Annotated in this window: 27 protein-coding genes (2 of these 27 cut by a window edge); 18 read left to right on the top strand and 9 right to left on the bottom strand. The window is 73.5% G+C overall.

Annotated features, from left to right (window positions below; genetic code table 11):
* The 7 genes from AB0K14_RS21670 to AB0K14_RS21640 form a co-directional block, all read left to right on the top strand.
* Positions 1-2760, top strand: the end of a protein-coding gene (locus AB0K14_RS21670) for an amino acid adenylation domain-containing protein (RefSeq protein ID WP_360461564.1). 4131 nt of this gene lie to the left of the window's left edge; only the last 2760 of its 6891 coding nucleotides appear in the window; its start codon lies off the left edge, out of view; it ends in the stop codon at positions 2758-2760.
* Positions 2757-3521 (top strand): alpha/beta fold hydrolase, encoded by a 765-nt coding sequence (locus tag AB0K14_RS21665; RefSeq protein WP_360461567.1) that lies wholly within the window; start codon positions 2757-2759, stop codon positions 3519-3521. The genes AB0K14_RS21670 and AB0K14_RS21665 overlap by 4 nt, the downstream gene beginning before the upstream one ends.
* A complete protein-coding gene (locus AB0K14_RS21660; RefSeq protein ID WP_360461570.1) occupies positions 3497-4729 on the top strand; it encodes a hydroxymethylglutaryl-CoA synthase in 1233 nt (410 codons plus the stop codon). Before AB0K14_RS21665 ends, AB0K14_RS21660 begins: the two co-directional genes overlap by 25 nt.
* 2 nt (positions 4730-4731) lie before the next feature.
* Entirely contained in the window at positions 4732-5493 is a 762-nt protein-coding gene (locus tag AB0K14_RS21655; protein WP_360461573.1) for an enoyl-CoA hydratase-related protein, read from the top strand.
* Between the two features lie 108 nt (positions 5494-5601).
* Entirely contained in the window at positions 5602-11406 is a 5805-nt protein-coding gene (locus AB0K14_RS21650; RefSeq protein WP_360461576.1) for a beta-ketoacyl synthase N-terminal-like domain-containing protein, read from the top strand.
* Positions 11403-13859, top strand: coding sequence for an ACP S-malonyltransferase (gene fabD / locus AB0K14_RS21645; protein ID WP_360461579.1), 2457 nt, complete (start codon positions 11403-11405; stop codon positions 13857-13859). Before AB0K14_RS21650 ends, fabD begins: the two co-directional genes overlap by 4 nt.
* Positions 13856-14785 carry a DUF6039 family protein gene (locus AB0K14_RS21640; RefSeq protein WP_360461582.1) on the top strand — a complete coding sequence of 310 codons (930 nt, stop codon included), beginning with the start codon at positions 13856-13858 and terminating at the stop codon, positions 14783-14785. The genes fabD and AB0K14_RS21640 overlap by 4 nt, the downstream gene beginning before the upstream one ends.
* Before the next feature lie 122 nt (positions 14786-14907).
* Here AB0K14_RS21640 and AB0K14_RS21635 read toward each other — a convergent pair whose 3' ends face one another.
* Entirely contained in the window at positions 14908-16761 is a 1854-nt protein-coding gene (locus AB0K14_RS21635) for an alpha/beta hydrolase (RefSeq protein WP_360461585.1), read from the bottom strand.
* Between the two features lie 44 nt (positions 16762-16805).
* Here AB0K14_RS21635 and AB0K14_RS21630 point away from each other — a divergent pair, with 44 nt between their 5' ends.
* The 6 genes from AB0K14_RS21630 to AB0K14_RS21605 are packed head-to-tail and all read left to right on the top strand — an operon-like array spanning position 16806 to position 40384.
* Positions 16806-17051, top strand: a complete 246-nt coding sequence (locus AB0K14_RS21630) for an acyl carrier protein (protein WP_360461588.1) — start codon at positions 16806-16808, stop codon at positions 17049-17051.
* A 16-nt stretch (positions 17052-17067) separates the two neighbouring features.
* Entirely contained in the window at positions 17068-18639 is a 1572-nt protein-coding gene (locus AB0K14_RS21625) for an amino acid adenylation domain-containing protein (protein WP_360461591.1), read from the top strand.
* Positions 18636-37643 carry an SDR family NAD(P)-dependent oxidoreductase gene (locus tag AB0K14_RS21620; RefSeq protein ID WP_360461594.1) on the top strand — a complete coding sequence of 6336 codons (19008 nt, stop codon included), beginning with the start codon at positions 18636-18638 and terminating at the stop codon, positions 37641-37643. Before AB0K14_RS21625 ends, AB0K14_RS21620 begins: the two co-directional genes overlap by 4 nt.
* Positions 37640-38875 (top strand): hydroxymethylglutaryl-CoA synthase, encoded by a 1236-nt coding sequence (locus AB0K14_RS21615; RefSeq protein WP_360461596.1) that lies wholly within the window; start codon positions 37640-37642, stop codon positions 38873-38875. Before AB0K14_RS21620 ends, AB0K14_RS21615 begins: the two co-directional genes overlap by 4 nt.
* 10 nt (positions 38876-38885) lie before the next feature.
* Entirely contained in the window at positions 38886-39143 is a 258-nt protein-coding gene (locus AB0K14_RS21610) for a phosphopantetheine-binding protein (protein WP_360461599.1), read from the top strand.
* Positions 39140-40384 carry a beta-ketoacyl synthase N-terminal-like domain-containing protein gene (locus AB0K14_RS21605; protein ID WP_360461602.1) on the top strand — a complete coding sequence of 415 codons (1245 nt, stop codon included), beginning with the start codon at positions 39140-39142 and terminating at the stop codon, positions 40382-40384. Before AB0K14_RS21610 ends, AB0K14_RS21605 begins: the two co-directional genes overlap by 4 nt.
* Positions 40385-40419: 35 nt before the next feature.
* Here AB0K14_RS21605 and AB0K14_RS21600 read toward each other — a convergent pair whose 3' ends face one another.
* The gene (locus tag AB0K14_RS21600; protein ID WP_364338544.1) at positions 40420-41103 is read right to left on the bottom strand and encodes a winged helix-turn-helix transcriptional regulator; all 684 of its coding nucleotides are present in this window, start codon (positions 41101-41103) and stop codon (positions 40420-40422) included.
* A gap of 995 nt (positions 41104-42098) precedes the next feature.
* On the opposite strand from AB0K14_RS21600, the gene AB0K14_RS21595 reads away from it, so the two are divergent.
* Complete coding sequence (locus AB0K14_RS21595) at positions 42099-42830, top strand: helix-turn-helix transcriptional regulator (RefSeq protein ID WP_360466430.1); 732 nt, start codon at positions 42099-42101, stop codon at positions 42828-42830.
* 439 nt (positions 42831-43269) lie between these two features.
* Here AB0K14_RS21595 and AB0K14_RS21590 read toward each other — a convergent pair whose 3' ends face one another.
* The 3 genes from AB0K14_RS21590 to AB0K14_RS21580 form a co-directional block, all read right to left on the bottom strand.
* On the bottom strand, positions 43270-44289 hold the full coding sequence (locus tag AB0K14_RS21590; protein WP_360466427.1) for an enediyne biosynthesis protein: 1020 nt from the start codon (positions 44287-44289) through the stop codon (positions 43270-43272).
* A gap of 5 nt (positions 44290-44294) precedes the next feature.
* Entirely contained in the window at positions 44295-46244 is a 1950-nt protein-coding gene (locus AB0K14_RS21585; RefSeq protein WP_360466424.1) for a CRTAC1 family protein, read from the bottom strand.
* A gap of 1196 nt (positions 46245-47440) precedes the next feature.
* Positions 47441-48124 carry a TetR/AcrR family transcriptional regulator gene (locus tag AB0K14_RS21580; protein ID WP_360466421.1) on the bottom strand — a complete coding sequence of 228 codons (684 nt, stop codon included), beginning with the start codon at positions 48122-48124 and terminating at the stop codon, positions 47441-47443.
* A gap of 483 nt (positions 48125-48607) precedes the next feature.
* Here AB0K14_RS21580 and AB0K14_RS21575 point away from each other — a divergent pair, with 483 nt between their 5' ends.
* The 3 genes from AB0K14_RS21575 (at position 48608) to AB0K14_RS21565 (ending at position 51384) form a co-directional block, all read left to right on the top strand.
* Positions 48608-49354: a helix-turn-helix transcriptional regulator gene (locus AB0K14_RS21575; RefSeq protein ID WP_360466418.1), complete on the top strand. Its 747-nt coding sequence runs from the start codon at positions 48608-48610 to the stop codon at positions 49352-49354.
* A 142-nt stretch (positions 49355-49496) separates the two neighbouring features.
* Complete coding sequence (locus AB0K14_RS21570) at positions 49497-50468, top strand: DUF1702 family protein (RefSeq protein ID WP_360466415.1); 972 nt, start codon at positions 49497-49499, stop codon at positions 50466-50468.
* 148 nt (positions 50469-50616) lie between these two features.
* Positions 50617-51384: a helix-turn-helix transcriptional regulator gene (locus tag AB0K14_RS21565; protein WP_360466412.1), complete on the top strand. Its 768-nt coding sequence runs from the start codon at positions 50617-50619 to the stop codon at positions 51382-51384.
* Between the two features lie 485 nt (positions 51385-51869).
* Here AB0K14_RS21565 and AB0K14_RS21560 read toward each other — a convergent pair whose 3' ends face one another.
* The 3 genes from AB0K14_RS21560 to AB0K14_RS21550 all read right to left on the bottom strand — a co-directional run bounded on the left by AB0K14_RS21560 (position 51870) and on the right by AB0K14_RS21550 (position 55681).
* Positions 51870-52958 (bottom strand): carboxymuconolactone decarboxylase family protein, encoded by a 1089-nt coding sequence (locus AB0K14_RS21560; protein ID WP_360462177.1) that lies wholly within the window; start codon positions 52956-52958, stop codon positions 51870-51872.
* 366 nt (positions 52959-53324) lie between these two features.
* On the bottom strand, positions 53325-54692 hold the full coding sequence (locus tag AB0K14_RS21555; protein ID WP_360462179.1) for a cytochrome P450: 1368 nt from the start codon (positions 54690-54692) through the stop codon (positions 53325-53327).
* Complete coding sequence (locus AB0K14_RS21550) at positions 54689-55681, bottom strand: DUF1702 family protein (RefSeq protein WP_360462182.1); 993 nt, start codon at positions 55679-55681, stop codon at positions 54689-54691. Before AB0K14_RS21550 ends, AB0K14_RS21555 begins: the two co-directional genes overlap by 4 nt.
* Positions 55682-56047: 366 nt before the next feature.
* Here AB0K14_RS21550 and AB0K14_RS21545 point away from each other — a divergent pair, with 366 nt between their 5' ends.
* Entirely contained in the window at positions 56048-57595 is a 1548-nt protein-coding gene (locus tag AB0K14_RS21545) for a GMC family oxidoreductase N-terminal domain-containing protein (protein ID WP_360462185.1), read from the top strand.
* Between the two features lie 73 nt (positions 57596-57668).
* On the opposite strand, the gene AB0K14_RS21540 is transcribed toward AB0K14_RS21545, so the two are convergent.
* Positions 57669-57671, bottom strand: partial view of an SDR family oxidoreductase gene (locus AB0K14_RS21540; RefSeq protein WP_360462188.1) — the 3' end only. 867 nt of this gene lie beyond the right edge of the window; 3 of the gene's 870 nt are visible here — the last part of the coding sequence; its start codon lies off the right edge, out of view; it ends in the stop codon at positions 57669-57671.

Below are 57671 nucleotides of genomic sequence, written 5' to 3'. Positions count from 1 at the left end.
CGGCCGGACGGCGTGATCGTCTTCCTGGGACGCCGCGACGGCCAGGTGAAGATCCGCGGCTTCCGGGTGGAGCTGGGCGAGGTCGAGCACCGGATGCGTGAGCACCCCGCCGTGCGGGAGGCCGTGGTGCTGGCCCGCGAGGACGGCGGCGGCGACCGCAGGCTGGTCGCGTACCTCCAGGCCGAGCCCGGTGTCGTGCGGCCGTCGGTGGCGGAGCTACGCGCGTTCACGGCGGAGCGGTTGCCGGACCACATGGTGCCGAACTTCGCCGCGTTCGTGCCGTCGTTCCCCGCCACGGCCAACGGCAAGCTGGACCGCGACGCCCTGCCGTGGCCGCTGGAGCAGGCCGTGCCGGTCGCGTCGGACGACGACCTGACCGCCGAGATCGCGGCGCTGGTCGCGGAGTACCTCGGTGTGCCCGAGGTGGACCCGGCACGCGACCTCTGGGACCAGGGCGCCACGTCGTTCACGATGGTGCGGCTGTCGGCCGCGTTGCGCGAGCGGCACGGGGTGCGGGTGCAGGTGTCCGCGTTGCTGGCGGACCCGAGCGTGCGGGGCATCGCGGGCCACCTGGCGCGGGAGCGGCCGGCCCCGGCGGTCGAGGTGGACTTCTTCTCTCCCGACGACCGTGCGGCGTTCAAGGAGGGTGCGGCACACCTGCGCCCGGCCGCGCCCGACGAGCCGGTGACGCCGTTGGGGCACGACGTGCCGCCGGTCGAGGCCTACCGGGACCGCGCGACCCGACGGGACTTCACCGGAGCACCCGTCCCGCTCGACGTGCTGGCCGCGTTGCTGCGGGTGTTGAGGTCGCGCGAGGTGGACGGCAAGCGCCGACACCTCTACGCGTCGGCGGGGGACACCTACAGCGTGCAGGTCTACGCGCACGTGCGGCCGGGCGGCGTGACGGGGCTCGAACCGGGCATCTACTACTACCGGCCGGATGAGCACGTGTTGCAGCGGGTGAGTGGTGGGTCGATCGGGGCCGGGGCGCACTTCCGGTACAACCGCGAGGTCTTCGACCGGTCCGGGTTCGAGCTGTACCTGATCTCGGAGCCGCGCGGCGTCGAACCGCTGTACGGCGAGGAGTCGGGGCTGTACCTGACGTTGGAGGCCGGGTACGTCGGCCAGCTGCTGATGACGGCGCGGGCGGACCTGCCGCTGGGCCTGTGCCCGATCGGCGCGATGGCGTTCGACCAGGTGCGCGAGCACTTCCGGCTGCACCCCGGCCAGCGCCTGCTGCACTCGTTCCTCGGCGGCACGGTGGACCGGCCCGCCGCCACGCACACCGCCGCGCCGACCGCCGACAAGGCCACCGAGCCGACCGCCGACGAGACCGTCGCGCCGGCCGCCGACGAGACCGTCGCGCCCGCCGCCGACCGGGCCGCCGGGCCGATCGCCGACAGAGCCGCTGCGCTGACCGCCGACAAGACCGTCCCGCCGGCCCCCGGGCTCGTATCGGCTACCGCGCGGGCGGATGCGATCGCCGCCCGGCCCGCGGTGCGGTCGTCCGGCGAGCGCGGGCGGACCGCCGACGTGGCGGTCGTCGGAATCGCCGGGCGGTACCCGGGCGCCGACGACGTGTCCGCGTTCTGGCGCAACCTCCGCGCCGGCCGCCGGTCGGTCGGCCCGGTGCCCGGTGGCCGCACCGCCGCCCTGGGTGACGGACTCAGGCCACCGCACGGTGGGTTCCTCACCGACATCGAGACCTTCGACGGGTTGCCCTTCCGGATCTCGCCCAAGGAAGCCCACTCGCTCGACCCGCAACTGCGGACGCTGCTGCCGGTCGCGTGGCAGGCGCTGGAGGACGCGGGCCTGGCCGCGCGGCCGGGTCCGCGGGTCGGCGTGTACGTCGCGGTGATGTGGCACGACTACCGGCACGTCGGGGAGGCGCGGTGGCGGTCAGGTGACCCGGCGCTGGTCTCGGCGGCGGCGTCGGACCTCCCGGCACGCCTCGCGCACGCCTTCGACCTGCGCGGACCCGGCCTGGTGGTGGACACCTCCTGCTCGTCGTCGCTGACCGCCGTGCACCTGGCCGTGTCGGGCCTGCGCACGGGCGAGTGCGACGCCGCGCTGGTGTGCGGCGTCAACCTGATCACCCACCCGTACCACCTGGCGGTGCTGCGCGACCTCGGGCTGTCCGCCGCCACGCCCGCGGACGGTGCGTTCGCCGCCGACGGCACCGGCTGGTCGCCCGGCGAAGGCGTCGGCGCGGTCGTGCTGCGCCCGCTGACCGACGCGCACGAGGACGGCGACGTCGTGCACGGCGTCATCGACGCCACCGGCACCGGCGGCACGGGCAACCGCGGCCGCTTCGGCGTGCCGGCCGCCGCCGCGCTCGCCGAGTCGATCGCCGAATCGCTGCGGCGGCACGGCTTGCGCGGCCGGGACGTCGGTTACGCGGAGACCGGCGCGTCGGGCGCGGCGATGGCGGACGCGGCCGAGCTGGAGGGTCTGCTCGCCGCGCTGAGGTCCGACGGCGGCGGCCCGCTCGCCGTCGGCACGGTCAAGCCGAACGTCGGGCACGCGGAAGCGGCCTCCGGCATGGCTCAGCTGACCAAGGCGTTGCTCCAACTGCGCCACGGAGTGCTCGCCCCGACGCTGGTGAGCGCGCGCCGCACACCGTTGGTCGACTGGAACGACCCGCGGCTGGACCTGGTGGCCTCGCCGCGTCCGGCCACACCCGACCGGGTGCTCGTGCACTCGGTCGGCGCCGCCGGTTCCCACGCCCACGTCGTGCTGAGCTCCGGGAACCACCGATGACCGGCCGGTGGGTGAAGCCGACCCCGGAGGCGGCCGACGCGCCGCTGCGCCTGTTCTGCTTCCCCCACGCGGGCGGCGGCGGCGCGTTCTTCCGGGCTTGGCGCGACCGGCTCCGCCCGCGGGTCGAGGTCTGCCCGGTCGTGCTGCCGGGCCGGGAGTTCCGCATCGACGAGACGCCCTACCGGCGGATGGAGGACCTGATCGGCCCGCTGTGCGACGGTCTCCGGCCGCACCTGGGCCGGCCCTACGCGTTGTTCGGGCACAGCATGGGCGCGCTGGTCGCCTACGAGGTCGCACGTCGGTTCACCGCCGAGGGACGCGCCCCGGTGCGGCTGGTCGTGTCCGGGCGCCGCGCCCCGCACGTGGCCGCCCTCCGCAGACCTCTCGCGGACATCCCGGACGACGACCTGGTGACGGCCGTGAGCCGCCTCGGCGGCACGCCGGACGTGCTGCTGGAGGAGCGGGGCCTGTGGCGGCTGCTCCTGCCCTGCCTGCGGGCGGACTTCGCCGTGGACGAGGGGTACCGGCCGGCCGACGGCCCGCGGCTGGGCTGCCCGGTGTCGGCGTTCACCGGCGACCGCGACCCGGAGGTCGAACCCGCGCAGGCCGACCTGTGGCGGGTCACCACCGACGGCGGGTTCCGCCTGCACGTCCACCCGGGCGACCACTTCTACCTGACCGGGCTGCCGGACGCGGTGCGCGACGACCTGGTGGCCGACCTCGGAGGGGACCACGCATGGCACTCGGCATCGAAGCCCTGAACTGCTACGTCGGCCGGGCCTGCGTCGGGGTCGAGGACGTGTTCCGGGAACGCGGCCTGGACGTCGCCCGGCTGGGCAACCTGATGATGACCCGCAAGTCGGTGAACCTGCCGTGCGAGGACGCGGTGACCAACGCGGTGAACGCCGCCCGCCCCCTGCTCGACGCGATGGACGAGCGCGACCGGGCCGACATCGAGCTGCTGGTCGTCGGCACCGAGTCGGGCGTGGACCTGAGCAAGCCGATCAGCACCTACGTGCACCACCACCTCGGGCTGGGACCGCGGTGCCGTTCGTTCGAGGTCAAGCACGCCTGCTACGGCGGCACGGCGGCGCTGCACGCGGCGGCGGGCATCATCGCCAACTCGCCCGTGCCGTCCGCCAAGGCGCTGGTGATCGCGGCCGACGCGGCGGGACCGGCGTCGCGCGGCACGTACTGGGAGCCGTCGGAGGGCGCGGGCGCGGTGGCCATGGTGGTGGGCCGGGACTGCGAGGTGCTCGAACTCGACGTGGGCGCGAGCGGCCTGCACACGTTCGAGGTGATGGACACCCTGCGCCCCAGCGCCGACGTGACCGTGGTGGACTCGGACCTGTCGCTGCTGTCCTACCTGGCCTGCCTGGAGCACAGCTTCGCCGCGTACCGGGAGCGGGTCGTCGGTGCCGACGTCGTGGACACGTTCGACCACCTGGTGTTCCACACGCCGTTCGCCGGCATGGTCAAGGGTGCGCACCGCACGTTGCTGCGCAAGCAGGGCGCCCTGGCGAAGGTGGACGCGGAAGCCGACTTCGGGCGCCGGGTGGCGCCGTCGGTCGAGTACGCCACCCTGGTCGGCAACCTGTTCTCGGCGTCGCTGTACCTCGCGCTCGCGTCGTTGCTGGACCACGTCCCGATCCGGGCTCCCGCGCGGATCGGCCTGTTCTCCTACGGATCCGGCTGCGCCTCGGAGTTCTTCAGCGGTGTCCTCGGACCGGGCGCGGCACGGGCGGTGGGCCGGTTCGGGATCGGCGACCGGATCGCCTCGCGCCGCGTGCTCGACATGGCCGAGTACGACCGGGTGGTCGCCCTCGGCGGCGACCGCGGCCACGGCGTGGCGGACCACGTGGTCGACACCACCCCGTACACCGAGCTGTACGGCGAGCTGTTCGAGGGCGCCGGGCTGCTGGTGCTCGACCGCATCGACCGCTACCACCGCGCCTACCGGTGGAGCTGACGGTGGGCGCCGTCGAAGTCGAGTGGGCCGCACCGGTCCTGACCGTCACGCTCGCCCGCCCGGACCGGGGCAACACCGTGGACGGCACGTTCATCGCCAACCTGCACGCGGCGCTGGACGAGGCCGAGGAACGCCCCGACTGCCGGCTCGTGGTGCTGCGCGCGCGGGGCCCGGTGTTCTCGGCGGGCATGGACGTGGTCGAGGCAGCTCGCGAGGACGCGTCCGGCGGTGACTCCGCCGACCGGGGTGCGGCGTTCTTCGAGCTGCTGCACCGCTTCACGACCGTGCCGCGCCTGGTCGTGTGCTGTGTGGACGGTCGGGCGTCCGGCGGTGGGGTGGGGTTGGTGGCGGCCTGCGACCTCGTGCACAGCACCGAGCGGAGCGTGTTCAGCCTGCCCGAGGCGATGTGGGGGCTGCTCCCGTTCAGCGTGCTGCCGTTCCTGGTGCGGCGGGTCGGGTTCCAGCCCGCGTACGCCATGACGGTGACGACCCTGCCGGTGACGGCCGCCGAGGCCGTGCGGAGCAGGCTGGTGGACGACCTGTCGCCGGACCCGGCCGTGCTGGTGCGCAAGGTGACGGCGCGGCTGGCCAAGGTCGACGGCACGGTGGTCGGCGACGCGAAGCGCTACTTCGCCGCGCTGCACCCGATCACCGAGGAGACCAAGCGGCACGCGGTGGCCGAGTTCGACCGGCTGGCGGGCGCGCCGCGGACCCGCGAGCGCTTCGCCCGCTTCGCGGCGACCGGGCGTTACCCCTGGGAGTGAACGGCGGCCGGGTGATCCGCGGCTGGAGGCACAGGTGGGGGCTCAGGACTGAGCAGACGGGTCGGGCGGGCGTGCGTACGTTCTGCCCGAACGCGTGAAGGAGGCGGGATGCAGTCGACCGGAGGCCCGGTGAACCCGACCGTCGTCCTCGTGTCCGCGGGTGACGCCGAGCGGTTGGCGCGCTACGCCGAGGCGCACCTCGACCACGTGCTCGACCTGGACGACGACGATCCGGACGAGCTGCTGCCCGGCCTGGCGTGGACCACGCAGACGGCGCGAACGGCCATGGCGCACCGGCTGGCGGTGGTGTGCGCGAGCCTGGACGACCTGCGGGCCGGGCTCGCGGCGTTCCTCGCCGGCCGGTCGGACCCGAGGGTCCACACCGGTCACGCGGACGGCGACGCGCCCGGCGCGGTGCCGACGACCGCGGCGGAGGCGGCCGAGCTGTGGGTCCGCGGGCACGACGTGCCCTGGCGCGAGCACTGGCGACGGCGGCCGGTGCGGCAACCGCTGCCCGCCTACCCGTTCCACCTGCCCGAACCGGTCCACGACGAGGTGCTGGAACGCCTCACCGCCCACTACCGCGAGGTGTCCGGCATCCCCGCGGACCGGCTCGACCCGCACACGCCGTTCGAGGAGTACGGGCTGACCTCGTTGCAGATCACCGAGCTGAACGCGGCGCTGGAACGGGACTTAGGCGTGTCCGACCGCGCGCTGTTCTTCCGGCACCGCACGCTCGCCGGGGTCGCGGGCGAACTGGCCGGAGCCGGTGTCCGAGGCCTGCACCGCCCGACCCCGATGCCAACGACCCCGGTGCCAATGACCCCGGTATCACCGAACCTGGTGCCGCAGGCCCCGGCGCCATCGACCCTGATACCGCAGGCCTCGACACCACCGACACCACCGCCGCCCGCCGTTGCGGGTGGCGGTGCGATGGCGATCGTCGGCATCGCGGGCCGCTACCCCCACGCGCCGGACCTCGACGCCTTCTGGACCAACCTGGTCGAGGGCCGTGACTGCGTCGGCGCGCTGCCACCGCAACGGCACCGCCCCGGCTGGCCGGTCGACCGGATGGTCGGCGGCTTCCTCGACGGCGTCGACGAGTTCGACCCGCTGGTGTTCGGCATCACCCCGCGCGACGCGGCCCTCATGGACCCGCAGGAACGCCTGTTCCTCCAGGCCTGCTGGGAGGCGCTCGACGACGCGGGCCTCACCCGGGAGCGGATGCGGGGGTCGCGGGTCGGTGTCTTCGCCGGGGCGATGTACTCCGACTACCAGTTCTTCGGCGTCGAGGAGACGGCGCGCGGCAACCCGTCCTACAGCGGCGGCGGCATCGGGCACATCGCGAACCGGGTGTCGTTCTTCTTCGACCTCGACGGCCCCAGCCTGACCGTGGACACGATGTGCGCCTCGACGTCCACCGCGCTGCACCTGGCGGTGCGCGCCCTCCGCCAGGGCGAGTGCGAGGTGGCCGTGGTGGGCGCGGTCAACCTCTCGTTGCACCCCAACAAGTTCCTGGAGCAGAGCGGTATGTCGCTCACCTCCGGTACGGGTCGGTGCCGCGCCTTCGGCGAGGGCGGTGACGGGTTCGTGCCGAGCGAAGGCGTCGGCGCGCTCGTGCTCAGGCCGCTGGCCGAGGCGCTGGCCGGCCGGGACCGCGTCCGCGCGGTGGTGCGGGGCACGGCGGTCGCGCACGCGGGCCGCACCAACGGCTACCTCGTGCCCGACCCGGTCGCGCAGAGCGAGGTGATCCGGCGGGCGCTGGACGACGCGGGTCTGACACCGGACGACATCGACTGCGTGGAGGCGCACGGCACCGGCACCGCGCTGGGCGACCCGATCGAGGTCGACGGCCTGACCAGGGTGTTCGGCGGACGGGCGGCGGGCGGTATCCCGATCGGCTCGGTGAAGTCGGTCATCGGGCACGCCGAGGCGGCCGCCGGCATGGCGTCGTTGACGAAGGTCCTGCTCCAGTTCGAGCACCGCACCCTCGCACCGACCCTGCACGTCGACCGGCTCAACCCCGATGTCGACTGGGCCGCCTCCCCGTTCGCGGTGCAGCGGCACGCCGCGCCGTGGCCGGACCCGGGGCGGCCGCGGCGGGCCGGGATCAGCTCGTTCGGCGCGGGCGGTGCGATCACGCACGTGGTGGTCGAGGAAGCGCCACCGCGCACCACGGGCCCGGGCACGGGCAGGCCGCAGCTCGTCGTGCTGTCGGCGTACAACGAGGAGCGGTTGCGCGAGGTGGCCGGCCGGCTGGTCGACGGGCTGCCCGCCGACGCCGCCGTCGACGACATCGCGTGGACGCTCCAGGTCGGGCGGGCCCACCTGAAGGAACGGCTGGCGTTCGTGGCCGCCGACCGGGAGGGGTTGCGGGCGCGGCTCCGGGCGTTCCTAGCCGGTGACGCGGGTGTCGGCGTGCGGGGCCGGGCCGAGGCGGCCAGGTCGGCGGTGCGACTGCCGACCTCGGACCTGGACGTGCTGGCCCGACACTGGGTGGCGGGCGGCTCGGTCGACTGGCCCGCGCTGCACCCCGAGCCCCGGTGGGTCGTGTCGTTGCCGTCCTACCCGTTCGCGCGGATGCGTTGCCACTTCGAGGGGACGACCGCCGGTGCGGCGCCCACCGGGGTCGAACTGATGGCACGGCGGTGGCTGGAGGCCGGTCCCGTCCCGTCGGGTGACGCACCGGTCGACGGGACGGTCCTGTGCCTGCACCGGCCCGGGACCGCGAGCCTGGCCGCGCGGATCGCGCGGGACGCCCCGAACGTCGTCCCGGTCGCCGAGCACGACCTCGCTGCACACGACCCCACCGGGCAGGACCCGGCTCGACACGCCGACCTCTTGGCCCGCCACCCGCGGATCACCGGGTGGCTCGACCTGACCGACCTGGACCGGACCGAGGACGACCCGGACTCCACCGGGCGGCGGCTCGCCCTGCTCCGCGCCGTCGTGGCGAAGGGCCGCACCACCGGGTTGCGCGTCCTCGCCGTCACCCGCGGCCTCCAGGACCTCGACGGCGTGCCGGCGGTCACGGCGGGCGCGCGGATGGCCGGGTTCCTGCGGGTGCTCGGCGCGGAGCACGCGAAGGTCGTCGCCACCGTGCTGGACACCGACGTGCCGCCCGAGCGGGTGGGGGAGTTCCTGTCCGCCCTGTGGGGCGAGTGGCACGAGCCCGCGGCGACGGCCGAGGTGTGCCACCGCGCCGGACTGCGCCACCGGCCCGTGCTGCGGTCGGTCGCCGCCCGGCACGAGCCGCTGACGGTCGCGCCGGAGCTGACCTACGTGGTGACCGGCGGTACCCGCGGGCTCGGCGCACGGGTCGCGGCGCACCTGGTCGAGCGCGGAGCGCGCCGGATCGCGTTGCTCGGCCGCCACCCGCTGCCGCCCGAGCACGACTGGGACGACCCGCTCGACCCGGTGACCGCCGAGCGCGTGCGCACCGTGCGCGACCTGCGCCGGGCCGGTGCGCGCGTCGAGGTGCACGCGGGTGCTCTGACCGATCGCGTGGAGCTCCGGTCGTTCCTGGACCGCGTGCGTCGTGAGCTGGGCCCGATCGGCGGCGTCGTGCACTGCGCGGGCGGACTGGCGGACCGGCCGGCGGCGTTCACCAGCGGCACCCCGGAGTCCGTTTCGGAGCGGGCCGCGCCGAAGGTGGACGCGGTCGAACACCTGCTGGACCTGACCTCGGACGACGAGTTGGCGTTCTTCCTGACGTTCTCGTCGGCGTCCGCGCTGGTGCCGGGGCTGGCGGTCGGTGTGTCCGAGTACGCGGCGGCCAACGCGGCGATGGACCTCGTCGTCGCCCGGCACGCGCGGTCGGGCAAGCCGTGGTTGCGGTCGGTGGCCTGGCCGATGTGGCGGGACAGCGGGTCGGGGCGCGGTGGACCGAACGTCGGCGACCGGGTCGGCCTCGGGTCGTTGACCGACGCCCGGGCGCTGCACGCGATGGAACAGGTCTTGGCCACGCCGTGGAGCGGTGTGGTGCTGCCGGTCGAGCCGCTCTCCGGTGACCTGGACGTGACGTCGTTGCTGGACGCCAACTCGGCGCCCGTTCCGCCGGCAGCCGTCCCGCCCGTCCCAGCCGAGTCGGACCGGGTGGTGGCGCGGCTGGTGTCGCTGTTCGCGCCGGCACTGGGCATCGCGGAGTCGGACTTCGACGCCGACGCGGACTTCCAGGACATCGGCGTGGACTCGGTGGTGCTGGTCGAGCTGCTGGGACTGCTGGAACGCGAGGCCGGGCGCAGCCTGCCGCCATCGGTGCTGATGGAGTTCCCGAGCGTGACCGGCCTCGCCCGTCACCTGACCGAGGCAGGCATTTCCCTCGCGGACCCGACCTCCGTTGCGCCGACACCAGTCGCACCGACACCAGTCGCACCAGCCCCCGTTGCGTCGGCCCCCGTTGCGTCGGTCCTCGTTCCGCCGCGGCCCGTCGTGGCGGGTGGAACGACCGCGCGCGGCCGGGGCGGGGGCGACAACCGGATCGCGATCATCGGCATGGCCGGCCGGTTCCCGGGTGCGCCGGACGTCGCGACGTTCTGGCGCAACCTCGTGACCGGGCGGTCCGCGATCGGCGAGGTCCCGCGAGACCGCTGGGACGTCGAGCGGCTGTACGACCCGGAGCCCCGGCTCGGCCGCAGCGTCGGCAGGTGGGGCGGGTTCGTCGACGGGCTGGCCGACTTCGACCCGGAGCCGTTCGGCCTCACCGACGAGGAGGCCGCGGCGATGGACCCCGGCGTCCGCCTGATCCTCGAATCCACCTGGGACTGCCTGCACGACGGCGGCTACACCCGCGACGAGGTGTGGGGTCGGCGGGTCGCCGTCGTGGTCGGCGGGCGCACCTCCTCCTACGGCCAGCGGGCCGGGCTGAAACCGAACGTGCTGCAGTCCGACCAGAACTTCCTCGCCGCGCAGGTGGCGCACCGCTTCCACCTCACCGGGCCCAACCTCGTGGTGGACAGCGCGTGCTCCTCGGCGCTGGTGAGCGTCCAGGTGGCCGCGCGGATGCTGCTCGCGGGCGACGCGGAGATGGCCGTCGCGGGAGGCGTGGAGGTCCTGCTGGACGAGCAGACCTACCTGGAGTTCAGCGCGGCGGGTGCGCTGTCGCCGACCGGCGTGTGCCGACCGATGGACGAGCGCGCCGACGGCATCGTGCCCGGCGAGGGCGCTGGCGTCGTGCTGCTCAAGCCGTTGGCGAAGGCCCTGGCGGACGGTGACCGCGTGCACGCCGTCATCGAGGCGGTCGCGGTGAACAACGACGGCCACACGCTCGGCGTCACGACACCGAGCGTCACCGCCCAGGCCGACGTCATCCGGTCGGCGCTGCGGGCCACCGGTCGTGACGCCGGGGAGGTCGGCCTGGTCGAGGCGCACGGCACGGCGACCGCGATCGGCGACCCGATCGAGCTCCAGGCCCTCACCCGGGTCTACCGGGAGAGCACCGACCGCACCGGTTCCTGCGCGATCGGCAGCGTCAAGTCCAACGTGGGCCACCTGCTGTGCGCGGCAGGCCTCGCGGGTCTGGTCAAGGTGGCGCTCGCGGTGGAGCACGGCCGCATCCCGGCGACCCTGTCCTGCGAGCGGCCCAACCCCAGGTTCGACTTCGGGCGGTCGCCGTTCCGGCCGGTGACCACGACGACGGACTGGCCCGTGCCACCGGAGGCGCGGGTCGCGGCGCTGAGCTCGTTCGGCTTGGGTGGCACCAACGCGCACGTGATCGTCAGCGGTCTGCCGGACAACGCGCGCTCCGGGCAGACCCGCGCACCCCTGCCGGCCCCGGTCTACCGGCGGCGCAGGCTGTGGCTGGACCGGCCGGACGACGTGCGCGCACCCGCCGTCACGCCCGGTGCCCGGACCGGGCTGCTGGAACTCCGGTTCGTCGACGCGGCGCCGGGCGGTCCGGGGAGCGGGCGATGAGGGCCTGGACGTTCCCCGGCCAGGGTTCGCAGCGCAAGGGGATGGGCGCGGAGCTGTTCGACCGGTTCCCGGACGAGGTCGCGGTCGCCGACGACGTGCTCGGTCTGTCGGTGCGGGAGCTGTGCCTGGAGGACCCGCGGCGCGGGCTGGCCGACACCCGGTGGGCGCAACCGGCGATCTTCGTGGTCAACGCGCTCGCCCACCGGGCCTTGGCCGACAGCGAGCCCGCGCCCGACTACCTGGCCGGGCACAGCCTCGGTGAGTACAACGCCCTGCTCGCCGCCGGGTGCTTCGACTTCGCGACCGGCCTGCGGCTGGTGCGGCGGCGCGCCGAGCTGATGGCCGAGGCGGTGGGCGGTGGGATGGCCGCCCTCGTCGGGCTCGACCCCGACGAGGTAACCGCCGTGCTGCGGCGGTCCGGGCTGGACGACCGGGTGGAGATCGCCAACGAGAACTCGGCGACCCAGGTGGTCGTCTCCGGTGACGCCGAGGCGGTCGTGGCGGTGCGGCGGGCGGTCCGCGAACTGCCGGGTGCCCGCTGCCTGCCGCTCAACGTCAGCGGTGCGTTCCACTCGCGGCACATGGCGGAGGCGGCGCGGCGGTTCGGCGACCACCTGGCCGGGGTGGAGTTCCGCGACCCGGTGGTGCCGGTGATCGCCAACGCGACCGCCGAGCCGTACCCGGCGGGCGGCGTGGCGCGGTTGCTGGCGAGGCAGGTCGACAGTCGCGTGCTGTGGCGGCGGTCGATGCGCGAACTGGTCCGGCGCGGCGTGACCGAGGTGCGGGAGGTCGGTGGCACCACCGTGCTCGACCCGTTCTGGCGGTCGGCGCTGGAGGAGGGCGCGATCACCGGCACCACGACCGGTGATGCGGGAACGCGCGGGAACGGTGCGGCGCTCGGCGGCGGCGCAGACTGGAACGAGGCGCACGGGAACGACCGGCTGGTCGCTGCGACGCTGCCCGGCCGGCCGAGGGTTTCGGGCGCGGCGGGCCTCGCGGGGATGTCGGGCTTGCCTGGCGTGGCGGATCCGCCGGACGTACTGGGCGTGCCGGGCTCGCTCGCGTGCGACACCGACCCGGGTGCCGCCGCGCTGGGCAGCGCCCGCTTCCGGTCGGAGTTCGGCGTCCGGTACGCGTACCTGGCCGGGTCGATGTTCCGCGGGATCTCCTCGGTCGAGTTGGTCTCCCGCATGGGTGCCGCCGGGCTGATGGGCTACTTCGGGTCGGGCGGGCTGGGCCTGGCCGAGGTCGAGCGCGCCGTGCGACGACTCGCCGGCACACCGGGCCTGCCCTTCGGCGTCAACCTGCTGCACGACCTGACCGATCCCGCCGGCGAGGAAGCGCTGGTGGACGTGTTGCTGCGCAACGACGTGCGGTTCGTCGAGGCCGCGGCGTTCACCGCCGTCACCCCGGCGGTCGTGCGGTTCCGGTTCTCCGGCGCGCACCGCCGGCCGGACGGCACGCCGGTCGCGGTCCGGCGCGTGCTGGCCAAGGTGTCCCGGCCGGAGGTGGCGGCGGCGTTCATGGCCCCTCCGCCCGCCGACCTGCTGCGCGGCCTGGTCGACCGGGGCGCGTTGACCCGGGCGGAGGCGGACGTGGCGCGGCGCCTGCCGGTGGCGGGCGAGGTCTGCGCCGAAGCCGACTCGGGCGGCCACACCGACGGGGCGGTGGCGTTCACGCTGGTCCCGTCGCTGGTCCGGGCACGCGACCGCGCGGTCGCCGAGCACGGGTACCCCGACGGCGTCCACCTCGGCGCGTCCGGCGGCCTGGGCGCACCGGAGGCGGTCGCCGCGGCGTTCGTGCTCGGCGCCGACTTCGTGGTGACCGGCTCGGTCAACCAGTGCTCGCCGGAGGCGGGCACCTCCGACACCGTCAAGGACCTGCTGTCCACCCTGGACGTCCAGGACACCGCCTACGCCCCGGCGGGCGACCTGTTCGAGCTCGGGTCGAAGGTGCAGGTGGTCCGCAAGGGCACGCTGTTCGCGGCCCGCGCCAACCGGCTCTACCAGCTCTACCGGCAGCACGCGGGCCTGGAGGAGCTGGACCCGCGGACCCGTGCGGCGCTGGAGCGCGACCACTTCCGTGCACCCCTGGACGAGGTCTGGGCGCGGACCCGCCGGCACTACCTGGACACCGGCCGCGCGCACCAGGTCGAGCGCGCCGAACGGGACCCGAAGCACCGGATGGCGTTGGTGTTCAAAGCCTACTTCGCCCGCACCAGCCGCCTCGCCGCCGCGGGCGACGAGGCGGAGCGGGTCAACTTCCAGGTCCACTGCGGCCCGGCGATCGGCGCGTTCAACCGGTTCGTGGCCGGCACGCCGTTGCAGGACTGGCGAGCGCGCCACGTCGAGCTCATCGCCGAGCGGCTGATGGCAGGAGCGGCCCGCGTGTTGCGGGAACGACGCGCGGCGCCCACCGACGCCGCGCCCAGACCGGTGGAGGAGTACCAGTGACCGGAGCAGGTATCGGCGTACCGGGAGTGCTTCCCGCGATCCACCAGCTCGACCGGCCGACGGACCGGGTGCTGCACTCGGGCAACTGCGGTGTCCTGGTGCAGCGCTCGGCCCAGATCGCCGCCGGCCGGGGCGACGAGGCCCGCCGCCTGGCCCGCGAGGCGGCGGAGCACGTCAACCGGCGGGACGACCTGGCGACCGTGTTCGTCTACGAGGAGACGTTCGGCGTCAAGGACCGCGTGCACTGGCTGATCCACCTCAGATCCCTGGAGGACTACGAAGCGGTGGTCCGCGTCGGCGGCGCGCCGGACCTGCGGGACGGGGTCCTCGGCGGCTACGTCGCCCATCGGCAGCCGGTGGAGTGGGGTAGCGCCTTCGTGCCCGGCAGCGTCGAGGAGCGCGTGCTGCTGCCCCACCGGTGGGGCATGTTCGGGACGGCGACCGACGTGATGGCCGCCGACCCGTCACTGAGCCCGCTCAAGGCCGGCTCGCCGGTGCCGTGGTTCGACGTGCTGCCCGCCGCGCACCAGACCGCGCAGGATCCCGAGTGCGTCCTGACCACCGCCACGGCGGGCGTGGTCATGCACCGCGTGATCGACTTCAGCTACGAGTTCCGCGCCGAGGCACGGCTGTTCGCCCGGACCGTCGCGGAGAACATGAACCTCAACGCCACCGGCCACGCCACCGCGCTGGTGTTCGAGGAGCTGTTCGGCCCGATGGAGCGCCTGCACTTCTTCATCCACATGAAGCGGCTGAGCACCATGTACGTGCTCATGGGCATCGACGCGCGGACCGACCCCGACGCGCCGCGCGCCGCCTACCTGCGGGACTGGGTGTCGCCGGAGCGGGGCGCGGGCGGGTGGGACCGCATGATCCGCGACGGAGGCTGCCGGGACCACGCGCTGACCCCACAGCAGTGGAGCTGATTCGGCCGAGTCGCCCGGCAGCGGTGGACGTGACCCGGCCAGGTCGCCCGGACGGCCCCGGCGATGGGCGATCCGCGGCACGGACTGGGCACCGTGCCGGGCGCGTGTCCGGCACGGCGCGGTCAGCCCGCTCCCGGGACGATGACCGGCCACCGGACCTCGCCCCGGTCGGCGGGCGTGGCGTCGGGGTCGCGCACGAAGTCGGCGATCAGGTCGGCGACCAGCCCCGGCCGGTCGTGCTGCGCGTAGTGGCCCGCCAGCGCCAGTTCGGCGTAACGGGCGCGCGGGAACAGCCCCGCGGCACGCATGGCCCGCCGCGGCGACGAGACGGCGTCCCGCTCGGCGCCGATGAACAGCACCGGCACGTCGACCCGCGGCGCGTCGGACGCGGTGTCGACCGCCCACAGCTCGCGCAGCTGCCGCGCGTACCGGACCAGGGCCTCGGGCGTGCGGAACGGTCGCAGCACCTCGTCCCGCAGCACGGTGCTGAGCACGTCCAGCGGTGCCGCCCCGGCTCCGGCACCGCCACCGCCGAAGAGACCGACGAGGCGGTCGGCCTTGCCCGGGTCGTCGGCCACGGCGCGCACCACGAGGTCGAGGTTGCGCTCGTAGCCCAGGTCCAGCTCCGCCCACCGGCCGTCCTGCCGGAACGCCCCGTTGAGGAACACCGCCGACGCGACCGACCCGGGGTGCCGGCGCTGGTACGCCGTGGCGATCTTGGCGCCCGCGCACCAGCCGACCAGGTGGACGCGGCCCCCACCTGCGTGCGCGATGACGTCGTCGAGGTCGTCGAGGTGGCCGTCCAGGTCACGCGGCCGGTCGCCCGCCTCGACGCCGAGCAGCCGCCACGTCACCACCCGGTGCCGTTCCCGCAGCCGGTCGAGCAGCCGCGCCAGCAGGTCGAGGCCTTGGCCCAGCGCGTTCACCACGACCAGCGTCGGCCCGTCGTCGCCCGCCCCGGACACGGTGAGGTCGTCGTCTCCGCGCGCCACGGTGGTGGTCCGCAGCCACCGGTCGGGCCGGGCGGCCCGGTCCCGCGCCGACCGCAGCTCCCGGTCCTGCGCCTCGCGCACCGCGTCGACCAGCGCGCGCAACTCGTTGCGCGGCAACGGACCCGTGCCGTGGGCCGGGACGGTGGCGAGCCCGTCCAGCCGCAGCGCCAGCAGGCGGTCCACGTCGGTCGGCTCGCCCGTCGGGGTGCACGTCACGCCGTAGCCGGCCGCGACCGCCGGCCACAGCTCGGCCAACGGGGTCGGCTCGGGCACCGGCACGGCGTGGAAGCCCTCGCCGGTCGTCCCGGCCAGGTCGGCGACGTCACCGGCGCGGACCACCGGCAGCCCGCCACCGCCCGTGCCCACGACCAGCGGGACGTCGCGGAAGTGGTCGGGCAGCCGGTCCCGCACCTCGGCCAGCACGGAGTGCACGGCGTCGAGCAGGTGGTGCGGACCCGGTGGCGTCTCGCCCAACGCGACCGCCCAGGGGTCGACCACCGGCGGCACGCGGACCACCCGCCACGCCACCCCGGCCGACAGCGCGCCCTCCACGGCCTCCCGGTCCAGCGCCGGGTGCCCGTGCGGGCCGACGTGGACCAGCCTGGTTGCGCCCAGACCGGGCAACGCGGCCGTCACCGCCCTGAGCACGGCCGGGTGCGGTCGCAACGCCACGCACCACACCTCGTCGGCCGGTGGGCCGGTCAGCGCGTCGGACAACCGCGCCCGGTCCACCACCTCACAGCTCAGCTCACCCCACCGGGCGGCGTCGCCGCCGAGCGTGGCGGCCGTGGCCGAGACGAAGTCCCGCAACGTCGTGGCCGAGCCGCGCAGCGCCAGCAGCCGCACGTCGGCCGTGCGCAGGCAGCGCGCCGCGAAGTGGCCCGCCAGCACGGGCGAGGCGCCGACGATCAGCACGCGGGGCAATCCGTCCTCCTCTGCGGACCTCCGCATGATGGCGTCGGCGGCGGCGCGGGTGCTGCTCAAGAGTGCGCAGCCCGACCGCGAACACCCCGCTAGCGTCCGGCGTCGTGGACCAGCCCTGGGACGAGACCTTCGAGGAAGTGGTGCGGGCGGCGCTCGTCGAGTACCCGCCGGACGCGCCGCTGGAGCCGGGCACGCCGCTGCCCGCGCACGGCGTCGACTCGATCGCGATGGTCGGCCTGGCGATGGTGTTGGAGAGCTCGTACGGCGTCACCTTCCCGGCCCGGGCGCTGGTGCCCGCCACGTTCGCCACGGCGGGCGCGCTGTGGGACGCCGTGCGGACCGCGAACTGAGGATCGGGGGCGGCACGTGGCACATCCGGGCTCGACCAGGCTGCTGGACGACTGGTTCCGGGACGGCCTGCGCCGCAACCCGGGCGGACCCGCGCTGCGCGTGTTCGACCGCGTCCTGACCTACGCCGAGGTGGACCGCTCGGCCACGGCGTGGGCGGCGGCGATCACCTCGGCGGTCGGCAGGCCGACGGCGGTGGGCGTGGTCGCGTCCAAGACACCAGAGGCGTACATCGGTTTCCTCGCCGCGCTCTACGCGGGGGCCGCGGTGGTGCCGCTGCACCCGGAGAACCCGGTGCGCCGCAACCGGTCCGTGCTGCTGGCCGCCGGCTGCCAGGCCGTGATCGTGGACCCGGCGGGCGCGGCGCGGACGGCGGAGCTGGTGACGGGCACGGCGGTGGCGGCGGTGCTCGCGCCGAGCGGTCCGGTCGACGTGCCCGCCGGGGTGGCCGCGCCCGCGGTCGACGCGGACGCCGCCTTCACGCCCCCGGACCGATCCGCGGACGACTTGGCGTACGTGCTGTTCACGTCCGGCTCGACCGGGCGGCCGAAGGGCGTGCCGATCACCCACCGGAACATCTCCACCTTCCTGGAGGTGAGCCTGCCCCGCTACGACGCGGGCACCGACGACCGGTTCGGCCAGGTCCACGAGACCACGTTCGACCTGGCGCTGTGCGACCTGTTCCCGGCGTGGGCCTCGGGCGCGTGCGTGTGCGTCCTGTCGTCCCTGCAAGCGCTCGACCCGGTGCGCTGGGTGCGTGAGTACGGGCTCACCGTGTGGCACAGCACGCCGAGCCTGGTCCGGGCGTTGCAGCTACGGGACGCCCTCCGGCCCGGCAGCCTCGCGGGGCTGCGCCACACGGGGTTCTCGGGTGAGCCGCTGTCGGTGGACACGGCGCGCTACTGGCGCCGGGCGGCGAGCGGCGGGGTGATCGACAACCTGTACGGGCCGACCGAGGCGAGCGTGGCCGTCACCGCGCACCGCTGGGACCCGGACGGCGACGAGGTGGGCGACGTGCCCGTTGGCCGGGCCAACGACGGCACGTCCCTGCTGGTCGTGGACGGTGCCGGGAACGCGGGCGCCGAGGTCGGTGGGCTGCTGGTGCGTGGACCCCAGGTGTTCGCGGGCTACCTCGACCCGGCCGACGACGCCGGGCGGTTCGCCACCCGTGACGGCGTGCGCTGGTACCGGACCGGCGACCGGGTGCGGGTGCGCCCCGACGGCGCGCTGGTGCACCTCGGGCGCGAGGACGACCAGGTGAAGGTCAACGGCTACCGGGTGGAACCGGGCGAGGTCGAGGTGGCGCTGCGCGAGGTCGCGGGCGTGGACGCGGTCGCGCTGGCGGTACCGGGCGGCACCGGGCACGTGCTGGTCGCCTACCTCCTCGGCGGCGACGAACCCGACCACCTGGCGGTCGCCCGCGCGCTGGCCGACCGGCTCCCCGCGTACATGCTGCCCCGACACCTGTGGTGGTGGCCCGAGCCGCCGTTGAGCGCGCACGGCAAGGTCGACCGGACGGGGCTCCTCGCCGAGGCAGGCCGGAGGCTCGCACCCGCCGTCCACCCCGACCGGGAGGGATCGCGTTCATGAGCGATGACCGGATCGAGGTCCGCTTCTCCCTGGGCGACGACGACATGGTGCTGCGCAACCACCGCGTGCACGGTGTTCCGGTGCTGCCCGGCGTCATCTTCCTCGACGTCGTCTGCCGCGTGCTGAGCGCCCGCGGTGTCGATCCCGCGCGGAAAGCGCTGCGCGACGTGCTCTTCACGACGCCGATCGCCGTCCGGCCCGGACCGGCCCTCGACGTGCGCGTGGTCGTCGAGCCACCGTCCGGTGCGGCGCGCCCGGTCTCCGCGCAGAGCAGGCCCGCCGGCGGCGGCGAGTGGCGCACGCACTTCACCGGGACCGTGGTCGATGCGGACGACCCGGAGCCGCCGCCGATCGACCCGCGCAGCCTGGTCCGCCGTGCCTCGGGGCGCAAGGACATGGAGGACCTGTACCGGCAGGCGCGGGACGAGGGCATCGAGCACGGCAGGCCGATGAAGGCGTCCGGCCCGGTCCACCTGCTCGACGGCGGTCTGGTGGCCTGCCTCGACCTGGATCCGGAGGAGCGGGAGCGGGACGGTTTCCACCTGCACCCGGCGCAGCTCGACGCCTCGACCCTGGTGGCGTTCGGCCAGGCGCCGCCGCCCGGTGGCGACGCGTTCATCCCGGTGCACATCGAGAGCTTCCGCTCGTTGCGGCCGTTGCGCGGGCCGATGTGGGTGCGGGTGCCCGCGATCGAGGCGGTCGCCGGTTCGGGTGACGTGATGCGCAACGACTTCGAGCTCTACGACGACGGCGGCCGACCGGTGGCGGTGTTCCGCGGGTTGACGTGCAAGCGGATCCGGCACTCGGGGCTGATCACCGGCCTGGTCGGTGACGCGGACCGCGCCGCGCCGGACCTGGTGGGTCACCTGCGCGGTGTGGTCGCGGCCCGGCTGGGTCGGGACGTGGCGGGCGTGGACGTCCGGACCGGGTTCTACGAGCTCGGCCTGGACTCGATGGCGATGCTGCGGATCAGCGCCGAGCTGGAGGAGTTGGTCGGCACGAAGCTGTACCCCACGCTGTTGTTCGAGCACAGCACCGTCGAGGACCTGGCCGCACACCTCGGGAACCACTACGCCGTCACGCTTCCCGCGCCCACCACCCGACTACCCGCCGGCCCTTCCCCCGCCGTCACGGCCGGCGCGTCCGCTTCGCCGCACGTGTTCCGCCCGGTGTGGGTCGAGGTGCCGGGCCTACCCGGCGTCGAGCACGTCGGCGCGATCCTGGTCGTGTCCGCCACCGACGAGCCGGCGACCGCGCTGACCGCCCGCGGGCACCGGGTCGTGCGCGTCGAGCCGGACCGCGACGCCATCGCCCGCGTCCTGGCCGGTGGCGCCGACCCGACCGCGGTCGTGGTGGACCTGCCACCGGCCGGCAGCGCCGCCGACACCTTCGCCACCTGCACCGCCGTGACGACGGCCCTGGTCGAGCACGGCCGGGACACCGAGAGCCGCGTGCTGTTCGTGCACCACCTCGACGGTGGCCGTGAACGACCGGGATCGGCCGCAGTCGCCGCGTTCGCGCACACGGTCACCGCCGAGACGCCCCGCGTGCGGTGTCGCGCGGTCGGGGTGGACCGGACCGCCGACGTGGCCGATGCCGTGCTCGCCGAGCTGCGGGACGGCGGGGACGACACCGACGTCCGCCACGCCGGCGGGCGGTTCGCGCGGAGGTTGGCGCCGCACTCGCCGACGGGAACGCCGCTCGCCGACGGCGCGGTGTGCCTGGTGACCGGTGCGGCGGGCGGCGTCGGCGCGCGGCTCGCCGAGCACCTGGCCGGCCGGCACCGGGCGCGCCTGGTGCTCAGCGGTCGCGGTCCCGCACCGGACGACCTGGTCGAGCGGTGCCGCGCGCTGGGCGCCGAGGCCGTGTACGTGCGCGCGGACGTGACCGTCCGGGACGAGGTGGAGGCGCTCGTCGCCCACGCCCGTGACCGGTTCGGCACGGTCGACGCGGTGTTCCACTGCGCGGGTGTGGTGCGCGACGGCCTGCACTTCCGCAAGCAGCCGGCCGACAGCGCGGCCGTGCTGGCCCCGAAGCTCACCGGAACCGCCAACCTGGACGCGGCCACCGCGGACCTGCGGCCGCGGCTGGTGCTGTTCTCGTCGTTGTCGTCGGTGGTGCCCAACCCCGGTCAGGCGGACTACGCCTTCGCCAACGCCTTCCTGAACGCCTTCGCCGCCGCCCGCGGTGACGCCGTCTCCATCGCCTGGCCCTACTGGGCCGACGGCGGGATGCGCAGCACCGACGACGCGTTGGCGCGCGCCGCGGCGGAAGGACAGCACCCGTTGCCCGCCGACACGGCGTTCGACCTGCTCGACCACGCGTACGGCGACGGCCCGGTGCTGGTCGCGGTCCACTCCGAACGGCCGCTGCGCGCCGCCGCCGTGACGCGGCTGATCGCTCCCACCGCCGTGCCGAGTCCGGCAACCGCTGACGCGCCCTCGAACGCCACAGCCACCACCGCCGCCACCGCCACTGCCGCCGCCGACGCGAATGCCGCCGTCGCCACCACCGCCACCGCCACCGCCACCGCCGTCGCGGACGCCGACGGCGACGGCGACGGCGACGTTGCGATCATCGGGCTCGCGGGCCGCTACCCCGGTGCGGCCGACCCGGACGAGTTCTGGGCGAACCTCCTCGCGGGCCGCGACAGCGTCACCGAGGTGCCCGCCGACCGCTGGGAGCACCCGGACGGGCGCTGGTGGGGTGGTTTCGTCGACGGCGTGGACCGGTTCGACCGGGCGTTCTTCGGCATCTCCCGCCGTGACGCCGAGCGGATGGACCCGCAGGAACGCCTGTTCCTCACCACCGCGTGGCAGGCGCTGGAGAACGCGGGCCACCCGCCCTCGGCGCTGCGCGGCCGGCGGGTCGGCGTGTTCGTCGGCGTGATGTGGAACCACTACCAGCTGATCACCGACCCGGACGGCGTGGCGCCGGCCGCGTTGCACGCCTCCGTCGCCAACCGCGTGTCCTACGCGTTCGGCCTCGAAGGCCCCAGCATGGCCGTGGACACCGCCTGCTCGTCGTCGCTCACCGCGCTGCACCTCGCGGTGGAGAGCATCCGGCGCGGAGAGAGCGGCCTGGCGATCGCGGGCGGGGTCAACGTGGTGGTGCACCCGCAGAAGTACCTCCAGCTGGCCCAAGGCCAGTGGCTGTCCGGCGACGGGCGTTGCCGGGCGTTCGGCGAGGGCGGCGACGGGTACGTCCCCGGCGAGGGGGTGGGCGCGGTGCTGCTCAAGCCGTTGCGCGCGGCGTTGGCCGACGGCGACCACGTGCACGCGGTGATCAGGAGCACCCGGCTCAACCACGGCGGGCGGACCAGCGGCTTCACCGTGCCCAGCCCGACCGCGCAGGCGGCCGTGGTCGGCGACGCGGTGCGGGCGTCCGGCGTCGACCCGCGCCACATCGGCTACGTCGAGGCGCACGGCACCGGCACGTCGCTGGGCGACCCGATCGAGCTGGCCGGGTTGCGGCGGGCGTTCGCGGCGTTCGACGGGGGTGGGTCGGCCGGGCCGTGGCGGTGCGCGATCGGGTCGGTGAAGTCGAACATCGGCCACCTGGAGAGCGCGGCGGGGATCGCCGCGTTGACCAAGGTGGTCGCGCAGTTGCGGCACGGCGTGCTGGTGCCGTCGTTGCACGCGGAGCGGTTGAACCCCCAGCTGGACTTCGCCGGGTCACCGTTCGAGGTGCAGCGGGAGGTGCGCGACTGGCCACGTCCGGCGGGTGGGCGGCGGACGGCGGGAGTCTCCGCGTTCGGGGCGGGCGGGTCGAACGCCCACGTGGTGGTCGAGGAGGCGCCGGACGTGTCGCGCGCCGAGCCGGTCGGCGGGTCGACGTTGTTCGTGCTGTCGGCCAAGGACGACGAGGCGTTGCGCGAACAGGCGCGGTCGCTGCACGCGCACCTGGAGCCGTCGGCCGGTGGTGGTCGCGAGGTGGTGGCCGCGTACCTGGGCGTGCCGGTGTCGGCGTTGTCGGGTGCGGAGACGTTGGGGGACCTGGGCTTCGACGCGGCCGGACTCGCCGCACTGCGGTCGCAGGTCGAGGGCGATCCCGACCTCTGGTCCACTGTGGACGAGTTGGTCGCGGGTGGCGCGGTCCGGTTGGACGACGTGGCGTACACGTCGCGGGTCGGGCGGGAGCCGATGCGGCGACGGGTCGCGGTGGTGGTCGACAGCGTGGCCGGGCTGCGTGCGGCGTTGGACCGGGTGGCGCGCGGGGACGAGCCGGAGCCGGGGGAGTACCGCGGGGTGGCGGACGCCGAGACGACCGGCGACTGGGTCGCGGAGTTCGACGCGGGGCGGTTGCACGAGGTGGCGCGCGCGTGGGTCGCGGGCGCCGAGGTCGACTGGGCGCGGTGCGCGGTGCCGCCCGGTCCGGGTCGCCCGAGGCGGATCCCGCTGCCGGGCCACCCGTTGCGGGAGGAGCGTTGCTGGGTGGGCGGCTGGCGGTCCTCGTCCGCGAGCCGCGCACCGGCGGCTACCGCCGAACCGTCCGGTCGGGGTGTGGAGCTGCGAGTGCTCGACGGCGGTGTGGCGCTGGTCCGGTTGCTGTCGCCCACCTTCGACGCGGAGCAGGTGCGGCTGCTGGGCGCGCGGTTCGACCGGATCGCCGAGGACCCCGCGGTCAAGGCGGTGGTGGTGACCGGCGACGGGCCGGTGTTCTGCATGGGCGCGGACCACGCGGCGTTGGCCGACCTGGCGGGCGGTCGCAGTCGCTTCACCGACCAGTCGTTCCTGTACGAGGGGATGCCGCGGTGCGACCTGCCGGTGATCACCGCGATGCAGGGCCACGCGGCGGGTGGAGGGTTGGCGTTCGGGCTGTACGGCGATCTGGTGGTGATGTCCGCGGAAGCCTCCTACCGCGCGAACTTCGTGAACTACGGCATCACGCCGGGCATGGGCGCGACCTATGTCCTGGAGCGGCGGTTCGGCGCGGCGGTCGCGGCCGAGCTGATGCTGACCGGCCGGCCGATGACCGGGGCGGAACTCGAACGGCGCGGCGCGGCGGTCCGGGTGGCGCCGGGCGCTGAAGTCCTGTCGGTGGCGCTCGACCTGGCGCGCGGCATCGCGGCCAAGCCTGAACGGGCCGTGCGCGCGCTCAAGCGCGAACTGGCCCGCCGAGTGCTGGACGCCCTGCCCGCCGTGGTGGACCGCGAGGTCCGGCTGCACGACGAACTGGTGGGCGAGCAGGTGTCCGAGCGGGTGCGCGACCACGCCGACCGCATGCACCCCACCCCACCCGGCCACGCCTCCCAGCCCGCTGCCCTACCCGAGCCCGCTGCCGCGCCCGAGCCCGCCACCCCACCCGAATCCGCCGCCCTACCCGAGCCCGCTGCCCCACCCGGATCCAGCGCCCCTCCCGAACCCGCTGTCCTTCCGGAACCCGCCGCACCACACGTCTCGGCCGCGCGGTCCGAACCCGCCGAACGCCGCGGAACCACCTCCCCGGCCGAACCCGCCCGATCGCCGGCGGCCGATGTCGCGCCCCGGCTCGACCACGACGAGGCGAGCGGAGCCGTGACGGCCGCCCTGTGCGCCGTGCTGTACCTGGACGAGTCCGAAGTGGACCGTTCGCTGACCTTCGCCGAGATGGGCCTGGACTCGATCGGCGCGGTCGAGTTGGTGCGCGGGTTGAACACCCGGTTCGGCACGAACCTTGACGCGGTGGCGGTCTACGACCACCCCACGGTCGGATCGCTCGCCGAAGCCGTGGTGTCCGACGCCGCCGAGCACGCCCGGCTGGTCGAGTCCGCCACCGCCGCGGCGCCGCAACCGGAGCCACCAGCCCGGGAGACAACACTTCAGACGACACTTCAGGAGACGACACCCCGGCATGCGACACCTGCCGCCCGGACCGTCCCGCGACTGACCTTGTCAGTGCCCGCGGACCGCCGCCGCGAACCCGCTCCTGCCGACGCCGAACCGGAGCCGGCACCCACACCGGTCCACCGGCCCCACGACATCGCCGTGATCGGCATGTCCGGCCGGTTCCCGGGCGCGCCCGACCTGACCACGTTCTGGCGCAACCTGGTCGAGGGCCGCGGCGAGATCACCGACGTGCCCGCCTCCCGCTGGGACGTCGACCCCTGGTACGACCCCGACCGGAACGCCCACGACCGCACCGACAGTCGCTGGGCGGCGATGCTGGACCGGGTCGACGAGTTCGACGCACCCTTCTTCCACCTCTCCCCGGTGGAGGCCGAGGCGATGGACCCGCAGCAGCGGCTGTTCCTCCAGGAGGCGTGGAAGTGCCTGGAGGACGCGGGCTACGGCGGCGACCGCACGCCGGACCGTTGCGGGGTGTTCGCCGGCTGCGGCGCGGGCGACTACGACCACCTGCTCGCCGAGGCGGGCCGGGGCGACACGGCGCACGCGTTCCTCGGCCTGTCGCCGTCGATCCTGCCCGCCCGCATCGCCTACCTGCTCGACCTGCGGGGCCCGACGATGGCCGTCGACACGGCGTGCTCGTCGTCGCTGACGGCCGTGCACCTGGCGTGCGAGAGCATCCGGCGCGGCGAGTGCGAGACGGCGCTGGCCGGCGGTGTGGCGCTGATGCTGACGCCCCGCCTGCACATCCGCAGCAGCAACGCCGGGATGCTGTCGCCGACGGGGCGCAGCGTGCCGTTCACCGCCGACGCCGACGGGATCGTGCTGGGCGAGGGCGTCGGTGTCGTGCTGCTCAAGCGCCTGGACGCGGCGCTGCGGGACGGCGACCACGTGCGGGCCGTGATCCGCGCCGGCGGCATCAACGGCGACGGCCGCACCAACGGCATCACCGCGCCCAACGCCGCCTCCCAGGCGGAGCTGATCCGGTCGGTGCACGAGGCGGCGGGTGTGACGCCCGCCGAGGTCGGCTACGTGGAGGCGCACGGCACCGGAACCCCGCTCGGGGACCCCATCGAGGTCAAGGCGCTGCACCGGGTGTTCGGCCGGGACCCGGCCCGGGCCGGCCGCACCGTGCTCGGCTCGGTGAAGGGCCTGATCGGGCACACCACGATGGCCGCGGGCGTCGCGAGCCTGCTCAAGGTGGTGCTCGCGCTGGAGCACGGGACGCTGCCGCCCTCGCCGTGGTTCGACGCGCCCAACCCGGAGATCGACTTCACCGACAGCCCGTTCCGGCTGATCGCCGAGGCCGAACCCTGGCGCGGCGCGCGGCGGGTGGCGGCGGTGAGCAGCTTCGGCTTCAGCGGCACGAACTGCCACGTCGTGGTGGAGTCGGCGCCCGGGCAGGAGCCCGGACGACCCCGCCCGGCCCGCCAGGCGGTGGTGGTGCTCTCCGGCCGCACCGACGAGGCGTTGCACCGGCGGGTGGACGACCTGGTGGCCGCGCTGGACGGCCCGGTCGACCTGGCGGACGTCGCGTTCACCCTCGCCGTGGGGCGCAAGCACCTGGGCCGGCGGCTCGCCGTCGTGGCCTCCGACGTCGACGACCTGCGGGCCAAGCTGACCGCCGTGCGCCGGGGCGAGTCGCCGCCGGGCTGCTACCGCGGCACGACCGCCGCCGGGACGCGGGACGACCTGGCCGGCGACGACTTGACCAGCGACGACTTGACCAGCGACGACTTGACCAGCGACGACCTGACCGGCGACGACCTGACCAGGGCGGCCGCGTCGTACGCGGCGGGCGATGACGTGGACTGGTCGGCGCACCTGCCCACCGGACGCCGGGTCCCCCTGCCCACCTACCCCTTCGAACGCCGATCGCACTGGCCGGTCGGGGCACCCGCACCGGAGGCGCACCCGCTGGCCGGCACGATCACGCCGGACCACTGGGTCGTCGCCGACCACCGCGTGGCGGGCGTGCCTGTGCTGCCCGGCACCGCGGGCGTCGACCTGGCGGTGGACGCGGTGCTGCGCGCCGGCCACGAACTCCCGGTGCGGCTGCGGGGTGTGCGGTGGCTGCGACCGTTCGTCGTGGACGGTCCGCGGCGGGCGCGGGTCGAGGTGTCCGGTGACGGGTTCACCCTGGACGCGGGCGACGGTGAACCGACCGCCGTGCAGGGGTCGATCGGACCGACCCCGCCGCCCGTCCCCGCGCTCGCTCCCGACGAGATCGCCCGCGCGCTGCCGAACATGCGCGACGGAGCCGACCTCTACGCGGCCTTCACCGCAGCCGGCCTGACCTACGGCCCGGCGTTCCGCCTGATCCGCTCGGTCCGGCACGACCACGACACCGCGGTCGCCGACCTGGCCGCACCACGGCCCCGGCAGGGCTTCACCGTGCACCCGGCGTTGTTGGACGCGGCCCTCCAGACCGTCGCCGTGCTCGCGACGGGCGACGACGGGCCGTCGTTGCCGTATGCGGTCGACCACGTGGACGTGCTGGGGCCGGTGTCCGGGCCGGCCCGGTCGATCGCGCGGCGGCGCGGCGCGGTGTTCGACGTGGACCTGGTCGATCCGGACGGCACGGTGCGCGTGCGGGTGCGTGGCCTGGCGTTGCGGCCCTACCGCGATCCGCTCGCCGGGTCGGTGCGCGTGCCGGACTGGCGGGAGGCGCCGGTCGCCACGACCGCGAGCCACCGCGGGACGGCGGTCGTGGTGCACGCGGGGACGGGCTCGGACGTCGCGGAGGCGCTGGCCCGAGCGTTGCCGGGGGCGAGGCTGGTCGCCGCCGGGCAGTCGGTCGACCCGGACTGCGACGAGCTGTGCTTCGTGGCCGACCCGGCGGCCGCGGCGCGCCCGGACGGCCGCAGTCGCAACGTCGAGGCCCTGTTCCCCCTGCTGCGCGACCTGGCGCGGGCGAAGCGCGGCGGCCGGCCGCTGGCACTGCGGGTCGTCACCAGGGGCGCGGTGGCCGTGCCGGGCGACCGGAGCGGACCGGATCCCGACCAGGCCGCCCTGCTGGGGCTGCTGGGCTCGGTGTCGGCGGAGTGGCCCGACTGGTCGGTGTCCCTGATCGACTTCGACGCGGTCGACGTGGCCCGGGTGCGGGCCGAGCCCGGCACGGATCACGTGGTCGCCTGGCGGGACGGCGTCCGCCGGGTGCGGGTGTTCCGCCCGCTGCCGGTCCGCCCGGGCCGGCCGTACCGCGAGGGCGGCGTCTACCTGGTCGTGGGCGGCGCGGGCGGCCTCGGCCGGGCGTTGACCCGGCACCTCGTCCGCACGGTGTCGGCACGCGTCGCGTGGATCGGCCGCAGCGCCGACGTGGAGGTGCCCGAAGGCGTCGAGTACTTCCGCGCGGACGTCACCGATCCCGTGGCGCTGGCCGACGCCGTGGCCGCCGTGCGCGGCCGGTTCGGCGTGCTCACGGGCGTGGTGCACGCGGCGATGGTGCTGCGCGACCGGACCGTTGCGAACCTCGACGACGACACGTTCCGCCAGGTCTTCGCGCCCAAGGCGGCGGGCACCGCCGCGCTGTTCGCGGCGGTGCGCGACGACCCGCTGGACTTCCTGGTGTTCTTCTCCTCGGCCGCCGCCGTCGTGCGCAGCCCCGGTCAGGGCGCGTACGCGGCGGGCAGCGCCTACCAGGACGCCTTCGCCCTGGCTGCGCGCGCGGACTTCCCGGTGTCGACCGTCGACTGGGGCTATTGGGGCAGCGTCGGCGCGGTCGCCGACGACGAGCACCGCGCCCGGCTCGCCGCGCTCGGCGTCGGCTCCATCGAACCGGCCGAGGGCATGGCCGTGCTGGACGCGTTGCTGGCCGCACGCGTGCGACAGGCCCTGGTGGTCAAGGCTTCCCCGCGGTGGTGGGCGGCACTGGACGACACCGCACCCGCCGCGCCGCACGACGCGCGGCCCCGAGCGGGCACGGTCCGGGACTACGTCCGCGAGGTCTTCGCCGACGTGCTCAAGCACCGCGAGGAGGACCTGGACGACACGGTCACGTTCGACCTGTTCGGGGTGGACTCGCTGATCAGCCGGCAGATCGTCACCCGGCTGGAACGCGACCTCGGCGACCTGCCCGCCACGCTGCTGTTCCAGCACCTGACCATCGAGGACCTGGCCGGCCACCTGAGCCGGGAGCACGGTGACCGGCTGGCCGCCGTCCTCGCCGATCGCACACCCCGCCCGGCCGCCGTGACCGGCACCGCGTCCGCACGCCCGACCTCTGCCGGGACCGGGGCCGAAGCCGCGCGACCGATCTCGGCCGAGACCGAAGCCGAGATTGACGCCGCACGCCCGATCGAGGCCGACACCGGGGTCGCGCGATCCGCTGTGAGCGGGCCTGGGGTCGCGCGCTCGATCGCGGCCGGAGCCAGTGCCGCGCGCCCGCTCGCGGCCGGGGTGCCGGGTGCGCAGGGAGTCGCCGCGCGGGTCGAACCGCGCCCGGAACGGCCGTCCGGGGACATCGCGGTCGTCGGTGTCACGGGGCGCTACCCCGGCGCGCCGGACGTGCGGGCGTTCTGGCGCAACCTGGCCGCGGGCGTGGTCAGCGTGACCGAGGTCCCGGCCGACCGGTGGGACTGGCGGCCGACCTACGACGCCGCGCCCGGCGTGCCGCAGCGCACCCCGAGCAGGTGGGGCGCGTTCCTCGACGGCGTCGACCTGTTCGACCCGGCGTTCTTCTCGATCCTGGGCCGCGACGCCGTCGCGATGGACCCGCAGGAGCGGCTGTTCCTGGAAACCGCGTGGAACCTGCTGGAGGAGACCGGTTACCTCGGCGAGCACACCTGTGAACCGGAGACCGGTGTCTTCGTCGGCGCCATGTACGGCACCTACGGGCAGCTCGGCGCGACGAGGTGGGCCGACGGCGAACTGTCCGGCGCGCACTCGTCGCGCTGGTCGATCGCCAACCGGGTGTCCTACTTCCTCGACCTCTCCGGTCCGAGCTTCGCCGTCGACTCGGCGTGCTCCTCGTCGTTGACGGCCGTGCACCTGGCGTGCGAGAGCATCCGGCGCGGCGAGTGCCGGATGGCCATAGCAGGAGGCGTGAACCTCGTGCTGCACCCCGCGCACCACGTGTCGCTGAGCGCGCTCAACATGCTGTCCCCGGACGGGCTGTGCAAGGTGTTCGACGAGAGCGCCGACGGGTTCGTGCCGGGCGAGGGCGTCGGCGCGGTGCTGCTCAAGCCGTTGGAGCGGGCGATCGCCGACCGCGACGACATCTGGGGCGTCGTCCTCGCCTCGGCGGTGAACGCGGGCGGCAGGACGGCGGGTTACACCGTGCCGAACCCCAACGCGCAGGCCGCGCTGATCTCCGACGCCCTGCGGCGTGCGGACGTCGACCCGGCGACCATCGGCTACGTCGAGGCGCACGGCACCGGCACGGCGATGGGTGATCCGATCGAGGTCGCCGCCCTCACCGAGGCGCTGGGGGCCGGCGGCCCGCGCGGGATCGGGTCGGTGAAGTCCAACATCGGCCACCTGGAGGGTGCGGCGGGTATCGCGGGCCTGACGAAGGTGCTGCTGCAACTGCGGGCGGGCCAGCTCGCGCCGACCGCGAACCTGGAGCGGCTCAACCCGCGCATCGACTTCGGGCGCAGTGGGCTGGCACCGGTGCGGGAGTTGCGCGAGTGGACCGGGTCACCCCGGCGTGCCGGGATCAGCTCGTTCGGCGCGGGCGGGGCGAACGCCCACGTGGTGGTGCAGGAGCACGTCGCCGCACCGGACCCCGGGGCGCCCATCGACGGACCGGCGCTGTTCCTGCTGTCGGCCCACTCCGCCGAGCGGTTGCGCGCGTACGCGCGGCTGGTCGCCGACCACGTGGCCGGCGTGCCGCGGCTCGCCGGGCTCGCCCACACCAGCCAGGTCGGCCGCAGGCACCTCGCCGAACGACTGGCCGTGACCGCGAGCGACACCGCCGAGCTCGCCGACCTGCTGCGGCGCTTCGCCGACGGTTCACCCGCGCCCGGCGTGGTCACGGGCACGGCCGTCCCGGGGGAGCCGATCGACCGACCCGAGGACCTGACGTCCGCGGAGCTGGCCCGGCGCTGGGTGTCCGGCGCGCGGACCGACTGGCGGCGGCTGTGGCCCGAGCCCGCGCCGCGCCGCGTGCCGTTCCCGACCTACCCGTTCGAGCGACGCCGGTTCTGGCTCGACACCCCGGCACCGACGGCGACCGTGGACTACCTGGAACCGGTGTGGCGCGAGGTGGAGCCCGGTCCGCGCGGCGATGTGCGCGAGGTGGCGGTCGTCGGTGACCCGGACGCGAGACGGGCGGTGGCCGAGGCGTTCCGGGCGGCGGGCGCGCGGGTCACCGAGGTGGCCGACGTCCACAGCCTCGTGACGGGACCGGCGCCGGACACCTTGGTGGTGCTCTGCCCGGTGGCGGACGACCCGGCGTTCCCCGATGCCGGCACGGCCGCCCGAGCGGTGGGCACGCTGCTGTCCGGTGCGACCGCCGTGCTGGGGCGCGACAAGCGGGTGCCGCTGCGGCTGGTCGTGGCGCACCGGGACGACGAACCGCAGCACACGGCGTTGGGTGGCGTGCTGAAGACGCTCGCGCTGGAGCACAGCGCGGTGCGGGCGGTGCGACTGGTCGTCACGCCCGGCGGCCCGTGGGCGGACCTGCTCGTGCGGGAGGCGGAGCACGCCGCGCTCGGCGTCACCGAGGTCCGCTACCGGGACGGCGCGCGCGAGGTGCGCGAGCTGACCGCGTTGCCCGCCGCGCTGCCCGCCGACGTGCGGCTGCCGGTCCGCCCGGGGCACACCTACCTGGTCACCGGCGGGCTGGGCGCGCTCGGGCGGCGGTTCGCCGACCTGCTGGCCGACCAGGCGCCGGTGAACCTCGTGCTGGTCGGGCGTTCGCCGGGTGACGACGCGGCGGTGTCCCGGTTGTGGCGCGGTGGCGGCACCGCCTGGTACCGGCGGACCGACCTCGGCTCGCCGTCCGATGTGGACGGTCTGATCGCGGACGTGCGCGCCAGGTACGGCGCGCTGCACGGCATCGTGCACGCGGCCGGCGTGACGCGTGACAGCCGTGCGGTCCGCAAGACGCCGGAGGAGGTGGCGGACGTCCTCGCCGCCAAGGTGACCGCGAGCCTGCTGCTCGACCAGGCCACCAGGGACGAGCCGCTGGAGTTCTTCGTGGTGTTCGCCTCCCTGGTGGGGGAGACCGGCAACGTCGGTCAGGCGGACTACGCCTACGCCAACGCCTTCCAACTCGACTTCGCGCCGACCCGGGAACGGCTGCGGGCGCAGGGCCGGCGTCGCGGTCGGACGGCGGCGATCGGCTGGCCGCTGTGGGCCGAGGGCGGGATGACCGTGGACGAGGCGACCGGGCAGCTGTTCGCGCGCCGGTGGTCGATGGCACCGATGCGGTCCTCGGTCGGGGAACGCGTGTTCGCCGCCGTGCTCGACGGCACCGCGAGCCGGTACCTGGTCGTCGAACGCACCACCGGGGCACCCGCGCCCGAGGTCCCGCCGGCGGCTTCGGCTGGGGCACTGCCGGCCGAGGCACTGCCGGCCGGGGAGCTGCGCGACGCCGTGGAGCGCGAACTGCGGGAACTGGCGGCGGAGTTCCTGCTCGTGCCGCCCGCGGAGGTCGACGTGACGGCCGAGCTGATGGACCTCGGCTTCGACTCGATCGCGCTGACCGGGGCGGTGGCGCGGCTCAACCAGCGCTACGGCCTGGACCTGCTGATCACGGTGTTGTTCGAGCACCCGACGCTGGCCGACGTCGCGGACCACCTGGTGACCGAGCACGGCGGGGCGGTCGCGACGGCCCACCCCGCTCCACCCGGATCGCCGGCCCCCACCGCCGTGGCGGTGGCCGCCGAGGTCGAGCACCCGGGAGGAACGTCCGGCACCCGGGTCGCGGTCATCGGCATGGCCGGGCGGATGCCGGGGTCCGACGACCTCGACGGGTTCTGGCGCGACCTCGCCGCCGGGCGCGACCTCATCGGGCCGGCGCCCGCCGACCGGGCCGACCTGCTCGGCGACCACCGCGGCGGTTTCCTGGACCGGGTGGCCGAGTTCGACCCCGAGTTCTTCGCGATGTCGCCGAACGAGGCCCGCCTGGTCGACCCGCAGCACCGGCTGTTCCTGGAAGCGGTCTGGCGCGCGCTGGAGGACGCCGGGTACCGACCGGACGAGGTGTCCGGCCGTCAGGTCGGGGTGTTCGCGGGTGTGTCGACCGCCGACTACGGCGAGCTGGTCGTCCGGGCCGGCGGGCCGACGAAGGCGCACATGGCCACCGGCATCGCCCGTTCGATCCTGGCGAACCGCGTGTCGCACCTGCTCGACCTGCGCGGACCGAGCGAGGTCGTGGACACCGCGTGCTCCAGCGCGCTGGTCGCGATCCACCGCGCGGTGCGGGCACTGCGCTCGGGCGAGTGCGAGCTGGCGCTGGTCGGCGCGGTGAACCTGAACCTGAGCCCCGGCCTGTTCTCCGTGTTCACCCAGTCCGGGATGCTCAGCCCCGACGCACGCTGCAAGACCTTCGACCGCGCCGCCGACGGCTACGTACGCGGCGAGGGCGTGGGCGTGCTGGTGCTCAAGTCCCTCGACCGGGCCGTCGCGGACGGGGACCGCGTCCACGGCGTGGTGCTGGGCAGCGCCGTCAACCACGCGGGGAAGTCGCCGTCGCTGACCGCGCCCAACCCCCGTGCGCAGGCCGACGTGCTGCACGCGGCGCACCTGGACGCCGGCGTGCCGCCCACCACCGTCAGCTACCTGGAGGCGCACGGCACCGGCACGGCGCTGGGCGACGTGGTGGAGGTCGAGGGGATGCGGCAGGCGTTCGCCCGCCTCTACGCAGACCACGGTCAGGAGCCACCCACCGCGCCGCACGTGGCGATCGGCTCGGTCAAGACCAACATCGGGCACCTGGAGGCCGCCGCCGGCATCGCGGGCGTGGTCAAGGTGCTGCTGAGCATGAGGCACCGCACCCTGCCCGCGCACCTGAACGTGGTCGAGCCCAACCCGCTGCTGCGGCTGCCCGGCTCGCCGTTCCGGATCAACGACCGCACCACCGAGTGGCCGGGCGTGCCGGGGGAGGACGGTGAGCCCGTCTGGCGGGCGGGGGTGAGCGGCTTCGGTTTCGGCGGCACGAACGCGCACGTGGTGCTGGAGTCCTGGCACGGCGGGCACCGCTCGCCCGGACGTGCGGCGCTGGCACCGGCCCGGATGAACCCGCGGCGCCTGTGGTTCACCGACCCGACGAACGGTGTGGCGGCACCCGCCGCGGGCGCACCTGCCACGGCCGCACCGACCGGCGGTGCGCGCCGCAAGGTCGTGCTGACGCCGCTGGACCGGTCGGCGCCCGCGGCGCGCGAGCCCGGGGCCACCCCGCCACCCGTCCTCGCGCCGACCCGGGTCCCGGACGACGTGGCCGAGGTCGACGAGGTGGTGCGGCGGGTCGTGGCGGACGTCCTGGGCGTCACGCCGCAGGCCGTGGGCGACAGGTCGTTCACCGACATCGGCCTGGACTCGGTGTTCCGGATGGACGTGGCACGCACCCTCAACGAGAGGTACGGCGTCGACCTGCGCGGTGCGGACCTGTACGAGCACGACGACGTGCGTGCGCTCAGCGGCCGCATCACCGACCGGGCCCCGACCGACGCCGGACCGCGACCGGTGGAGGTGCTGACCCGCTTCCTCGAAGGTGCCCTCGGACGCCCGCTCGACCCCGCGCACACGTTCGAGGAGAACGGCTTCTCGTCGTTCGACATGCTGCGGTCGGTCAGCGCGCTGGAGAAGCACTTCGGGGCGCAGCGCAAGACCCTGCTGTTCGACCGGCCCACCGTGGCCGAGCTGGCGGACCACCTGGCCGAGAGCCACGGCACCGCCGCCCTGCTGCGCGTCGCACCCGGCGACGACACCGACGAGACCGGCGAGACCGGCGAGACCGGCGACGTGCCCGTGGTCGAGCCACCGGCGGACGACCCGGCGGTCCTGGTGCCCAGGTCGCGGGTGGCGGTGGACCCGTCGTTGCGGGTGCTGGTCGCGGAACTCGATGCGGCGCACGGCAAGGAGACCGGCCTGGCGGGCCGCGACATCGCCCCCGTGCTGTTCTTCGGCCGCGCGCGGGACGGTTACTTCGCCTGCTCCCACCGCGACCGGGACCTGCTGGTGTGGAGCTACGTCGGCCCGGCGGACCGGTTCGCCGCGCTGGCCGACGAGTACGCCCGGTTCGCCCGCGCGCGGGGGTTGCGGCCGAACCTGCTGTCGCTGCTGCGCCTGGACGAGCTGGCCGGCGCACCGTGCACGGCGACCCCGTTCGGCGCGGTGCAGCGACTGGAGGGCATCGACTCGTTCTCGCTGGACGGTGGCCGCCGCGCGAAGCTGCGCTACCTGGTCCGCCGGTTCGAGCGGACCGGGGACTGCCGGGTGGAGGAGTACGCCTGCGGTGCGGACGCGCGGACCGACGCGGCGCTGGCCGAGCTGCTCGACCGGTGGGCCGCGGCCAAGCCGATGGTCAACGCCTACGTGCGGCGGGTGCGCGACGAACTGGTCCGCGGCGCGCTGCCGGAGCGCAACCGGGTCTTCCTCACCTACCTGGACGGCACCCTGGTCAACGCCGTGGTGGTGGCCAGGATCCCGTCCGAGCCCGGGTACCTGCTCGACGTCGAGTTCTACCCGGACGACATGCCGCTGGGCGGCTTGGAGTTCGCGATCGTCCGGATCATCGGGGTGCTGGCCGGGGAGGGCCACCGGCTGTTCAGCTTCGGCGCCAGCTTCGGCGTCCGGGTGGTGGAGTCGCCGAACGCGTCGCCCGCGGCGGAGGCGGCGCTGGAGGAGTTGCGGTCGGTGGGCATCTTCGGCCGCGGGAACTACCAGTTCAAGAAGAAGTTCGGCACCGACGACCGGCCGCTCTACCTGGTGCAGCCGACGGGCCCGGACGTCACCCCGGTCGCCGACGTGATCCTGATGATCGCCGACCCCGAGGTCCCCTCCGGGCCGGGGCCGGACGCCACGAAACAGGCACCGCCGGCGAACGGGACGGCCGCCGAACGCCACCGCGCGGCCGTGCTGCGCGCCCACGGGCACAACCCGGTCCGCATCCCGCACCACCTGGTCGAGTTCGACCTGATCACCGACTCGTGGGCGGAGCGGGCGGACCCGTGGGTGTTGTCCCGCACGCGCGAACTCGCCGACCGTGTCGCCGCAGACCGGGCAGCCGCTGACGGTGTCGCCGCCGATCGGGCAGCCGCCGGCCAAGTCGCCGCCGATCGGGCGGTCACCGGCCAAGCCGCCGACCTGGCGGAGTGGTCACCGCTGCCGCACCGGGTGTTGACCGCCAGCGGCCGCTCCGCCGAATCGCTGCTGTGCCGGGCGTGGCCCGGTCCGCGCGGCACCGTCCTGCACAACTCGCTGTTCCCCACCTGGCTGTCCACCCTGGTCGAGCTCGGCTTCACGCCGGCCGCGCCCCTGCCACCGCGCACCGGCACGGGACCGTTCACCGGCGACCTCGACCTGACCGCGCTGCGCGAGGCGCTGAGCCGCCACGACGACGTGTCGTTCCTCGCCCTGGAACCCGCGTGCAACGCCACCGGCGGCTCGCCGATCTCCCTGGCGAACCTGCGCGCCGCGGCCGACCTGGCGAGGGCGCACGGGGTGCCGGTCGTGCTGGACGCCACCCGGCTGCTGGACAACGCGGTCCTGATCGGCGAGCACGAGCCCGAACACCGGGGCCGGGACGCGTGGGACCTCGCGGTGGAGGTGCTGCGGCTGGCCGACGCCGCCACGTTCAGCCTGTCGAAGGACTTCGGCGTCGACCTCGGCGGCCTGGTGGTGACCTCGGACGGCGAACTGGCCGAGCGCCTGGACGAGCAGGTGCTGCGGCGCGGCCGCGAGCCGAACCTGTCGGCGCGCACCGCGCTGGCCACCGCGCTGGCCGATCCCGCCTCGGTGGCCCGACTGGTGCGCGACCGGGTCGAACTGGTCGCGCGGTTGCGGCGCCGGCTCACCGAGGCGGGCGTGCCGCTGGTCGACGGGACCTCGGCGCACTGCGTGCTGCTCGACGTCGCCGCCGTGCCGTGGTTCGCCGGTTTCGCCAACCCGGTGCAGGCCTGCCTGGCGTGGCTGTACCGGGGCACGGGGACGCGCGGCGGGCCGCACCTGTCCGGCAACGGCACCACCGTTCGCCTGGCGGTGCCGGTCGGCGCGGGCGCGGCGTTCGTGGACGAGGTCGCCGAGCGGATGGGTGCCCTGTTCGCCGATCCCGGCGAGGTCACCGACCTGGTCGCGGTCGACGGGACCTCGGGCGGGCTGGTGGAGTCCGCCGTGGCGCGCTACCACCCGGCGACCGGTGTGCCGGCGGACGTGCGGGAGGCGGTGCGGGAGGGGCGTCGACCGCGGTCGGCCAACCTGGACGTGCTGCGCGCCGCCGCGCCGGCCACCCGCCGGCACCTGTTCAGCGTGCCCGGCGGCGAGGTCGAGGTGCTGACCTGCGGACGGGGGCCGACGGTGCTGATGATGCCGCCGTTCAACATCGGCGGCGGCGTGTTCGCGGGCCAGTTCGCCGCGCTGTCCGACCGGTTCCACCTGGTCGTCGTGCACCACCCCGGTGTGGGCGCGACGACGGGCGGCGAGGTCTCGCTGGCCGGTGTCGCCGAGCTGCACCGCACGGCGCTGGACCGGTTGGGCGTGTCCGGGCCGGTGCACGTGGTCGGCTCGTCGTTCGGCGGGCTGCTCGCCCAGAACTTCGTGCTGTCGCACCCGGACCGGGCCCGGTCGCTGACGCTGCTGTGCAGCTCCTACCGCTACGCCAACCGGGTCGGCGGGATCAACCGGCTGGAGCTGATCGCCGCCGAGGACGTCGGCGCGCTCGTGGCGGCGGGGGTCGACGGCGCGGCCGAGCGCCGGGACGAGCACGTGCGGCACCTGTTGCGGTGCGAGAGCATGGCGCCGCACATCGGCCTGCGGTACCTGGACGTGTTCGCCGAGGAGCCCGACCTGCTGCACCGATTGCCCGACATCGCGGTACCGACGCTGGTGGTGCACGGCCGGCTGGACGGCATCGTGCCGTTGAAGACCGCGCACCTGATGCACGGCGCGATACCCGACGCCCGCTACCACGAGCTCACCGACGCCGGCCACTTCCCGAGCGTCACCGACCCGCGCGCCGTGTCCGACGTGCTCGCGGGGTTCCTGTCCGGGTTCGAGCCGGTGGAGGACGCGTGACGGGCTTCGGGATCGAGGCGCTGGACGTGTACGGCGGCAGCCTGGCCGTGGACGTGCGGGCGGTGTTCGAGGGTCGGGGCCTGGACCCGCAGCGGTTCGGCAACCTGGAGATGCGCCGCCGGTCGGTCGCACTGCCGTTCGAGGACCCGGTCACCAACGCGGTCAACGCCGCCGCGCCGCTGCTGGCGCGGCTGCCCGAGGCGGACCGGCAGGCGATCGGGCTGCTGGTGGTGGCCAGTGAGTCCGGTGTGGACTACAGCAAGTCGATCGCCTCCTACGTGCACGACCGGCTCGGCCTCGGCCACCGCTGCCGGGTGGTGGAGGTCAAGCAGGCGTGCTACTCGGCCACGGCCGCGGTGCAGCTGTGCCTGGGGTACCTGGCGTCCGGGTTCGCGCCGGGCGGCAAGGCGCTGGTGATCGCCACCGACGTGTCCGTGGCCGACGAGCGGGCCGAGTACGCCGAACCGGTCACCGGAACCGGCGCGGTCGCCCTGCTGCTGGGCGACCGGCCGCGGGTGTTCACCGTGGACCCCGGTGCGTTCGGGCTGCACAGCTTCGAGACGCTGGACTCCGCGCGGCCCGCGCCCGACCTGGACATCGCCGACGCCGACCGGTCCCTGCTGGCCTACCTGGAGTGCCTGCACCGCAGCTTCGCCGACTACGCGTCCACCGTGGCGGGCGCGGACTTCGCGACCACGTTCGACCACCTGGTGATGCACACGCCGTTCGCCGGCATCGTGCGCGCCGGCCACCGGCGGATGATGCGCACGCTCCACCGGGCCGACACCGGGGAGATCGACCGGGACTTCACCCGCCGCGTCGCGCCGTCGCTGGTCTACCCGGGCGAGGTGGGCAACCTGTTCGCCGGTTCGGTGTACCTGGCGCTGGCCGCGCTCATCGACACCGCCCGACCCACGGGACCGGCGCGGGTGGGCGTGTTCTCCTACGGCTCCGGCTGCGCGTCGGAGTTCTACAGCGGTGTCATCGGCCCGGAGTCGGTGACCGCGGTGGGGGAGGCGCGCATCGCCGCCCGGCTGGCCGCCCGCGGCACGGTCGACTTCACCGAGTACCGGCGGTTGCAGGCCGAGGCCGCCGCGTGCCTGCGGCCCGTCGCGGACCGCGACGTCGACGTGGACGGCTGGGCCTGGCTGCTCGACCGGGTGGTCGACCGGCCCAAGCTGCTGGCCCTGACCGGGGTGCGCGGGTACCACCGGCGGTACGAGTGGATCTGAGGAGGTCCCTGTGACGGAACCGGACGGCGGGCACGACCGCCACGTCTTCGAAGCGCTGCGGCGCAACGCGGTGGAGGTCGTGCCCGAGCTGGACGAGGGCGCGTTCACCCGGGACCGCACGTTGTCCCAGCTCGGGTGCAACAGCATCGACCGGGCCGAGATCGTCACCATGACGATGGAGGAGCTGGGCATCTCGGTGCCGGTGCACGAGTTCGGGCAGGGCCACGACATCGGCACCCTGGTCCGGGTGCTGCGGGCCCACTCGTGACCGTTGTCGTCACCGGCCTGGGCCTGGTCGGCGCGGTCGCCCCCGACGTGGCCGGGTTCGACGACGCGCTGCGGTGCGGCCGGGTGGCGCTGACCGCGTGCCCGGCGCCGGTGCCGCCCGACCTCGGCCCGGCGTTCGCCGCCCGCCTCACCGGCTTCGACCTGGAACGGGCCGTGGCGTCGGTGCCGGACGTGCCGGCCGAGCTGCGCGACCTCGCCGTGCGCACGGCCCGCCGCTCTCCGTTGCCGGTGCGTGCCGCGACCGCCGCCGCCGTGCAGGCGTGGGTCGACGCGGGGTTGTACGACCGCGCGCCCGCAGCCGAGCGGATCGGCGTCGTGGTGGCGGGCAACAACCTGACCGAGAGCTACAGCGAGGCGGCGCACGCCGGCCGGGTGCCTACGCGCTACGCGCTGCACCACTACGACACCGACCACGTGGGCACGCTCAGCCGGGTCCTCGGCGTGCGCGGCGAGGGCTGCACCGTCGGTGGCGCGTCGGCGAGCGGCAACCTCGGCCTGGTCACGGCCGCGCGGATGCTCGCCGACGGTGCGCTGGACGTGTGCCTCGTGGTGGGCGCGCTCGCCGAGCTGTCCTCCTCGCAGCGGCGCGGTTTCCTCCTGATCGGCGCGATGGCCGCGGCGGGCGCCGGTCCGGTCGAGCGGCCGGTGTCGCCGTTCGACCGCGGTCGACGCGGGTTCCACGCCGGTGAAGCGGCGGCGTGCGTCGTGCTGGAGACGGCCGAGTCGTCCACAGCGCGCTCCGCCACCCCTGTGGTGCGGCTCGCGGGCCACGCGGTCGTGCTGGACGGCAACCACCTGCCCGACCCGTCGGTTGCCGGCGAGGTGCGGGCGATGCGCCTCGCGCTGGACCGGGCCGGCATCGCACCGGCGCGAGTGGACTACGTCAACGCGCACGGCACCGGGTCGCCGGTGGGCGACGACGTCGAGGTCGCCGCGCTGCGGGAGGTGTTCGGCGACGAGCCTGGCCCGCACGTCAACGCCACCAAGGGGTTGACCGGGCACTGCCTCACCTCGGCCGGCGTCGTGGAGGCGGTGGCGACGGCGTTGCAGGTGCGCGGCGGGTACGTGCACCCCAACCCCGGGCTGACCGACCCGGTGGACCCGGTGTGCCGCTTCACCGGTGCGCGCGCGAGGCGGGCCGGGTTGGGGTTCGCGCTGTCGGCCGGGTTCGCGTTCGGCGGGCTGAACACCGCCGTCGTGTTCGCGCACCCGGACACCTGACCGTCGTTCCCGGACGGTCCCGCGCCGTCAGGCCGTCACGTGGCGGGGGAAAAGGGGAAGAGGGTGACGAAGTGGGCCGCGAGGTCGGTGTCGCCGTGGACGGTGAGGTCCCCGGTGTCGCGGGCGTCGGTGAGGTCACGACGTCCCTGGATGATGTTGTTCAGCGTGGTGGTGTCGGTGTGGACGGTCGCGTCCGGTCGGTGCGGCAGGTGGCCGTGGACGGGGTCGCGGGTGAGGTCGAGGGTGTCGGTGCGGATGGTCGTGTGGACCGTGTCCCGGCCGAAGTGGAGGGTGATGTGGCTGGAGGGCCCGTGGGCGCGGTGGTCGTAGCGGTGTGGGTCGTAGAGGGTGTGGAGGGCGAGCATGAGGGAGTCGACGCTGATGGGTGCGTCGTGGGGGAGTTGGGGTGAGCGTGCGCCCCAGCGTCCGAGTGCGGCGATGACGGGTTGGAGTTCGCGTCCTCGGGGGGTGAGTTCGTAGACGCGGGTGGCGGCGGGTGGGGGGAGGGTGCGGCGGTGGAGGATGCCGGCGTCGTGGAGTTCGCGGAGGCGTTGGGTGAGGATGTTGGGGCTGGCGCCGGGGAGTCCGGTGCGGAGGTCGGTGAAGCGTTTGGCGCCGTAGAGCAGTTCGCGGACGATGAGCAGTGCCCAGCGTTCGCCGACCAGGTCGAGGGTGTGCGCGGACGGGCATCCGTCGTCGTAGCTGCGCTTGGTCGCCATGACTTCCACCCTAACCCTCGTTAGTACGAAATCCGACCTTCTCAGTTGCTTTTTAGGACTAGTGCCTAGTAGCGTGCCGGCCACGGACGCCGGAGGGCGCCGTACCGGAGCGGTTCGCAGAGGGCGTGTGCTGTGCCAGCAGTGTGGGATGACGTGGAGCCGGGCTCGGGCGAGGGCGGAGGGGGACCCGCCGTCGCCGCGCCGTCGGAGCCGCCGGTGGTGGACGTGCCCGCACCGCGTGATCGTCGGTCGAGCACACCCGGCCGGGCGTGAATCATGTGCCACGAGTGCGGCCGGCGTGACGGCCCCGGTGATCCGGTCGGTTCCGATTGTCCGGCACCCGCCGGGCGCTGCGTTCGATTCTTCGCCGAGGCGGCGGGACCGCGCCGCGGAAGGCGGGTTCGGGGTGGCCCAGAATACACCTCCCCGGTTGCCGCCGGGTTGGTGTGGTGGCCTCGGCCACGTCTGGGGCACCGCATCTTCGCGGTTCCGAACTTTCCGGCTGAAAGTGAACGTTCAACGACGCCGGATATAACCATCGCCCCTGCTCGGACGGCCCGTGGCGGGCCACCGCGACACTCGGTGAGATGGGTGACGGAGGCCCGCGCAACGTCACCCGAAAGGCGCAGTAATGAGTTCGGGGGGTTAACCGACTATCCCTCGCGTCGAGTCCGAAATAGACGTCCGGAACGTTCACAAGATCATCCTAGGTAGGTTGGCGAAGGATCTTGTGATACGCCCCCGCCGCTCGTCTTGGCTCCTTGCGCAGGCTGTCGAGCCCCTGGTAGATTCCAGCAATCGGGGGAATTCGATGCCGCTTGGGGGCGGCCGGGGGGGTAGAGCCGGTTGCGGCGCGCGCTGACGCGTGCCGCCATCACGCTACTGGGGCGCCACTCGGCGTGGCGGTGATGTCGATTCACCTTTCATTACATCTGCGAATGGGGGTCGTAGTGGAGGACGTAATAGAACGGGCGGTAGGCCGCGTCATCGACTTCATGCACGAAAATCTCGGCGAGCAGTTCACGATCGACGACATGGCACGTACCGCCATGTATAGCAAGTTCCACTTCTCGCGGGCGTTCCAGCGGGTAACCGGTGTGTCACCCGGACGATTCCTGGCGGCTATCCGCCTGCAGGAGGCCAAGCGCCTGCTGGTGAGCACCTCCTTACCGGTGACCGACATCAGCCACCGGGTGGGGTACACCAGCGTCGGCACGTTCAGTTCGAGGTTCCGCAGCAGTGTCGGCGTCTCGCCGACGACGTACCGCCAACTGGGGGGTTTGACTCCGCCGATGCCGGCGGCGTGGCGCGGTTCGGACGCGCGCACGTCCACGGTTCGGGGAGAGATCTACGCATCACTGGGGGATGCGCCTGGACTCATCTGCGCAGGGCTGTTCGCCGACCGGATCCCGCAGGGGGCGCCGGTCCGCTGCACCATGCTCCACCGGCCGGGACCGTACGTGCTCACCGACGTGCCGTCCGGTACGTGGCACCTGCTCGCGTACTCCGTGGCGCTGGACCACGCCGGAAGGCGTGAACCGCGTCGGTTCCCGGCCGAGGACCAGGCGCTGAACGTGGCGTCGTACGGTCCGATCACCGTCCGGGCGGGGGTCCCGGTCGACGAGGCCGATCTGACCCTGCGCCCGATCGGCATGCTCGACCCGCCGGTCCTGGTGGCACTGCCGTACATCCGGACGGTGGCCATGAACGCGGTAGAGGCGAGCTGACGACCTCAGCTCGAACGAACACCACCCGAGGGGCCCGCCGTCCAACCGGACGGCGGGCCCCTCGCCGTCCGGGCCGGTACGTGACGACTGGGTAAAGAAAAGTCGCCGCCGCGGAAGACCTGAAAACAACCCCAGGAGAAGAAAGGTACCTCCTGGGGGTTCTTCTCGGCCGGTCGTTCGCATCGCGTTCCTATCGAGTCGCCCGTACGCCGCTCGCGGTGCGGGCCGAGTGGTGTCACAGCACGTCATCGGAGCATCCCCGACACCGCCGAACGGGTGCAGCAGTTCGGGTGACAACGCGCAGGCACCTCACCGCCACACGAAGCGACAGCCCGTCGCCGAGGGCGACGGGCTGTCGGTGGGACGTGCCGGTCCACGTCCGACGTCCTCATCCCGGGCCTTGCACCGGCCGGGGGGAGGACGTCGGCCGCGAACCCGGTCAGGTGGTGGCCACGACCGTGGCCTCCTTCGGCGCACCGTTCTGCTTCGGGTCGACGAGCGGCGGTTCCACCGGGAGGACCGCCTCGGCCGCCGCCTTCTTCTGCAGCTCCACCTGGGCGCGGTTCTTCTCGATGAAGTGGACCGTCCAGTGGAAGCCACCGCGGATCAGGCAGACGATCGCCGTGGCGAAGAACAGCCCGTACACGATGCTCATGCCCATCAAGATGCCGTACACGGCCGCCACGCCGCCGCCGAACGCGATCTGGGCCGCCGGCTTGGACGGTGATGTGCCCGGGTCCGTCACCATGTAGTTGGTGTAGAGCACGAACGCGATGCCGGTCATCATGCCCAGGCCCGCCGGGATGGAGACGTCCAGGAGCACGCCGCGGATGACGGCCTGCAGCGCGAACCCGACCAACCAGGCGATGATCAGCCACAACCGACCGGTCAGCATGCCGTTCAGCATGGTGCCCGCCATGAGGATGGTGACCGGGATCGCGTAGTCCCAGAAGGTGCCGACGTGCTCGCTGAAGTGGTACGGCGGCGCGACCGACGCCCACGGGAACACCAGCAGGATGACCGCGATGCCGAAGTTCGACGGGTTCATGTAGTGCCGCAGCCGGCCCTTGACCGGTGCCCGCAGGACCCACTTGGCGCCGACGGCCACGACCACGCCGAAGATCATGACCCAGATCTGGTCGTTGGCGTAGGTCAGCATGTTCACCGCGAGCGCGGTGATGTGCGCCGGGTAGAGGAACTCGACCATGCCCCGCAGGCCGCGGCCGGCGTAGCGGGGTGCGCGACCCTCCTGCCGGGAGCCGATCCGCTCCAGCCCGATCTCGACGGTGTAGGCGGTGGCCAGGGCGATGAACGGCCACAGCCACGCCTGCTCGAACCCGAGGATCGTGTAACCGAGGATGTTGAAGACGCTGATGGAGATCGCGAAGTTCCGCAGCGCCAAGGTGACTTTGGGGTCGTGCCGCGGTGGGCTGGGCGGCGCGGTTTTGGTCTCGGCCATTTCCGTCACTTCTCCTTGGCCTGGTCGCCGAGCTGGATGTCGTGCCAACCCGGGCTCAGTGTCATGTCCTGCTCGTGGATCTCGCCGTCCCGGTCGCGCCACTTGATGTGCGCCTGGACCGACCCGCTGTCGGTGCCGAGCCCGAAGTGGACCTCGTGGCTGCGCTTGCCCGAGTGGCCGCTGCCACCGTCGACGCGGTTGATCTGCTTCTTGCCCGACGACGAGGTGATCGTGACCTGCGCGCCGATGACCGGCGAACCCGCGCCGGGGAGCGTGCCCGCGGTCTGCTCCTCGTCGTGCGTCAGGCGCAGCCCGAGGAAGCCGTTGCCGGAGCCGCCGTCGTTGCGGAACATGACCGGGTCGGACCACTGCCGGGAGATGGCCATGTCCAGCTTGCCGTCACCGTCGATGTCACCGGTCGCGATGCCGCGGGACGGGATCTGGGCAGCCATGCCGAGGTCGCCCGACAGGTCGCTGTAGAAGCCTTCCTTGTTCTTGGCGAAGAAGTGGAAGTGGTGGTTACCGCCCACGTCGTCGCCGGGGCCGACGATCGGCCACCACATCGGGTCGTCCAGCAGCGTGTCGTTCGCCGTGGCCAGCTCCTGGAGCTGGGGCCAGCGGTTGACGTCGCCCTTCACGAAGCCGGTGGCCTGGAGGACCTCCAGCTCGGCGTTGTTGTCGAGGTCGGACACCTTCACGTCCCAACCCCAGCCGGACCAGGCCAGCTGGAGCGGCGCGCTCTCGTCCTCCCAGATCGCGTCGCCGTCCTCCAGGCTGGAGGTGACCCGGTTCAGGTTGGTCTCCTGGCTCATGAAGGCGAAGTGCGATTCCTCGATGCCGAACGACGCGGTGATGTTGCTGACGAACATGTCGTACACCTGGTCGCCGTTCAGGTCGCCGAAGTCGACGCCCATGCCCTTGAAGGAGTCGATGCCGACGTTCTTGGACTTCGGCTCCATCGGGCCCCTCGACCCCTCGACCACCTCGAACTTCAGCTTGCCCGGCGTGGACATGTTGTAGAGGAAGCGGTCCGGACCGAAGTCGTTGCCGACGTACAGCTCCGGCAGCAGGTCCGCGTTCACGTCGTTGGCGCTGGACGCGAGCGCCCAGCCCCGGGAGACCTCCAGCGGGAACGGGTCGGACATGTCCCACGTCGGGGTGTCGCCCGAGGTGCCCTTCGAGAGGAAGATGTAGTCCTCGCCGCCGTTGAAACCGGCCGACATGGAGTCGTTCATCCAGACGCCCGTGTTCTTGGACGGGTCCAGCACCGGGCCGTGCGGGAAGTAGTTGCCGATGAAGATGTCGGCGTGGCCGTCACCGTCGAAGTCCGCGACGGTCGCGGAGTTCGAGTTCCACTCCGGGCCGTCGTAGGTGCCGGAGGACTTGCCGGGCACCAGTTCGGTGGCCTCGTAGGTGTCCTCGTCCATGCCCTTCGCGTCGGCCTGGGCCAGGTGCAGGATCGGCGTGCGGCCCCACATGTAGATGAGCAGGTCGATCCGGCCGTCCTCGTTGAAGTCGCCGGGCACGCAGCCCATCGGCGCCATCACGTCGTTCATCGGCAGCGACCCGGACGACAGCGCGAACGGCTCGTAGCGCGGCGTCTTGCCCGACTCCGGCGCCGGCGTGACGACCACCTGGTCGATGCGCACGTCGACGAAGCACAGGTCGTTGGACAGGCCGTCGCCGTCGAGGTCGTTGATGGCGACCGCCGAACCGACCGAGGAGATCCAGGCGTTGATGTGCTGGTAGCGCTGGTTCACCTCGCGGATCGTCTGCTGCGTGTAGCCGCCGGGCAGGGCGATCGACTCGGGCTGGAACCCGAACTGGGCCGCGACGCCCTGCCGCTCCTCGGCCGACACCTGCGGCAGCCGGGCCACCAAGAACGTGGCCGCGACGAGCACGAGTGCCAATACGCCGGGTAGTTGCCTGCGCAGCCAACTGGCTGTGGAGGTCACAAGCTGACTCCTTCCTGGTGGACGAATTGCTCGGCGATGCGTCGCCGCCACGTTGAGGGCGTGGGCTCGGCGCCGTCGGGGACCGACGGCGCGCGGCTCACGCGTTTGGTGATGTGGGCGGCCACCGCCCGTTCGGCCGTGCGACCCGCGCTCGATGGCGGGTCGTCGTGCCGGTGGTGCGACGCGGAGGACTCCAGTCGCTGTTCGGCGTTCCGCAGCCGACGTGCCCCGTCCGTGCGGGCGGGACCGGCGGGGAACGACCTTGCGATGGTCTCCGGCAATTTGCGCCGCGAGGCGCGTAGTGCACTCAACCTCGTCCCCCAACTCGGCAACCCGGCACCGGACAACTAAACGAGAAAAGCGTTGCAGAGGCCTCGGCGGGACAGCTACTCCTGGCTTGCTCAGCGGCCAGGGGTGTCGTGCGCGGTAATTGATGATGAGCGCGGCAGGCCCTGTGCGGCTGTCCTCTTTGGTCTCGCCGGGTAATGTTCCCCCAGCTCAGGGGTCGACTGAGCGGGCCTTTCGGACTGCGGTCGACCGGCTCGGCGTGATCCGTCGGTTTTATTTTGCTACCGTCACGCACTCGGCTTCTCCTACGCTGTCCAGAGGTCTACCCGCAGAGCCTCCCTTTGCTTTTCCGCACTCTGCGGAGCCGCGCTTTCGGTCGTTGTTGACCGATCAAGTGCCCCGCCGTCCAGGCGTCCTGTGGGCATTGTCCGCGACAGTCGGTCGGGCGGATTCTCCTGGATTGCCGCAATGGGCCGGCTCGCCGCGCCACCTGCGGGCGGGCGTGCTGCGGGCGGGGAACGGCCGCCTGGTCCGACCCCGGAGCGGCCGGCGTCACACCGGCAGGGGCAGCGCGGGCAGGGCGGCGTGAGGGGGTCAGGACGTGGCGCGCGGAGGGCCGGCGCGGGAAGGGGCCGGCGCGGGAAGGGGCCGGCGCGGCGCCGGGGGTGTGACAGGGGGAGCGCGGCACGGGGAGCGCAGCAGGGGTGCGGCACGGGGAGTGCGCGGTGTGGCGCAAGCAGCGCTCAGCGCGACGAGGCGAGGGGAGCGCCACCCGGCAGGCCCTGGGGGAGCCCCGGGGTGCCCTTCGGTGGCCGTGATGGCCCGCTGCGGCCGAATACGGCCCGATGAGGCCGCGCGGGTGTGACTCGGCGCGGTGTGGTGTGGCTAGCGGGGTCGGGCGGGCGTGGTCACAGCGGCGTGGAGGCGGCCTCGGGCTCGGCTTCGACCTCTTCGTGGTGCCGCACCTTGGACGCGGTGATCGAGGCCGTCGCCGAAGTGATGTCGTCACCGACACCGACGATGAGGCTCGTCAGCATCACCTCGTAGCACCGGTCCGCGTCGACCGGCGGGATCAGGTAGCCGCCCAGCTCCAGGTTGACCAGGCCGTGCGTGGTGATCCACATCTCGTGCGCGATCAGGATGGGGTCGCCCTCGCGGAACCGGCCCGCCGCGATGCAGCGGTTGACCCGGTCCACGACCGTGAGCAGCGTGTACCTGCCGTACTGGCGGTCTTCCTCGGTCAGCGAGAAGCCGGCGAGCGACTGGCCGCCGAACATCACCGCGTACAGGTACGGGTTGGTCTTCGCGTTGTACCGGTAGGCGTGGCCGAGCGCCGCCAGGTCCGCCACCGGGTCGTCGGTCTCCCGCACCCTGGCGAACTGCCGCTCCAGCCTGGCGAAGCCCTCGTGCACCATGTCCCGCACCAGGCCGCTCATGCTGCCGAAGTAGGTGTACACGGCCATGGTGGAGGTGCCGGCCTCGGCGGCGATCTTCCGGGTGGACAGCGCCTCGGCCCCGTGCTCGGCCAACAGCCTCGCCGCGACGTCGACCAACGTGGCCCGGATCTCCGGATCGAGCTTTCGTGGAGACATTCGGTCAGTGTTGCACAACGACGTTATCCGGCCCATAGCGTTGTTACGCGTCGCCGCGCCGCGGGGTGGCCCGCTCGACGGGCCGTCGGCCGACCGTCCCGCCGGTTCGGAAGAACCTTCTTTACCTGGGGTTTACGCGTACGGGTGCCGAAAAACACCACTGTCCGGCTGTATCTCCTGCTCTGAACGGGTGAGCGTCGTCTCGCAGGTTGCGGTCCTGGTTCTCAAACAATTGCGCGTGGTCCTCATCCTGCTAGCGTCGTCCGCGTTGGAGAGTTATGGGGGCTCTCCATGGAAGTGTGTACGGGTGGTGAAGATCGGCACATCGTCGTAGTACCTGCCCTATTCACGCAATCGGCGAGCGGACGGTTCCGCCGCACCTCGATGACGTATCCGGACGGTTCAGCGCGGTCGCCTCGGCCGGCTGCGCCCGATGCTGCGCGACGAACGGCTCCGGCGCCATTCGCGACGAAAGGGACGACCATGCACGACGCTGTCGAACGAGCCATCACCATGATGCGGGCCAACTACTACGAACCGCTGACCTTGCGTGACGTGGCGAACGCCGCACTCGTGAGTCCTTTCCACTTCTCCAGGTTGTTTCACGCCACCGTGGGTATTCCGCCAGGTCGGTACCTGACGGCGGTCCGATTATTTGAGGCGAAAAGGCTGCTGCTCACCACCTTGATGAACGTCGCCGACGTCGTCACCACGGTGGGCTACAGCAGTGTCGGCACGTTCACCACGAGGTTCACCCGCGCGGTGGGCGTCTCACCGACGCAGTACCGCGACCCCGAGATCAGCGGGCTGCTCGCGGCCACGGCGCTGCCCGACCTCGACAGCCCGGCGAGCCCCGGCGGCCACCAGGTGCCGATGCCCAGGCAGGGCGGCAGCGGGTCGATCGTCGGCACGCTGGCGATCCCGGCGCAGGCCGACCCGGCGGAGATCACGATCGGGCTCATCGACGACCTGATCCCGCAGAGCACGCCGGTGCACACCACGCTGGTCGAAGGCCCGATGGAGACCTCGCTCGTGGTGGGCGCGTTGCCGACCCGCTGCGTCGCGGTCGCGATGTACGGGCGCAACCCGCGCGCGTCCCGGTGCGCCATGAAGTTCGCCGGTGGTCGGAGCCACCTGATCGCCGTCGACCCGGGGCAGCACCTGCGGGTGGACGTCCGGCTGCGCGGGCGGTCGCCGGGTCGGCCGGTCGCCGCGGTGACCGGGTGGTGAGCGGCCGGACCGGGTGCGACCACGGCGTTCGGTGTGAACCCGCACCGCAAACGTGAAGTAGACCCGCTGCCCGGAGAGGGGCACGCTCGACCCGACTGTCACACCTGAGCCCGGACGTCGACGGAGGAATACGTTGGCCAGCATGTACCGCACGCTGCGGCGCCGCATCCTGACGCCCTCCATGTCGGAGACCAAGCCTTCCGTGCGCGCCTTCCACGAGAAGACAGCGGAGTCGACCGAACTGCTGGAGACGATCGGTCGGATGTTCGTGACGGGGTACGGCTACGCGGCCGAGTCGCGTCGTCCCCTCGACGTGGAGCCGCTGCTGGAGGAGCTGCCGGTGCGCTTCCGCGGGTTCGCCTACGAAGGCGCGGCGATGGGGTTCGCCGTCCGCGACGGCCTGCCCCTCGGCGGCCGGGGCGGCGTGCGGCAGTTCCTCACCGGCCGGGCCGCCGCGCACGACTACATGGTCTACGTGGGGGTGGGCTGGGCCCTGGCCCGGGTGCCGAGGTTCCGCTGGCGGGCCATGACCGCGAGCGTGACCGACGACCTGCTGCGGTGGCTGGTCCTGGACGGCTACGGATTCCACCAGGCGTACTTCCGGCCGGACGAGTACGTGCACGGGCACCACCGGGAGGCTTCGTTCCCGTGGCCCGCCGACGGACCGCAGTGGTACGCCGACCGGGTGATCGACCAGGGCATCGGTCGTGCCCTGTGGTTCGTCGCCGGCACCGACCCGACCGTCGTCGCCGACCTGATCGACAAGTTCCCGGAGTCGCGGCACGCGGACCTCTACAGCGGGGCCGGCCTGGCCGCGACCTACGCTGGGGGCGTGGACGAGGACGAGCTCCGCGCGTTCTGGGACCGTGCGGGCGAACACCGCCCGCACGTCGCGCAGGGCTCCGCGTTCGGGGCGGGCGCGCGGGTGCAGGCCGGCCTCGTCGTGCCGCACAACGAGCTGGCGACCAGGGTCTTCTGGGGGATGGGCGTCGAGGAGACCAACGACGTCAGCGCCCGCCACCGACCGCTTGGTCCGGTCGGCGGCGACGTGCCCGCCTACGAGGTGTGGCGTCGGCGGATCGCGGACGAGTTCCGCGCTCTCGGTCGAGGTTGACGGTGACCGCGGCCGGTCCACGGCCGCGGCGGGCCGCCACCGCGGCGCCCGGTGTCAAGACGAAAGGTGCGCACCTCGCCGCGCGAGGTGGTCACCCGTTGGCGGCGTACCGCCGTCGTCGCTGCAGCGAGTGGAATGGGGGAATGTCGTGCAGGATGCGGTAGAGCGCGCGATCGACACGATGTGGAGTCGCTACGACGAGCCACTGTCGCTGGCCGACATGGCGGACATGGCGATCCTGAGCAAGTTCTACTTCTCCAGGGTTTTCCGGTCGCTGACCGGGACCTCGCCGGGGCGGTTCCTCACCGCCATCCGGCTGATGAAGGCCAAGCAGCTGCTGCTCGACACGTCGCTGAGCGTCACCGAGATCTCGTACATGGTGGGCTACAACAGCCTCGGCACGTTCACCAGCCGGTTCACCCGCAGCGTCGGGGTGCCGCCCGCCCGCTTCCGCGCGCTGTCCTCCGAGGGGGAGCTGTCGCTCCCGACGTTCCCGGGGTGCGCGCGCGAGCCGCGGTCGGGCGCGGTGTGCGGCTGGATCGGTGTGCCGGAGACCGCCATGCCGGTGCGCGTCTACGTGGCCGCGTTCAAGGACCCGATCGCCCAGGGTGTCCCGGTCGCCTGCGACATCCGCGACGGTTCGGGGCCGTACCGGCTCGACGCGGTGCCGGAGGGGCAGTGCTTCATCCGGGCGGCCGTGGTGGCGGTCGAGGACCTCGACCCCAACCCGTCGAGGCGTCGGCCGCTGTTCGTGGGTGCGGCCGCGCCGGTCCCGGTGCGGGCGGACCGGACGGTCGAGGCGGACATCGAGACCAGGACGTCGTGCCTGCTCGACCTGCCGATCCTGCTGGCCCTGCCCGAGCTGGACAGCCGCGAGGTCCCGGCCGTCGCACTGACCGCGGCGGCCAACCGCTAGCACCGAGCCGGACCGGACGCGCGTGACGCGCGGTCCGCGCCGGTCAACTGTCGGTACCGCGCCGGAGCGCCCTGTGGCGTGTGCTCCGCGGCGGTCATCCCTCGGCACAGCGCCGTAACGGGCGCGCGTGGCGTGCGGTTCGCAGCGGTCAACCGTCGGCACCGCGCCGGAACAACCCGTTGCGCGCGGTTCGCGGCAGCCAACCGTCGGCACGGCCCCGGAACGGGCGCGTGTGGCGTGCGGTCCGCGTCGGTCGATCGTCGGCACCGCGCCGTCGGATCGGTCGCGTGCGCCGTGCGGTCGACAGCGGCGGACCGTGCCGGCACCGGCGCGTACGCCATGTGGCACCGCGCCCGCTGGGCCGATCGGGCAGTGCGCCTTCGTCCACCACCCCGGTGGCTCCGGGATCGAGCGGAGCCGCCGGTGTGGTGCGCGGTGGTCGGTCATGGTGGTTCGGAGCCAATCCCGCGGTCGGGTCGACCCGGTCAGGCCGACCGCGGCGCGGGCGGCAGGGACTCGGACTCGGTGGCCTCGGCCGGCACCTTCATCCAGCTGCCCACGCGCCGTGCCGCGGCCATGCTCGCCCAGGACGTGATGTCGATCAGCGACCGGTCGTCCGACCGGAACGCGCGGAAGCGGTCGATCACCGACTGGTCGATCTGGTAGGAGGCCAGCGCGGTGAGCAGCGCCAGCCGCCCGGCGTCCTGCTGCGCCGCGGGCAGCACGGCGATCGCGTCCTCCACCCAGGCGCGGCTCACGCCCATCGGCTTGCCGTCCCACCGCTCCAGGTGTTCCAGCACCAGCTCGCGCACCTCGGCGGGCACGCAGCGGCGGCCGGCCTCGTCGAAGACGGCGGCCGCACGCGCGAAGGCACCGGCGATCGCGTCGTGTCCCTGCGCCCACGACAGGTCCGCGGGCAGCGGCGCGTCGGGCAGCAGGCCGAACGACGCACCCGGACGGGGGCCGGCGCGCTCGGCCGACTTGATCAGCCACACCAGCACCCGGCGCACCACGGTCATCGACGCGACCGGTGCGCCCGGCGGCAGTGGCAGCTCGCCCAGGAAGATGTTCACCATGCGGTTGAGGTACTGCAGCACCACCGCGGTGCCGACCATCTCCGGCGCCTGGCCGACCGGGAACGGCACCGGGTGCGCGGCGGCCCCGTCGACGGTCGCGTTGGCCGTGGCCCACTCGCCGGCCGCACGCGCCGCGGGCTCCGGGATCGCCCCGTCCTTGTAGCCGACCAGGTCGATCAGCATCGAGGAGTGCATCGAGATGCAGAACGGGCAGTTGTTGCCCACCGACACGGCGGTGGAGACCGCCTCCTTGTGCGCCCTCGGCACCGTGCCGGGCACGAGCAGCGTCTCGCGCAGCACCAGCCAGGCCGCGGCCAGCACGTCGGGTGAGGACGCGTGCAGCGCGATCGGCGGCGCGAGCACACCGAAATCCCGTTCGAGTTCCCGGTAGACCCGGGCCACGTCTTCATCGGCCGCGCCGTATCGCACCGCGCGCACCTGCCGGACCTGCGCGGTGGAAAGGCCGCGCAAGCCGGCCTGTACCAGTGTCGCTCGCATTGAAATCGATTCCTCCGCCGGCGCTTCAGGGATCGGGACGAGAAGGGACAACAGCGTAAGGGCGGCCCCGGCCGTTCCGGCGCGTTTCGGCGGGTTCCGGGTCGGGAACGGCCCGCTGTCGCTTCGGTGGCCACCGGGACGCGCATTCCCGGCGGCCACCGTCGGCGATTTCCCGCGTCCCGCCGCAACCGCGGGACGTGCCTTCGCACGACCCCGGCCGGTCCACGACGCGCCCGCCGTCACATCGACGTCAGACCCGCGTCAGGGTCAAGCGGTCCCCGGCGGCACCCTCGCGCGCGGCGCCGACCGGCTGACCGCGGTCCCGGCCGGGAACCGCACCTGCCGGCGCGAGCCCGGAACCGGAGCTCACGCGGCGGACCGCACGGTCATCGGCAACCCACCGCGCACGCGCAGCGTCAGCATCGGCTCGGCGCGGGCCTGGTACCCCGGCACCGTCGACAGCCGGAGCTCCCGCACCACGCTGGCGGTGACGATCGTGGCCTCCATCATCCCGAGGCCGCTGCCGACGCACACGCGCGGACCGGCGCCGAACGGGATGTAGGCGTAGCGCGACCGCCCGGACGAGCGGCCGGGGGAGAACCGGTCCGGGTCGAACCGGTCCGGGTCCTCCCAGAAGCCGGGGTGCCGGTGCAGCGTGTAGGGGCAGATCAGCACGTCCGCCCCGGCCGGCACGTGGTACCCGCCGATCTCGTCCTCCTCGCGGGTCATCCGCGGCAGGATCCACACCGGCGGGTACAGCCGCATGACCTCCTGGATCACCATGGTGGTGTACCGCAACCGCGGGATGTCCTGGAACGTCGGCTGCCGGTCGCCCAGCACCTCGACCGCCTCGGCGTGCAGCCGCTCCCACACCTCGGGGTGCTTGTCCGCCAGGTAGAACGTCCAGCTGAGCGTGCTCGCCGTCGTCTCGTGCCCGGCCAACAGCAGCGTCACCATCTCGTCGCGCATCCGCTGGTGCCCGGCCGCCTGGTCGGGCTCCAGCCTGGTCGCCTCCACCAGCCGGGACAGGACGTCGTCACCGGCGCCGGTGGGGTTGGCGCGCCGCTCGTCGGCCAGCTGGGCGACGATGCGGTCCAGGTCGGCCCTGGCGCGGTGGAACTTGCGCTGGATGGGCAGCGGCACCCAGTGGGGCACCGTGCTCAGCGACATCATCTCGAACATCGCCTGGTTCTGGACCGCCTCGAACGAGTGCCCGATCGACTCGAACGCGTTGAGGTCGGCGTCGAGCAGCGCCCGCCCGAGGACGCCGAGCGTCAGCCCGGTCATCTCCTCGCTGATGTCGATCGGGTCGCCGCCGCGGTGCCCGCGCAGCTTGTCCACCAGCCCGGCGGCCTCCTGCGCGATCACGTCGGCCTTGCTCGCGATCCGCTTGGCCTGGAAGGCCGGCTGGATCGTCTTGCGCTGGGCCTTCCACAGCTCGCCCTCGCTGGTGAGCAGGCCGTCGCCGAGGGCACGGCGGGCGTGCACCAGGCCGATGCCCTTGAGGAAGTTGCCGGGGTTGTCGGCCAGCACGTACTTGGCGTGGTCGGGGTTGTTGAAGAAGTACATCGACTTGGGGCCCAGCCGCAGCCGGACCGCGTCCCCGTACTGCTGGGACACCGAGGTCATCACGGCGAGCCGGTCGCGGACCATCCTGGCCAGGAGGCTCATCGTCTCGCTGCGAGGCGGTCCGGGCACTGCCCGGCGCGGGCTCGCCATGTCGAGCGTGGTCATGCCGTCACATCCGCATCGGTGGTGAACGTCGCGGTGATGCGCCTGCGCCACACCTCGAAGGCCGGGATCCCGGGGTGCTCGGGCAGTTCGGCGACCGCCGGGGGACGCGTGTCGTGGCACAACCGCGCCGCCTCTTGGGGCGTCATGTCGCAGAAGACCCCGGTCGCCACCGCCGTGTGGTCGACGACCAGGCCCTGGTCGACCCGCGCGGTGGCGGCGAAAGCGCTGCCCTGCGCGACGTTGGGCAGGTAGGGACCGACCCGGTCCGCGTACCACCGCAGCTCGCTCTCGGGCAGGCCGCCCGCGTAGGTGGCGGCCAGCCCCGAGCCCGCGAACAGGTCGGCATGGCGCTCCTGCGGGAACTTCTCGATCAGGTCCGCCACGACCTTCGGGTCGGCGCCGCCCACGAACCACATGGCCCGGCCGATGCCCTGGTCGATGCCGCGCGGCGAGTACCACGCGGAACCGTCGGTAGGCCAAGGGAAGCTCGGCTCGCGGTACTGCTGCCGCACGTACTTATCGGTGTGGAAGTACGCCTGGTGGAACCCGTAGCCGTCCAGCGCGAGCCAGCGCAGCAGCGGGTCGTCCAGGCCGAGCTTGGACCAGCGGGACCGGGGCACCCGGGCCATCGCCCAGCCGACGCCCACGATCACCATGTAGTCGTGGGCCTTGGCCCGGCCTTGGAGGAACCGCCCGGTCCGCCCACCCCGGCCGAACGGGAGCGCGTCGCGTACCGCGAAGCCCATTCCGGCGCCCTCGTAGGCGAAGCCGCGGAACTTGTGCGGCATCTGTTCGAGCTTGTGCTCGGCCTCGTCCGGCGTGCGCGATTCCGCGGCGTAGCCGTAGCCTTCGAGGAAGGAGCGGCCGACGGTTTCCAGCAGTTCCTTCGCGGTTTCGTCCTTGTAGTGGAAACCACGCACGTCGATTTTCGTGTTGGAAACGCTGGGAGTCAGGATGCGGCGTCTGAGCGCACGCCACGGGCTGGACAATGTGTGCTCCCTTCGTCCCGCCGCGGATGCCGCAGCGATTCGGACTTAATGGAAATGGTCGGCGCAGCGGTCGGGAGTTGCCTACTCCCAACGTGCCCACCGGACCGCGGAGTGGCGCTGTGGCAGGGAAGTAGGCATGATCGGAGAAGGCGCCGCGCGTGCGGGATATTCGTGGTGAGGCGGTCGGATCCCGAGCGTCACCCGGTCAGCGGAACCGAGTGTTCCTCCCGTTGTGCCGCCCGATCGCGCGCGTGGAACACCACGCGGGGCAACGCGCGAGTAGCAAGGTCATCGCAGCCGGTGCGACGCTCGGCGGGTGGGTCGCAGAACCCTGCGGCCGAGGCGCCCAATCTTCGAGGACTGCTTATGACGGCTCAATATGACGACATCATCGTCGGCGCCGGATCGGCCGGTGCGGCGCTCGCGGCCCGGTTGACCGAGGATCCCGCGCGGCGCGTGCTGCTCTTGGAAGGCGGCCCGGACTACGCCGAGCCGGAGGAGCTGCCGGAGGAGATCTTCTACGGCCGTTCGATGTCGTTCGTCGGCAACGACTGGACCTTCCGGGCCGACGTGCACGACGGTCGCCGGATCCGCTACCCGCGCGGCAAGCTCGCCGGCGGTTCGTCGGCGGTCGGGGCGACGGTCGGTCTGCGCGGCGTCCCGGAGGACTACGACGACTGGGCCGCCGCCGGCAACCCGGGCTGGTCCTACTCCGACGTGCTGCCCTACTTCCGCAAGCTGGAGAACGACTACGACTACGGGGACAGCGAGTTCCACGGCCAGGGCGGTCCGATGCCGATCCGCCGCTGGTCGCCGGAGGAGCTGTCGCCGGGGCAGACGGCGTTCATCGAGTCCTGCCTGGAAGCGGGTTTCCCGGAGGTCAAGGACCACAACCACCCCGAGGCGACCGGCGTCGGCTCGATCCCGTCCACCCGGCACGACTCGGTGCACCGGGCCACCACCGGCACGACCTACCTGCGGATGGTCCGCGGCCGGGCGAACCTGGAGATCAGGTCGCTCACGTCGGTCGACCGGGTGGTGTTCGACGGCACGAAGGCGATCGGCGTCATGGCGGCGGCGCAGGGGGGCTCCTACGAGCTCATCGAGGGCCGCCGGATCATCCTGGCCGCCGGCGCGGTCGCGTCGCCGGCGATCCTGCTGCGCTCCGGCATCGGCCCGGCCGAGGACCTGCGCCGGCTGGGCATCGACGTCCGCGCGGACCTCTCGGGGGTCGGCGGCAACCTGGTCGACCACCAGCGCACCGGTGCGTTCCTGGTGCCGCAGCCCGGCATGGTCGACCCGACCGAGGCGTTCCTGCAGGAGATCCTCCGCACCACCTCGCCGGTCTCCGGCGAGTTCAACGACCTGCAGTACTACATGGTCAACCACTTCTCGTTGGACCACTTCCCGGAACTGCAGATGTTGGCGGGCACCACCGAGATCCTCGGCGTGATGGTGGTGGCGCAGCGCCCCGGCTCGCGCGGCCGGATCACGCTGCCGTCCGCCGACCCGACCGCCCAGCCCCAGATCGTGCTGAACTTCCTCGACGACGAGCGCGAGATGGACATCCTCGTCGACGGCGTCCGCACGGCGTGGAAGCTGGCCCACCACCCCGACATCATGAAGCTGGGTCAGGGTTTCGTGGTGCTGCGGGACGCCATGATCGACAACGACGACATGGTGCGGCAGTTCGTGAAGACCAGTCTGGACAGCGCCTACCACCCGGTCGGCACGGTCCGGATGGGTCCGGCCTCGGACCCGGACTCGGTCGTGGACGAGCGGGGCGCGGTGCACGGCACCGAGTCCCTGTACGTCGCCGACTCGTCCATCATGCCGAGCACGGTGCGGGCCAACACCAACCTCTCCTCGATCATGATCGGCGAGCGGGTGGCGGACCTGCTGCGCGAGGGCTGATGCACTCGCGACGAAGTGAAGCGGCTCCGGACCTCGGGTCCGGAGCCGCTTCGTCGTGCGGGTGGAGCGACGATCA

The sequence above is a fragment of the Actinosynnema sp. NPDC050801 genome (assembly GCF_040673975.1).
Taxonomy (GTDB): domain Bacteria; phylum Actinomycetota; class Actinomycetes; order Mycobacteriales; family Pseudonocardiaceae; genus Actinosynnema.
The sequence above is the reverse complement of the archived record's forward strand: the minus strand, read 5'-3'. Positions and strand labels throughout refer to the sequence as shown.

Excerpts from the sequence above, each read along its gene's own strand:
- AB0K14_RS21580 (WP_360466421.1), bottom strand. The coding sequence starts at position 48,124 with ATGTCTCCACGAAAGCTCGATCCGGAGATCCGGGCCACGTTGGTCGAC.
- AB0K14_RS21570 (WP_360466415.1), top strand. The coding sequence starts at position 49,497 with ATGTACCGCACGCTGCGGCGCCGCATCCTGACGCCCTCCATGTCGGAG.
- AB0K14_RS21660 (WP_360461570.1), top strand. The coding sequence starts at position 3,497 with ATGGCACTCGGCATCGAAGCCCTGAACTGCTACGTCGGCCGGGCCTGC.
- AB0K14_RS21620 (WP_360461594.1), top strand. The coding sequence starts at position 18,636 with ATGAGCGATGACCGGATCGAGGTCCGCTTCTCCCTGGGCGACGACGAC.
- AB0K14_RS21560 (WP_360462177.1), bottom strand. The coding sequence starts at position 52,958 with ATGCGAGCGACACTGGTACAGGCCGGCTTGCGCGGCCTTTCCACCGCG.
- AB0K14_RS21600 (WP_364338544.1), bottom strand. The coding sequence starts at position 41,103 with ATGGCGACCAAGCGCAGCTACGACGACGGATGCCCGTCCGCGCACACC.
- AB0K14_RS21590 (WP_360466427.1), bottom strand. The coding sequence starts at position 44,289 with ATGGCCGAGACCAAAACCGCGCCGCCCAGCCCACCGCGGCACGACCCC.
- AB0K14_RS21575 (WP_360466418.1), top strand. The coding sequence starts at position 48,608 with ATGCACGACGCTGTCGAACGAGCCATCACCATGATGCGGGCCAACTAC.
- AB0K14_RS21650 (WP_360461576.1), top strand. The coding sequence starts at position 5,602 with ATGCAGTCGACCGGAGGCCCGGTGAACCCGACCGTCGTCCTCGTGTCC.
- AB0K14_RS21595 (WP_360466430.1), top strand. The coding sequence starts at position 42,099 with ATGCACGAAAATCTCGGCGAGCAGTTCACGATCGACGACATGGCACGT.
- AB0K14_RS21665 (WP_360461567.1), top strand. The coding sequence starts at position 2,757 with ATGACCGGCCGGTGGGTGAAGCCGACCCCGGAGGCGGCCGACGCGCCG.
- fabD (WP_360461579.1), top strand. The coding sequence starts at position 11,403 with ATGAGGGCCTGGACGTTCCCCGGCCAGGGTTCGCAGCGCAAGGGGATG.
- AB0K14_RS21545 (WP_360462185.1), top strand. The coding sequence starts at position 56,048 with ATGACGGCTCAATATGACGACATCATCGTCGGCGCCGGATCGGCCGGT.
- AB0K14_RS21555 (WP_360462179.1), bottom strand. The coding sequence starts at position 54,692 with ATGACCACGCTCGACATGGCGAGCCCGCGCCGGGCAGTGCCCGGACCG.